Below are 57,671 nucleotides of genomic sequence, written 5' to 3' on the forward strand. Positions count from 1 at the left end.
GCCGTTTCGGTCGCGAGGGACGGCAATTTCACTTTCGCCGTAATCGCTGATGATGGTCTTGCGATTATAGCCATTTCGGCTGTTACCGGAGTTGTTTCCTTCAATGCTGTTTTTTTCATACCCCAGATGGTCTTGCATCTCTGCTTCCAGCATCTGCTCAATGGTTCCGGCAAACAGTCTTTTCAGTTTCGACTGAATATCCCCTGTGCTTTGGCAGTCTTGCATCAGTAAGTTGACCAGTTCCATTTCCTTGTCTGTAAGAATGTTTTTTGACTGTTTCATTCCATAACCTCCACTTTTGTCTTATGTGGAGATTATTGCCATTTACACGGGTGTTTAGTCAGTCTCGGTTTTAGATGGAGAGGTTATCTACCGCGTTCCTAAATTTGTAGGTTTGTGCTATTCATTTATACCCCCGAAAGACTACTCTTTATATAGTCATTTTATATTTAATACTCTTTCACCAGAAGATGATATTGCCGCCATAAACGTCGAATTTAAAGATGAGGGCAAACGGGCGCAGTTCACTTTTCAGGTGGATATCCAAAAGGAGCTTACGGCTCAAACACTGGAACTCAAAAGAATTCCAAGCAATATTATTGAGAACATACAGGAAATCTGCTTTGTCTTTACCCTCTCCTCCTTCCGGGACATCAAGAGCCGGAAAGGTATACTAAAACTATCCGGTGTTCGCTTCGTTTAGAAAAACGAAAACGAGCTTGCCTTCCCCGGTCAGCAAGCCCGTTAATGATTAATGTCGTCATAAATAATCAGGAACATAACTCATGAAGCAATTTGGTCCCTTTTAAAACATAGTACTCTTCAGGTGTCAGATCTACAGGAGTCGGGTGGTTATGAATGATTTGCGTTGCCCTGAACTGTGCGGAGGCGTCAATGCAAGCACGGTAGAAAGCACATAGAGACTGATCACGCCTGCCCATACTGCCTCTTTGAATATAGTTGCTGCCATAGCATGTTGGACAGATGGGCAGGTATGGACATCCCAGGCACTCATCACACACAAAAGCAGCAGTTTGCTTGAAGTCAATGGATTCATAGAGCTGCTCCCGGCTTGTTTCGTTTGCCAGGGGTGTGAAGCACTGGCACGGGTATAGAGTACCATCCACAAAGTAAGCCTTCATAGATTCGCCACAGCCGCACCACTTTTCCTCATGGGGAAGCTCCCGGCATAGAGCATGGATGGGGTAATCAAGGAGGGAAGCAACCGGAAACTCTGGATTTGCCTTGTAAAAAACGATCAGCTTTTTCAATTCCCGCTCCAAGATGGGGAGGTCGATCTCTTTTATCCAGTTGATACCTTGGGCAAAAGTCGAAGTGACTTTAAAACCCTTTCGATGTAGAAAAATAATGCCGTCTGCGAGATGGGGAAGCGTCTGCCGGCTGATAGTCATCTTGACAGGCTGGTCCGGCCAAGCCTTGGCGAAGAAATCCACGTTGATTTGGTCATAGGAGTTATTCCGGTTTTGGTTGTGCATGCCGGGGGTTCCATCAAGACTTAGGCTGCACCAGAAGGTTCTTCTGTTGGACCACAACCAGTTTGCAGCGTCACCATGTATATGGAGTCCATTGGTAGTGGTAAAACATAGATATCTCTTTGGCCAGGTCTTGCTGTGCAGATAGTCATGAGCTCTTTTGATAAGTGGAAAATTTAAAAAAGGTTCTCCACCGAAAAAATCAAAGATGATTTCTTCGTATCCATCATCAGCGGCCATTTCTTCGTCAATGATAGATTTTGCTATAGCAAAAGTCATCTCCTCGGATGTTTTGTATTTTTCATAACAGTATATGCAGTTTAGAGAACAGCGATTGGTGACAATCATCATGACATTCTTGCGAACGCCTTGTCTGATTTCGCCCATAAACAAGCACCTCCTCTTGGTGGATGTCCTCCCTCAACATCTCTTGCTGTTGAGGGAGGACCTTCTAATTTGATAGTTACATGAGTAAAACACAGCTGGACTTCAGGCTTTCATATGCACATGTGCCAGTGCACTCTCCCGCACATGATCCCCCACAGGGGCAATTTTTAGGTCCGGCTAGAATGTATTCGGATAAGTCTTCATTCACGACGAGAAGTTCGGAGAGTTTATCTAAAAGCTCATTTTCAAGCTTAAACATGTTAACACCTCCTTTCTGACCTTCTATGGAAGCGGGCCCTTTCCATAGCATTATTATTTCATACCGTGGTGCTAGTAAATAGGCCACTGGACCACGGAAGAATACTCAAAAAGAGTATTTTTAGTACTAAAAGTACTATGGCTGGTTATGTAGTAAACGGTGGCATTGTCTCTTAAAGACTTTAAAGGACTTTAAGGGCAGTACCCCGCTTTTGTTTATGTACAGTCAACGTTTTGGGATTATCCAAATGGGGATACTTTTTTAAGGTTTGACAGGAGAATGGTTTTTAAATATAATGAACGTAGCCATTTTATATACAGTGTTTATGAAAATGACGATGTCCATAATTCTCAGCAATTTCTTTTTGATGGAGGTGAAAAAAGAATAGTGAAGTTAAGGGAAAAACAAAAAGCCGAAGTTAAATCCGCCCTTATACGGGCCGGTGAAGAGCTTTTCGGAAACAAGGGGTTTACGGAAACAACAGTCGAAGAGATCACTGCCGCAGCCGGTGTGGCCAGAGGAACCTTCTATAATTATTTTCAGACGAAAGAAGATTTGGCGCTGGAGATATTTTACGAAACAGAAGGATTGACAACAGAGCAAGTTGACGATTTTTTTGCCACGACTTTAGGGACAGAGAATCAAATTCAGACTATCATAACGATTGCCGTCGAGTGGACGCTGAGAAAACCTGAGCTTTTTCTGGTTATTTTAATTGAAAAAATGAAGCGCGGGTCAACGCCTGAACATGCCAACGGGACTCTCTTCAGAAGGCTGATCACGGAGGCTTTTGAACGTGGCCAGATGGCTGGCGCGGTAACCAGGGAGCGACCGGCACAAGAGCTTGCCCATGATATCGATGGATTATATGTGGTTCACATGGTGAGATGGTACCATTATGGCAAGCAGGGCGATCTCTTATCCATTCTTCTAGCCGCTGTTAACACCTACTTATCGGGTGCGATAGTAAAACAGAAGATATCCTATTGAAATGTGGGGAGGTAGAAGATATGCCCCTTTGGGAAGCTAAGGGATTCTGGATGCGGGATAATATTCATTGGCCGAGACCGGTACACCCGCTTTTTGTTTCTTATGGGCTTACTCCAGTGGAGATTGGCTCAGTTCACGCTTTTGAGGAATTTTCCATCCCATCCCTTAAATATGAATATCTTGTTCTCCATGGCTATGTCTTTCAGCGTATTGTATCCATCGGAGGAGATCCTCCGCCTGTTATGGAGCGATTTCCTTTTCTCTTTCATTTGTGGCGGATTAATCCGCTGCTTCGCAGCCGGGTCTTGGGTTTTGAAAAGTTTCTCAAGGAAAAAGGGTTTGAGAATCACGTTCGTGCCTGGCAGGACATATGGGAACCAGAAGCTCAGGAGCGTCTCAAGCCGATTCGGAACTTTGAGCGTGCCAAGGCCGGCCTGGAAGAGCTGGCCAACCAGCTTGAGGGATGCTATGACTATTTATGCTGGGCGTGGAATCCACATAATAAAGTCGTTATGGTCGGTATGTATATCCGTGAACGCTGGATGGAAGTGTGTAAAAGATTATTCAATCTGACGGAATTTGAAGCCTACGAATTAGTTCAGATGAACGATCCTGCAGTCTTTAATACAATGAATCGCCTCTTGACCTTGGCACGCCGTGCTGCTGCAGACCCCGCGATTAAGGATAACTTGTCTCTGCCAAATGAAAAAGCGCTTGAGCAGCTGGCCAATACGTGGTTTGGGGAAGAACTCGAGGGATTCATAGAAGCGGAAGGGGATCGGCCTGCCGACGGCTTTGAATTTGGACCCACTTGGCGGGAAATGCCGGAGGTGGTGGTGGGGATTATCAAGTCCTTAATGGGCTCAGATTACCTAACCACTGAAGACTCTGATTTCCAGGCATACCGGCTGGGGCGGGTCAATGAACTCCGCAGCACTTTAGCCGGACGAGAGAGGGAGGAGTTCGACACCTGGCTTGAATTAGCGGAGCAAGTTCAACCGCTGAGTGAAATCCATGATTATTTATTGATGACTGTTCCCCTTTGTCATACCCGTTATGCTGCTCTTGAGGCTGGCAAAAGATTGGTTCAGAAAGGTATTCTGGATGGCTCTGAGGACACTTTATTTCTATACCGTGGGGAATTACTCTCGGCGCTAAGAGAAAATAGCCTCCATCCTGATTTAAAGGGATTGGTGGCCAAGCGGAAAGCTGAGCATAGCCAAAATTATTCCTTAATGCCACCCCAAACCATTGGCAAAGCGCCCATGGTCCCCCCTTTGCATGTATTTCCACCTATTACGGCGGAGGGGATGAAGATTTTTCTGAAACAATATTCCCTCATTGAGGTACAAAAAGAAGTGCCGCTGGAACTGTCCGCCGAGGGGGAGTTATTTGGCACCCCAGGTTCTCCGGGTGTTGCCGAAGGACCGGTGCGGATTATCCATACGGCTGAAGAGTTCCACTTGGTTCAAGAAGGTGAGGTTTTAGTCTGCCCGCTTACCACGCCGACGTGGACGGTATTATTTCCCTATGTGGCAGGGTTAATTACTGACTCTGGAGGCGCATTGTCCCATGCGGCCATCGTTTCCCGGGAATACAGACTCCCTTCCGTGGTGGGAACGATTAACGGAACGAAACTGTTGCATAATGGACAACGGGTTCGTGTGGACGGAGCGGCAGGAGTGATTCAGGTCCTGGATTAAAATAGATAAAGTGATACCACTAAACGGAACTAAACGGAGAATAATGGGATGAGATATGTGCGGCTGCTTCAAGAATTAAAAAAAGAAGACCTATCCTTAGCCGGCGGCAAAGGAGCTAACCTGGGTGAACTAGTGTGGGCTGGGATGAAAGTACCCCAGGGTTTTGTCTTGACTGTTGAGGGATACCGTCGTTGTGTCAAAAATATCTGCTTACGGCAAATTAACATCACTGACTTACGCACGTTACAAGAGGCAACATCTAAAATTCGGGTAGTAATAGAGAACACTGACTTACCCAATGAGGTCGCGCAAGAAGTTCTGGAAGCTTATCGTGGGATGGGGAGTCCCGAGGTCGCTGTCCGTTCCTCTGCTACAGCTGAAGATCTTCCTGGTGCAAGCTTTGCAGGGCAACAAGAAACTTATCTTAACATCCAGGGGGAAAGTGAAGTTCTTAAGGCGATAAAGAAGTGCTGGGCTTCACTTTGGACTCCCCGGGCGGTGCAGTATCGTTCACTAAAAGGATTTGGAGAGAGTGAAGTTGCTCTGGCGGTGATCATTCAGGAAATGGCGCCACATGAAGTTTCGGGAGTGGTCTTTACAGTTAATCCTCTTTCGAATAATCCCGGTGAGCTGCTTATTAATGCCGCCTACGGCGTTGGTGAGGCGTTGGTTCAGGGAGAAATCGTTCCTGATCAATGGCTGGCCAGACGTCCTGACGGTGCGGTTCTTCAATTTACTCCTGCTCCCAAAAGGGGACAATCTTCTTTGCCCTTCATGCGTAGGCAATATCCTGCCCGAGGGTGCTTAACTTCCCAACAGGTTCGGGAGTTGGTTCGTCTATGCCTTCGCATAGAGGAGCATTTCAATGGAGTGCCTCAAGACATCGAGTGGAGCTATGGCTTAGGAGAATTTCACCTGCTGCAAAGCCGGCCGGTTACTACACTTAAGGTCAATTGATTTGCCGGGATGATTTCAGGCACAAAACTTCATCTTTTTATAAGGTATTGGCACTTGATGTTTAATTAAGTGCCAATACCTTATTTCATATCTTGAGATGCAATATAAATTTATTGCAAAACGATAAATGCTGTGTTAGATTAAAGCTGAAACTAAACTGGTGAGGTGCTTATAGTATGAAAGGAACAACACTTTTTTTAAAGATAGCTGTGCTCCTTATTGGAATTCCGGTTCTGGCTCTGTGTATATTCTGGTTGCCTTCACTTGCAGATTATTTGCCTAATCTTGTTTTAATCGGTGTGTATGCGGCAGCGGTAGTGTTCCTCTTTGCTCTGTATCAGGCTTTAAAACTTTTAAGCTATATTGATAAGAACAAAGCGTTCTCGGAATTATCCGTATCCGCTTTAAAAAAAATAAAGAACTGTGCCATCACCATCAGTATTATCTATGCTGCAATCCTACCTCTCCTAATACCCCTGGCTGAAGCAGACGACGCCCCGGGCCTGGCAGCATTCCCCTGCATCATTATTTTCGGCGCTTCTGTGATTGCAGTCTTTGCTGCCGTTCTGCAAAGGCTTTTAAAAGAAGCTATAGACATAAAATCTGAAAATGATTTAACTGTCTGAGGTGAATAATATGGCGATTGTAATCAATATTGATGTCATGTTGGCGAAAAGAAAAATGAGTGTAACAGAGCTTACAGAGAAGGTTGGTATAACCATGGCGAATCTTTCTATATTGAAAAATGGCAAAGCAAAGGCGATAAGGTTTTCAACGTTGGAAGCAATATGTAAAGCCTTAGAATGTCAACCGGGTGATATTCTGGAATATAGAAAGGATAGTTAATTCTGCTGAAGGTGGCTCAAGATTTCATATTAAAAACTTATGAGGTAGATGCAATGTATGATGTTCTTATAATAGGGGCCGGTCCGGCAGGATCTACCCTTGCGCGATTAATAGGTGACAAATATAAGGTTTTATTAATAGATAAACGGGACCTGGCCAATGAGAATCCCCACAATCTTGCCAGAAAATGCTGCGGAGGATTATTAGCCCCTGATGCACAGAAAATGATTGCAAAGCTGGGCTTAGGAATACCTAAAGATATTCTGGTTAATCCGCAGCTTTTTGCTGTAAGAACCATTGATTTAACAAATAACCTGGAGAGACTCTATCAGAGATTCTATCTGAATATGGATAGGGAGAAATTTGATAGATGGTTGGTTTCTATAATTCCGAAAAAAGTTGATAAAAAGTTTAATGCGGTTTTTAAGGACTTTGTTGAAATACCGGGCGGATATGAAATTAGGTATATTCATAATGGACAAGAAATATCGGCAAAGACAAGAGTTATTATTGGTGCTGATGGGGCCTTTTCAAAGTTAAGAAGGTTTCTTAATCAAGATATTAATAGTCCTGAAAAGTACATTGCAATTCAGGAATGGTATGAATGTCCCCATCATGTCCCCTATTTTACAGCAATCTTTGATGAAGAAATAAGTGATTTTTACTCTTGGATCATACCAAAGGAGAATTATCTGTTATTAGGTTCGGCCCTTAAACCTAAGGAGAAGGCCAGGGAAAAGTATGAACTGTTAAAAATAAAACTAACCCAGCGGGGCTTTAATTTTGATAACAAAATAAGGACAGAGGGCGCATATCTCTATAGACCGAAAAAGGTATCACAGTTTTATGCAGGCAGGGATAGCATAGCCCTGGTGGGTGAAGCGGCAGGTGGGATTAGCCCCAGCTCTGCAGAAGGAATCAGCTACGCATTAAAGAGCTCTGCATATTTAGCCCAAAGTCTTGAAGAGGGAATCGATGGATTTCTGGATAGATATAAACTTAAGGTAAAGGGTATCAAATTAAATCTGATGCTTAAAAATCTAAAATCCCCGGCTATGTATAATCCATTGCTCAGACAGTTGGCTATGAAATCAGGTCTGCAAAGTATTGATAGAACAGAGTAAGTAGAATCAGTAAATTGATGGTTACAGGATTGGTTCTATGTATCAGAAGAACAGGGTATCCCGTCGTTTCAGACGGAATATCCTGTTCTTGCCTGTAGGATATCAAAAGTATCATTTTAGATATGGGCACGGCGTTATTAAGAAAATTCATTAAAATAGACAGTTTGGTCAAGAACAAGTAAACTTAAGCTGTTGAGAAGAGAAGGGAATTCCAACTTATTCACAAGAAATTGAGGTGTATTATGGATAGAAGAGAAGTACGAAAAGGGAGATTCTTACAAAAGAAAAGCAAATTAGAGCTGCTGATTTACATAGTGACGATTATCTTTTCTGTATTATTTCTTTTTATAGGGAATAGTGTTGCGACTAAAGGATTAACCGTTTTCAACGGTGACGATTTCGGTGAGACGGTTGTCAAGGCAAAGATTGAAGCGATTACGGACAGAATCTCAGACGATTACAGCCTTGCTGGTGATACCACCATGGTTAAAAATGTTCAGGTGACCTTTGAAGCAACCCTGCTCGATGGCGAAGAAAAAGGGGAAAGGGTAACGGGAGCTCAGATCATCGACGGCATGCTTAATATAGGCACACCGGAAGTTGAGCAGGGCGACAAGGTTTTGCTTGTCACTTATGAAGGTCAGCCGGAAATGGAATGGCAGTTTATGGAGTTTGTCAGAACGGATAAACTTCTCATTTTTGGCCTCCTTTTTATCCTCGCTTTGTTAGTGTTCGGCGGTATCAAAGGGCTGAACACCATACTTTCCCTTGTTTTTACCTGTGCCGCCATTTTTATGGTGTTCATTCCAGCCATTCTTTCCGGGAAGAATATTTATGTATCAGCCATAGTGATCTGCTTGTATACGATTGTTGCCACCTATCTGATTATCAATGGATTTAACAAAAAAACCCTCACAGCCATTCTGGGCTGCTTTGGCGGAATCCTTGTATCCGGAATATTAACCATTATTATCAATAGGGTTCTTGAGTTGACAGGATATGTAGATGAAGAATCCATTTATTTGACCTATATATCGACCGGGACGCCCATAGATTTAAGAGCCATTATTTTTGCGGCAATCCTTATCGGTGCTTTAGGTGCAATAATGGACGTTTCAATGTCAATATCATCATCTCTTTGGGAAGTGAAAGAAAAGTCAGGAGCTTCTTCTTTCAATACTTTATTTAGATCGGGAATGAATATCGGACGAGACGTCATGGGAACGATGGCCAATACGCTTATTCTTGCTTACATAGGAAGTTCTCTTTCCATAGTATTGCTGCTAAGCGCGTACAGTACATCTTTAATATATCTCCTGAACCGGGAAATGATTGTTGTAGAAATTCTGCAGGCGCTGGTAGGCAGCTTTGGGATATTGTTTGCGATGCCCCTCACTTCTTTTATCTGTGCAATAATATATAAAGAAAACAGTGAACAGATTTATGATGGACCAAGTGTTAAAATCGAACAGGATTTATGAGCCAATCAGAAATAAAAAAATAACCTCTAAACACAACAATCTGACCTAACCAGGGTTCGGATTGTTGTGTTTTTAAGTTACCGTACCATAACTTAAGTCGTAAATTGATCTTATTTCGGGAATAAACGCAAAATTTGGGAGTGATTCCAGTTGTTAAGAATATGTTAATAAATTGTGATGAATTTGTTAATTGGTTTACAAGCTTATATTTCTTATAATTTTAATGAATAGGTCCAGGCAAATAGGACACCACGGAGACTTTGAGAAAGGAGGTAAGCTATGAATAGCGGAATGGAACAAGAAAAAACCGGTGTCCCAAGCGGAAAAACCAAAAGAATACCCAAACTATCTCTAATCGTAGGTCTTTTTGTAGGATTGTTCTTAATAGCTATTATTGGAGTTCAAGGAGTGCACGCCGTCACAAGTGATTCGAGTTATTGTGTCTCTTGTCATGTTATGGAACCTGTTTATGGGACTTGGAGCCATTCATCCCACCGGGAAATAGCGGGTTGTAACGATTGTCATACGGATCAAACCAATTATGTAACCAAGAGCTATACCAAGATTACGGCGGGGGTTCAACACCTTTACCACAATACCTTCAGTGATCTGCCCGACAGTATTCGCATTAAAGATGGGAGTACGGAGCTGGTGCAGAACAACTGTTTAAGATGCCATCAGGACGTGGTAAGGAATGTCAATATGGATTCCAGCCGACGATGCTTCGATTGTCACCGCTATACTCCTCATAGTAACTATCGATAGAGAGAAAGGAAGGTAAAATTGTGAGAAAAGGTAAACTACTCATAGGATTGCTGGCTGTTATGATCATCAGCATAGTTGCCGTTGGCTGCTCATCGAAAACCTCGCAGCCTGTTGCTTTTCGGGCTGAAATCGCTCCTGGAACCTTATCTGTCGACGAGTACGCCAAGTATTATCCTAAACAATACGATACATTCATGAAAACTGCAGAAATGTCCAATGAAGGCAGCAAATACGGCGGTTCCGAAGAATTTGATAAGCTGACCCAGTGGCCCTTTTTGAAAGAGATTTTCGCCGGGTATGGATTTGCTATTGAATACAATGAAGATCGTGGTCATAACTACACTATTGAAGATGTCACCAAAATCAAACGAATCAATGAAAAAAGTATTGCATCTTGCTGGACCTGTAAATCGGCTAATGTAGCCGGTGTTGTCGAAGAGATGGGCGATGCCTATTATGGCGCTAATTTCCATGATCTGAAGGGTAAAATGACAGAAGGCATTACTTGCGCCAATTGTCATGATCCTCAGACCATGAATTTGGTCATCACCCAGCCACCCTTACGGGATACTCTCACCCGCTTGGGCAAAGATCCGGACAAGTTGACCACCCAAGAACTCCGCACCATGGTGTGTGCACAATGCCATGTTGAATACTATTTCGCTGGCGATAAGAAAATTGTCACCTTCCCTTGGGATAAGGGTCTTACCCCCACTGACGTCCTGGAATATTATGAAGAAAAAGATTTCTCCGACTGGACACATGCAAAAGCCGGTGTGCGCGAAATCAAGGCTCAGCATCCTGAATATGAAACCTTTATGGGCAGTACCCACGCTGAAGCCGGTTTATCCTGTGCAGACTGCCATATGCCTTACACTATGAACGGCGGCGAAAAGATCTCCTCTCACTGGTGGACCAGCCCTCTTAAGCATATGAATGAGAGCTGCATGACTTGCCATAGAGAAGGGGAGGAAGCGCTCAAAGAAAGAGTATTCTATACTCAGGACAAAGTTGCCGATATGATGGCAAAAGTAGGGAATGTCACTGTAGAAGCACTTGAAGCCATTGCTGAAGCCGACGCTAAAGGTGGAAACCAAGATGCTCTTAAAGAAGCCCGTGCATTGCAGCGTAAAGGTCAGTTCCTGGTGGATTGGGTTGGAGCAGAAAACTCCATGGGCTTCCATAATCCTCAGTTAATCATGGAAACCCTGAATACCTCCATGGACTATGCTTATCAGGCTATCAATAAGGCTACCGAGTCTATAACCGGCGTCGCAGCTCCTAAATGGGATGTAGAGGCTCCCAAAACCAACACAGAAACCATGAAAGTGTTACATGACAAGGAAAACGCCCCTAAGTCATAAGCATAATCACTTGATACCCCTTTTAAAAGGACCTTCGCTATCCGAAATATGATAGCGAAGGTTTTTTTGTTTGCTTTTTGCGGTTGAATAGTTACGCAATTGTTATTATAATAAAGCGTGATTATTAATGCTTGAGGAAAACTTAAATAAGAATATTGAGATTTTCAGCTAAAAGGTTTACAATCTAGATAGATAAAGATATTGATACTCTAAAATCATCGTCAATCAAATGTTAAGGCCGTCAAAGGTGGTGATAATTTTGCTGGATGAAGAAAAGGGCCTTTACAGCATTGGTACCGTAGCCGAATTAATCGAGGAGCATCCTGAAACCCTAAGAGTATGGGAGAGAAATGGTTTAATTCACCCTAATCGGGATAAGTACCAAAGAAAATATTCCAATAACGACCTCTTGCGTTTAAAATTTATTAAGTATCTTATGAATGAAAAGGGATTGAACATCGCTGGGGTTAAGCAGATCACTTCTATGTATTCCTGTTGGTACAACCGCAATTGTAAAGGTGGCGGGATGAGAAGCAGCACCATACCTATTAATGAATCCAAACCTTGCTGGAAAATTGAAGGGACTTATTGTGTTATAGCTAGTGATAAAAGTGAGCTTTGCAGTACTTGTGAAATGTTAAAGACTTGCGCTAGCTCTTCAGATTGCAAATAGGCTGAAGAGCAGGTCTTTTTTTGCTTAAAACCTCAATATAATGATTGAATTTATATAAATGATAGTATTTATAGAGCTAAGTTGTAATACTTGCCCTAATTCTGCCTTATTTTAAAAAGGGCATTTTCTATTTTCCCTCTTTTTGAGAACCAGATCGTGGTTCTCTTTTTATCTTCGTATTTATTTGAGATGATCCTGAGTTACTTTTTATAGATATCTTTCATGGACCGGGCAACGGTAATTCGGCTGACTCCTGCAATTAAAGCCAGATCTTCTTGAGTTATGGAATTCATGTCCACATCAAGCTTTTGCAGTTTTTTATAGACATAGGCAACTTTCTCAGGTCCATTTTTAGAATGCATATGCACCCAATTCGATAGATTGGCGGCGTGGTCCAGAGTGAGGTTCTTCATGAGAGCCTGAGCAAAATCTCTATTGTCGTGAAAGAAACCTTCAATAAAATAGATGGGAAAATTACAGCGGGTTACATCTGTAAGAGCAAGTAGATGGGTAACCGGAAAGGGAAGACGTTCGAATAAAAGATGTGTCCCGAGAATATCCCCGCTTTTAAGCAGCTGAATCCCCTCTTGTGAGCCATCTTCCAAGACAGTAAAAGAAAACTCGATCCCCTTAACGATAATCTCAAAATTGGCATTGACAGAGTTGATCATTTGGGTTTGCTTGGCTTTTTGATAAGTGAGCGTAGCCTTGGCACAGAGTGCCTCACGCAGTTTTGGTCTCAGGGAGCGGCAAAAAGGATTGCCGGCACACTCTTTCATGAACTATACACCTACCCCGGGGCATATAAATTGCTTTGTCATGTGAAACATATAACTAAAGTCATTGCTTATTATATCAAACTACTCTTTTTGGGACAGTATCAAATGATACAACATTTTTGCAGCATTGGATATAAAACCTGTATCAATTGATATCGATTCATAACAAGAGTGACTGATACAATCAAATCATAAGTGATAAAAAGTTCAAGTGTAACCCAGGTGCAGAAAAACAGGAGGTAAAGACATGGAAGCAAAGGAAAGTTCCCTATTGAATGCAAAGCTATCGCGACGAACCTTTGTGAAGGCATCTGCTGCCACAGCGGTGGTGGTAGGCGCTGCAACAACCAATCCTTGGGGGCCTGCCATGGCCGCTTTAGCCGAAGGTGAGAAGAGCGATACTATAGCCAGCTCTGACGAAACGGTTTTTAGTGGAGCTTGTCGCGGTAACTGTGCGGGGGGATGTTTTTTAAACATTCATGTACGTGGTGGAAAAGTGGTGCGTACTTCTATGAGGGAGATGCCCAACCCAGACTATAATCGGATCTGTGTTAAAGGGTTAACCCATATGCAAAGAATCTACCATAAAGACCGTTTAAAATACCCGATGAAGCGGATAGGCGAGCGCGGCGCCGGTCAATGGGAGCGTATCAGTTGGGATGAAGCCGTAACAACGATAGCGGATAAGTGGCAAGAATATCAAAAAGAGTATGGCAAGGAAGCTTTTGCGATTTACTGGGGTTCAGGCAATTACGGAGTTTTGAGCGGTCAAGGGATGGGGTGTACTACCAATCGATTGCTTAATGTGACGGGGGCATCCAATATCTCGATGACGGTCGATGCAGCCCATGGTCATAGCGCGGGCAACGCCCTTGGGTGGGGGCCGAACTTCACCCTTAATGAACTGGCCGACCTTAAGAATGCTAAAACTATCCTCTGCTGGGGTGCTAATCCGGTCATTTCCCAGCAGCAAAGCACTCATTTTTTGATGGAAGCTAAGGAAAACGGAACAACGTTTATTGTTATTGATCCGATCTACAATATTACTGCCTCCAAGGCGGATAAGTTCGTCCCGGTGCGCCCTGGCACAGACGGAGCATTGGCTTTGGGAATGATGAATATCGTGGTAAGAGAAAACTGGATTGATGTTCCCTTTTTGAAGGCCTCTACTGTAGCTCCATTCCTGGTTAAAGAAGCTGATGGTCACTATTTGCGTCTTAGCGATTTAGGCCCCCTCGCTGAAGGTCAAACGGATGATATTGTCGTGCGCAGTGCCGGGGGAAAGATGGGACTTCCCCAAGAGATCAGCGATCCGGTGATTGAAGGCTCCTTTGAGATCAATGGTCATAAAGTCAATACCGCCTATACCTTGCTTCTTCAGCGTATCGCGGAATATCCCCCTGAGAAAGCCGCGGAAATCTGCAATATTTCCGTCAGCCAAATTGAAGAAATCACTAAAATTTACGCCACTAACAAGCCTGCCACAATTTATCAATACTTCGGCATTGATCACTATGTTAACGGACATTATAGCATCTTTGACATTTATGCTCTGGCCATGATTACAGGAAATCTAGGTAAATCCGGAGCTGCCTGCGGTATGGGTGAAACTCTGGGGATTAATTTTACGAACCTGGCAGGCACCCTTTTTCCCGCTGGCGCCACAGGTCCATCCCTGACGATGTCAGCCACGCAAATGGATTCTGTCATGAATGAGCATAAGTATGGCAATAAGGATGTTAATCTGAAAGGCATCTATATTACCAATGCCAATGTGGTTGCCAATAGCGCAGAGAGAAAATATACCTTGGATTGGCTCAATAAAATGGAGTTCATCGCCGTAGCGGATATGAATATGAATGAAACTGCCCAGTATGCTGATATCCTGCTGCCGGTATCCCATTGGTTTGAGCAAGAGGAGGCTTTCTGCAACTACAGCACTCATCCCTATGTGATTTTTCAGGAAAAGGCCATTGAGCCTCTCTATGAATGCAAAGCGGATTTCGAAATCAATAAACTCATCGCTCAAAAGCTGGGCTATGGGGAGTATTTTAATATGACTGAGATGGAATACCTGGATTTATGGCTGGATAACGACGAAGCCAGAAGATTGGGGATCACTCTGGAGGTTCTTAAAGAAAAGAAAATTCTTAAGTGCCTGCCCGGTGACCTTTATATTAATGGTGAAAATGGTGTGTTTGGTACGCCTACGGGCCGTGCCCAGTTCTATGTGGAAAATCCCGCCCCCAATATGAATTATGATCAACAGTGGGATATAGAAAAAGAACGCCTGCCCTATTGGGAGCCACCTAATGAAGTGTGGCATGAGAACCCCTTGACTAAAAAATATCCCTTTGCGATTATTTCCGATCATGTCCGTTTCCGCACCCATACCCAATGGTGGGATGTGCCGGCATTGCTGGAGCTTGATCCTGAACCTATCCTGAAGATCAGTTCGGAAGATGCCGCTCAATATGGCATTAAGACCAATGATCTAGTTAAAATCTATAACGACCGGGGCCATGTCGTCATGAAAGCGGCAATCAATGATGGATTGCCCCAAGGGGTCCTTACAGCACCAAAGGGTTGGGAAAAACACCAATTCAGAGAAGGCCATTTTGCTGATCTAAGTTCGCGGGTGGTGAATAAAGTCTGTGCCAATAGTGCCTTTTTTGATGTCTTAGTTGCCATTGAAAAGCTATAAAGGAGGAGAAAATGATGCGTTATGCCATGGCAATCGATTTAAAACGCTGCGTAGGCTGTCACACCTGCTCTGTAGCATGTAAAATGGCCAACAATCTGCCCAATGAGATTTGGTGGAACCGCATCCTTACGGTAGGCGGGGAAGCTATGGATACAGCTGCCGGGACCTTCCCGAACAATACCTTGGAGTATCTGCCGGTCAATTGTCAGCACTGCGCTAATCCGGCCTGCGTGAAAGCCTGCCCCGTTGGAGCCACCTATAAACGGGAAGAAGATGGAGTCGTCATCCAGGATTATGATCAATGCATCGGCTGTCGTTACTGCATGGTGGCTTGCCCCTATAGCGGAGTTCGTCAATTCAACTGGAAGCAACCTGAATACCATGTGGATTTTGCCGTAGGGGACGCCAACATCACGCCTCACCAATACAATACCGTATCCAAATGTACCTTCTGTGTTCACCGATTAGCGGAAGAGAAGAAACCGGCCTGTATGGAATTATGCATTGGACGGGCCCGTTACTTCGGAGATATTGATGACCCGGAAAGCGAAGTCAGCAAGGCGATCCGGGGCCGTACCTACTTTCACTTGCTCGAAGAAAAAGGCACCAAGCCGAATGTCTATTATTTAACTTAAGGGGGTGTAACTATGGCAGTTGTAACCAATACGAAAAAATCAGGTGTTCTTAATCTGTGGAACCTTATCTTTGCCTCTTTCGCTGTCCTTGGCGTCGTGTGCTGGGGGCTGCAACTGAGCAAAGGTTTGCAAGTGACAAATCTAGGCACTCATAATATGTGGGGGCTTTATATCGTGGGCTTTATGATTTTTACGGGAGTGGCAGCAGGGTGCCTTTTATTTGCTGCTGTACCCTATCTCTTTGGGCTGAACGCTTTTAAGCCCTATACCCCTATTGCCTCCTACCTGGGAGCTGTAGCCAGTATTGTAGCGGCTTCCTTGTTCATCATCGTCGATATCGGCAATCCGGAGAGAGCCTGGCTCTTTATCACCAGTGGGAACTTTTTCTCCCCGATGTTTTGGGACTTTATCATGCTGGCGTCCTACATGGTAATTTCCGTCATCTTTACTCGTCAGCTTCTCCTCGTCAAAGCAGGGAAGAAAGCAGAAGAGGCCCTTAAACCTATAGCATGGCTCGCTTTCCTTGCTGGAATTCTCGTCACGGTAACATCCTTTGTTTTCTGCTTTCAAGTTGCAAGACCTCTATGGAACACCCCTGTTCAGCCCTTATCCTTTTTAATAGCGGCTTTGGTGGCTTCTCTGGCGGTCATGATCATTTTAGCCTGTCTTTTAAATCGAAGTGAGTATATTCATATGCCCACCACCTTGCTGGCAAAAATGGGGAAAGTCATTGCGGCACTGTTATGTGTAGAACTCATTATCGTAACAACAGAGGTGCTTATAGGGCTTTATCCGGGAAGTGGTGAAGAACATGCAGCCTTTTCCTGGCTGGTTGCCGGAAAAGGGGCTGTGGGATTCTGGGCAGAGCTGGGTGCTTTGCTTGCAGCGATTGGAATACTGGCAATGCCGGGAAAAAAATCTAAACGAGGCAGCTTAATAGCCGGTGCCATGATCGCCTTGATTGCTGTATATCTGGTTAAATCCAATCTCCTTCAAGTCCAATTATTTAATCCGCTGCTCAACTTGCCCGGACCTCCGGTCTATGGGGGAACCACTGGGCCTTATGTTCCATCTCTTATTGAGATCGGGCTTTCTTCAGGAATCGTGGCCTTGGGTGCTTTGCTTTTGAACCTTGGCTTGAGCAGGCTGAACCTGAGAACTTCCCGACAATGAAATCTGCCTGTGCCTGCCATCCCTTGGCACTGACTTATGTAGAAATGAGAGGTAATAATTCTCTGCGAATTATTACCTCTCATTTTTTATAGATTTCTTTCATAGCTCTGGCAACGGTGATACGGCTGACCCCTGCGATAAGGGCGAGATCCTCTTGAGTAATCATCGTCATGTCGGTGTCCAGATCCTGAAGCAATTCATAAACCTTCTGGACTTTTTCTGTTCCATTTCTGGAGCGCATACTTACCCAACGAGTCAAGTTATTCATCATGTCGAGAAGGTTTTCCATCAAAGCCTGGGCAAACACTCTGTTTTCCTTATAGAGCGTTTCCGCAACTTTTAAGGGAATACTGCATTTATGAACTTCGGTAAGTGTCATCATATTATATTCCGGGATTCTCAGGCTTTCAAAAAGTTGGCGGGTTCCCAGGACATCTCCTTTTTTGATTAGATGAATGAACTCTTGAGTTCCATCTTCGTGCAAATTAAAGGTGAAAAGAACCCCCTTAATGATGAGTTCAAGGTGGGGGTTGCCCTGATCCGTGGATTGTATTTGTTTAGGCATTTGGACAATAAGGGTGGAATGCTCGCAGAGGTAAGCCCGGGTTTCCGGATCAAGAGCATCACAGAAGGGGTTACCAGCGCACTGTTTTTTCATAATAACACCTACCCGCCATGATGATAAACATGAACAGTAATCCATTGTAACTATTTGGGTTTAATGAATTTGTGAATTATTTTGTTTGGGAGGTTATGCCTTAGGCTTAGTATCTGCACTGCCTATTAATAATACCATACTTCCGGTCACTATGTATTGAATCAAATGATACAAAAGAATGTATCATTTGCTACAGAAGCTTGTATCAAGTGAAGCGCTAGAAAATATCAGATGCTATCGAAGCAGTTTTGCTCCCTTGCTACAATACAAGTAGCACCAAATGTACGATTTATCACTAAATATGAGCAGCTGTGGTGTAACTTAAGTGGGAGGGAATGAAATGAATCAAGAAAAGAACAGCCTCAATCCTAACCTGTCCCGCCGCACTTTCTTAAAGGCATCAGGAGCAACTGCGGTCACGGCGGGAGTCGTTGCTGCCAACCCCTGGGGAACGGCTATGACGGCTTTGGCTGATGAGGAACAAACTTCAGCAGCGGGAGAGGAAGAACAAATCTTCAGCGGCGCCTGTCGCGGCAATTGTGCAGGCGGATGTTTTCTGAATATCCATGTGCGGAATGGCAAAGTGGTAAGAACCTCAGCCCGTGAGATGCCGAATCCGGAATATAACCGCATCTGTGTTAAAGGATTAACCCATGTCCAGAGGATTTATAGCAAGGAGCGCCTGAAATACCCCATGAAACGTGCCGGGGAACGGGGCGAAGGAAAATGGGAACGAATCACTTGGGATGAAGCCATCAGCATCATCGCCCAGAAGTGGAAAGGCTACCAGGATGAGTTTGGCAAATATGCTTTTGGAGTTATGTGGAGTTCGGGAAGCTATGCTGCGCTGAGTGGCGTCGGGATTGGCAGCGCTATCAATCGCCTGCAAAATGCCAACGGGGCCTTGAATATTACAGCAGCTGTAGATATGGCACGGGGACAAGGAACGAAACCGGCTCTCGGTCAAGGTACATTTGTTACAGCTAATGAACCCGCGGACTTAAAAAATGCCAAGACGATTTTCTGTTGGGGAGCTAATCCTGTAGGAGCCCAGCAGCAAAGCACCCATTTCTTTTTAGAAGCCAGGGAAAAAGGTGCTAAAATCGTGGTCATTGATCCCAATTTCAACGCCTTAGCAGCCAAAGCAGATATCTTTGTCCCTGTGAGGCCGGGTTCTGATGCGGCTTTGGCTCTGGGGATGATGCATATTGTGGTCCGGGAAAACTGGGTGGATGAGCTTTTTCTGAAGAAATCCACAGGGGCTTCTTTCTTAGTGAAGGAATCCGATGGTAAATTCTTGCGGCAAAGTGATTTAGGAATCCATATCCCTGAAGGAGCCAAGGATGAACTAATCGTCTGGAACCAAGACTCTGACATTTATGGAACAGCCGATACCGTCAGTAACCCGGCGTTGCGGGGCTCTTATACTATCAATGGGGTTAAGGTTACGACAGCCTATGACCTGCTATTGGAGCGCATTGCTGAATACCCACCGGAAAAAGCAGCGGAAATCTGTAATATTCCTGTAGCGCAAATCGAAGAAATCACGGAACTTTACGCGACCAATAAGCCTTCTGCAATCTATGAGTTTTTCGGCATCGATCATTATGTCAATGGCCATTATGGCTATTTTGCTATGGCGATCTTAGCCATTCTCACCGGAAATCTCGGTAAACCGGGAGCTTTTTGCGGCATGGGTGAGAACCTGGCCACTGATTGGATCAATATGGCGGGAACGATGTTTCCCAATGGGGCGAAACCCTCTCTTTCCGTACCTGTTAATATGCTCACTGAAATTCTGGAAACTAAAATGTATGGTAAAACCCCCATCGATTTGAAAGGTATCTACTTTACCCATGTCAATCAGATCGGCAACGGCGCCGAGCGCAAAGCGACCCTGGAAGTTATGAAAAAACTGGATTTTATCGCAGTCGCCGATCTGAATATGAATGAAACGGCTCAATATGCAGATATTCTGCTGCCTGTAGCCCACTGGTTTGAAGTGGATGATGTTTTTGTCAATTACAGCACCCATCCTTATGTGATATTGCAGGAGAAGGCCATTGAGCCTCTCTATGAATGCAAATCGGACTTTGAAATCTATCAATTGCTGGCGGAAAAACTTGGCTGCAGTGATGCCTTTGCCATGGATGAAGAGGACTATATGCGGTTGTGGATGGATACGGATGGAGCCAGAAAATTAGGGATTACCTTAGAGAAGCTTAAAGAAGAGAAAATACTCAGGGCTTTACCCGGAGACCCCTATATTTATGCTGAAGGCGGAGCATTTGCCACACCTACAGGGCGGGCTCAGCTCTATAATGAGGCCCCTGCTCCCAATAATAATTATGATCAGCTGTTTGATCTAGCCAAAGAGCGCCTGCCTCACTTTGAACCGCCCCTGGAAGCCTGGCATGAAAATCCCCTCCATGAGAAATATCCTTTCTCGGTGATCCAAGACAAGGGAAGGTGGCGGACCCACTCTCAATGGTGGGATGTCCCTATGCTCAAAGAACTCAGCCCGGAACCCTTTGTGAAAATCAACCCTGCCGATGCTGCCGCCCGCAATGTTAAGACTGGTGATATCGTCAAGCTCTACAACGATCGGGGCTATGTCAAGATTAAAGCCATTGTGGATCGCGGAATTCAACCTGGTGTTTTAAGCCTGCCTAAAGGTCGGGAAAAACAGGAATTCATCGAAGGGCACTATCAGGATCTGACCTCCCGGGTGATGAATATCGTCTGTGCCAACAGTGCCTTTTTTGATGTACTGGTCCAAGTAGAAAAAGCTTAGGAGGGAAAAACGATGCGTTATGCCATGGCAATCGATTTAAAACGCTGTATAGGCTGTCATACCTGTGCTGTAGCATGTAAAATGGCCAACAATCTGCCCAACGAAATTTGGTGGAACCGTATCCTTACTGTAGGCGGAGAAGCTATGGATACAGCTGCCGGAACGTTCCCGAACAATACCTTGGAGTATCTGCCGGTCAATTGTCAGCACTGCGCTAATCCGGCCTGTGTGAAAGCCTGCCCTGTAGGGGCCACCTATAAACGGGAAGAAGATGGCATCGTCATTCAGGATTATGATCAATGCATCGGCTGCCGTTACTGCATGGTGGCTTGCCCTTACAGCGGAGTTCGCCAATTCAATTGGAAAAAGCCCGAGTACCATGTGGATTTTGCCGTAGGGGATGCCAACACTACCCCTCATCAATACAATACCGTATCCAAATGCACTTTCTGCGTTCATCGGTTGGCTGAAGGGAAAAAACCGGCCTGTATGGAGTTGTGTATTGGACGGGCACGTTACTTCGGGGACATTGACGACCCGGAAAGCGATGTCAGCAAGGCCATCAAAGGCCGCAGCTATCTCCATTTGCTCGAAGAAAAAGGCACCAAGCCGAATGTCTATTATTTAACTTAAAGGAGGTGTAAGCATGACAGTGCAAACAAAGACCACCGTACAAACGACTAAAACTACCCCGTCCAATCTGTGGAATATGATCTTCGCAGCTGTTGCCGTGCTCGGTGCATTCTGCTGGGGACTTCAGCTGACCCAAGGGCTGCAGGTTACGAATCTCGGCCTGAACAATATGTGGGGCCTCTATATCGTCGGATTTATGATCTTCACTGGGGTTGCCGCCGGAAGCCTGCTCTTTGCGGCAGTTCCTTATCTCTTTAAGCTGGAGGAGTTCAAGCCTTATACCCGGATTGCCGCTTATTTGGGCGCAGTGTCCAGCATCGTGGCCGCCTCCCTTTTCATCATCGTGGACATCGGCAACCCGGAGCGGGCCTGGCTCTTCATTACCAGCGGCAATTTGACTTCACCGATGTTCTGGGACTTCCTTATGCTGGCCTCTTATATGGTGATTTCCATCATCTTTACCCGTCAGCTGATGTTGGTCCACGAAGGCAAAAAAGATGAAAGGTCCCTGAAACCCATTGCTGTGAACGCCTTCATCGCCGGGCTCTTGGTCACAGTCACCTCCTTCGTCTTCTGTTTCCAAATCGCCCGTCCCCTGTGGAATACTCCGGTGCAGCCCCTATCCTTTTTAATGGCAGCCTTAGTGGCCGCCTTGTCCGTGCAGATGATCCTGGTCGTGCTTTTGAATAAGAGGGGTTATATGGAGATGCCCATGAAGCTTATGGGGAAGATGGCGAAAGGGGCAGCTGTTCTGCTGTGCATCGAGCTGATCATCATCGTGGGTGAAATCCTCATAGGCCTTTATCCCGGAGGGGGAGAAGAGCATGCCGCCTTCCTCTGGCTGGTCAGTGGAGAAGGAGCGGTAGGATTCTGGGCGGAAATGGTTACTTTAGTGGCCGCCATCGTGGTTCTGGCCAAGCAAAATACCTCATCCAAGGCAGGGGGAATCCTGATCGGTGCTATACTGGCCTTAGTGGCAATTTATCTTATCAAATCCAACCTGTTGCAGGCCCAATTATTTAATCCCCTTATTACCTATGCAGGGCCGCCGGTTTATGGGGGGACAACAGGTCCTTATGTGCCCTCCTTGATTGAGATTGGTTTGTCTTTGGGTATCATCTCTTTGGGAGCATTGCTTCTGAATCTGGGATTAAGTAAATTGAATCTCGGAATGGACAAATAAAAGTAAGGAAAACATGTAAAACGCTGAAAGCCCGCATAAACGCTATGTTTTTTGTGAGCCTTCAGCGTTTTTATTGTATAAATGCTTATTTATAGCTAATAGATTATTTTAATTTGCTCAAATAAATACTAGTAAATTACTTGATTCCTGGTGGATATAAGTGAGATGTGTCATATTTAGGAGTAAAAAACTGGGTGAATATATGGTAATATGACAGAGAGGAGTAAGGTGAAATTGTAATCAAGCAGGAAATGAGGGGGAAGTAATTATGCTGGAAAAAGTAATGAAGGCGGCACATGCCATTGAAGAGGCGCTGATAACCATAAGACGGGATATTCATAAGCAACCTGAATTGGCATTGCAGGAGTATAAAACGGCAAAATATATAGCGGACAGGCTTAGAGCATTAGGGTGTGAAGTCACCGAAAATATCGGGAGCACCGGGGTCGTGGGACTTCTCCGAGGAAGAGAATCAGGAAAGACCCTGGCTATCCGTGCCGATATGGATGCACTGCCTATCGAGGAAGAGACGGAGCATGGATTTTGCTCGGCCACACCAGGAGTCATGCATGCTTGTGGCCATGATGCCCATACAGCCGTTGTGCTGGGTGCGGCAGAGATCCTGTCCGGCCTGAAGGACTCCTTTGCCGGCAATATCAAACTGATTTTCCAGCCTAGTGAAGAATCTCCTAGCGGGGGAGCGGACCAGATGATCGAAGAAGGGGTATTGGAAAATCCCCATGTGGACGCCGCACTGGGTCTCCATGTCACACCGGAGTTATCTGCAGGCCAAATGGGCTATAAAGACGGCCCCTTCTTTGCCTCAGTGGCTTATTTTACGATAGAAATTATGGGGAAAGGCGGCCATGGAGCATTGCCGCAGCATTCGGTTAATCCGATTTTGGTAGCTGCAGAGTGTATTCAAGCCCTGCAAACTATCCCATCGGCTCAAATTGACCCCATGGAACCTTTTGTTTTGTCCATAGGCTCGATTCATGGAGGGCAGAAATCCAATATCATTCCCGAAAAAGTCACTATTGAGGGGACAGTGCGCTGCTTTGGGGATGAGTTGATGAGCCGCACCGGTCAGATTATGGAAAATCTTCTTCGTTCTATCACCTCAGCTTATAGAGCTGCTTATAGACTAGATTTCCGCTCAGAAGTGAAAACCCTGATCAATGATCAAGGGATGATCGGGTTGCTCAAGGAGGCCGGAGAAGAAATCCTGGGAAAAGGTAATACTCTGGCTGTCCAACCTGTTCTATTAGGGGATGATTTTGCATCCTTTAGCCAGCTTGTGCCATCTGCTTATATCTATTTAGGTGCTGGGTTTCCGGGGCAACCGAATCCTCCCCTTCACCACCCCAAATTTGACCTGGATGAGGGAGCATTGCCCATTGGTGCAGCGCTGCTCAGCTATACTGCCCTCAAGTTTTTGAGCTGAATTCGTTGCTGAAACGGATCTTGACACTTTTTCCGCAAAAAGTATATAATTCATATATAAATAATAAGTTTTAAACTGGGTTGGGCGTATAAGAACTATGCATTGTTGAAATCCTTAATTGAATTGCTAAAGGAGTGGGGCAATGAGTTACAATTTTGATGAATATATTGATCGTTACGGGACGGAAAGCACGAAATGGGATGCTTTTGAGAATCGCTTTCCCGGTTTGGATGCCAAGGGCTGTATTCCGATGTGGGTTGCCGATACGGATTTTCGAGCGCCTCAGGAGGTCATCGATGCTATCGTAGCTAAAGCTGAATTTGGTATCTTTGGTTATCCTAAAGGCAAGGGGGAGTCCTTTGATCAGGCAGTCACGGGCTGGATTTGCCAACGGCATGGCTGGCAGCTTGATCCGGAATGGATAGTGCCCACGACCGGGGTAGTCCCTGCCATTACCCATGCTATTCAAGCTTTTACCCAGGAAGGGGATGGAGTGCTCATCCAGCCCCCCGTATATTACCCTTTTAAAAATACAATCCAAAAGAATAAACGGAGGGTTATTGAAAATCCCCTGTTCCTAAATGAAGAAACAGAACACTATGAAATTGATTTTGCGGACTTTGAGCATAAGCTCAAAGATCCCAAAACAAAACTGTTCATCTTGTGCAATCCGCATAACCCCGTAGGACGGGTGTGGTCTGAAGAAGATTTGATTAAAGTCGGCGAATTATGCCTTAAGCATCACGTGCTTGTCTTTGCCGATGAAATTCACTCCGACCTGATTTTGAAGGGAAGCCGTCATATCCCCCTGGGCATGCTGGATGAACGATTCAATCAACATGTCATAACGGCCTTTTCTGCCAGCAAGACCTTTAACTTAGCAGGGTTACAGACTTCAGTGGTCATTCTCCCCGAACGAGGGATTCGGCAAAGGTATCTTGAACAATTGGAAATCAACCAAGCCCGGGATATCAATATATTTGGTACTATCGCCTTAGAGGCGGCTTATACTCACGGTACGGACTACTTGAAGGCATTTCTTGAGCATGTGGAGAGTAATCTTGATTATGCTCTGGAGTATACTGAGAAGCATCTTCAGGGGGTTCGCATTATTAAACCTCAAGGAACGTATCTGGTATGGTTTGATTTCCGGGGAACAGGTCTTACGGCGGATCAAATCGATGCCTTGATCATTGAAAAGGCCAAAGTCGCTGTGGATTTGGGACGCTGGTTTGGGGAAGAGGGAGCAGGTTTTTTGCGTTTTAATTTTGCTTGCCATCGCTCGACACTGGTGAAAGCCCTGGAGCAGATCAAGGAAGCTTTAGAGGCTTTGTAAAATCGATAGGTCAGCTATTGCTGAAATGATGTAATTTCTAAAGATCTCTTCTTCGCTCAAAGAGCGCAGGGGAGATCTTTTTGGTTAAGTTAGTTAATCAGAAAGCATTCCTGTAGTAAGAAAAAATGAGATTTGGAAAAAAGGGACCTCACCCTAAGCTTTGAAAGGAGACACTGTTGGCAACAGAATCCAAGCAGAAATAACGGAGGGAGCTTTCGATTGGCGAGAGTAGATCTGGATAAAGCCTGGGAGATGAGATTAAAGATTTTTTTGCTGCTGTAAGGTTGTCACACCTGTCATGTCAAGTTCATATACTGTATTAAAAACCCGGGAAGGGATTGGGCATGAGTGAAGAGATAAGAGAACGCAGCCCCCAGGTCATCGCGGCGGAGATCAACAGCTATAAAGTGTCCAGTGGGAGAATCCAATTAACCTGCGCCGTGGAGATCGGCGGGCGGCTGATAGAGGCGAAAGCCCTTCTTCCTCACGGGGAGTGGGGAAAATGGCTGGAAGAGTATGTGCATTATTCCCAAGCTACGGCGGAAAATTATATGCGGGTTGCCCGGGAGTACGGGCAGGCAGGGGGAGACTCCCCAGAGGGGGAAAAAGCAAAATCTGAGACGTTTCCGATTTTATCTTACTCCCAGGCACTGACCCTTTTGGATGTACCGGAGGAAGAGCGGGCCGAGTTCATCGCCGAGCTGGATATCGAAAATATGTCCGTACGTCAGCTGCAGAGGGCCATCAAGGAGCGGGAGCAGGCCAGGCAGGAAAAAGAGGAGGCGGAGCAGGAGAGCAGGGAGCTGCGGAAAGCTCTGGAGGGGGAAAAGGAGAAAAACAGCCAATTGGAAAAAGAGCGCGATGGGCTGAAGCTCAGGACAGGGGAGCTGGAAAAGGAAAAGCAGGGATTGAAACAGGAAGTAGCTGACGGAAAGGCTGAGAACAGCAGGCTTAAAGATAAGCAGCTCTTCCAAAACAATGAAAAGCTGCGGAACCAGCTTACTGCCGCCCAAATTAAGAACGCTACCCATAAAGCCGCCTTTAAAATGGAAGCCCTGGAAAGAGCCTTCAAAGAAGTGGTGTATGAGCTGGGCCTGCTGGTCAAGATAGATAAGGATGTGCATGGGGAGTATCAGAAGAATCTCAGAAAGTTCCTCCTGAAATGTCTGGATGAGAGGGTGGGGAATTGATTGCAGCAGCGCACGCCGGCAAAAAAGTCCAGACAATTAGCAGCTCATTAAAACGTGAAACGACCTCTTTACCAAATAGTAAGGAGGTCGTTTTTTCCGCACCGTAGGACCGACAATGGCGACATTTTGGCCGGTTTTGCGTAGAAATCACTACAAATTAAAGCATTCAATACCAACACCAATGTTCTGAAGGGGGCTGTATAATTAGAGTAAGAGGATATTATGAGGAGAGTACGGGATAACAAGGATAACACATGCTCCTTCAGATTTGAATACAGGTAGGTGTTATTAGGTGAAGATCTTATCCAGGCAGGATTTATTTAAAAAATTATCTGCAATTATTGCCAGCAGAGCCATCGAAACCATTCCGAAATTGGTTTTATTAGAAGTGCTCTCCTTCTTTGAAGCAGATGAAGGTGCTATCTACACCAAAAGCAAGGAAGAGGGCTTTACCCTCCTGACTCATGATCATTGCCGTGTTCAGGATACTTGCTGCTTACGGAAGGAATCTTATTATGAGAAGTCTGTTGTTGAGAGCCTATCTCGAACAAAACAAACGGCTTTGTTTGAACGTGTGAAAGAAGCTCAGGAAAAGGGTGATTTGCCAACGATGGCTAATGCCTGTAAAGCTTTGGCTTATACGCCTTTGCTCATCGATGAAGAAGTTATAGGGATAATCATCTTAAGCTGGTGCGGAGAAAAACGGTTTAAGGAGTATGATGAAGAGCTGCTCGAAACCATTGGCAACATTGTGGGCATCGGTCTTTATAACGGGAAATTGATAGACAGTCTAAAAAAGAGAGAAGAGCAGTTGCAATTTGTCCTTCAGGCGTTAATTCATGCTAAAGAAGAAGAAGGGAAACGGATTTCCCGTGAACTTCATGATGAAGTAGGGCAGGATCTCACGTCGATTTCGCTGCGATTGAAGATGCTTCAGGACGAAACAGATCTTGAGACGATCTACGATCGTCTCAATGGGCTCCGCATTCTGGTAACGGAAACCCTATCAGAAGTTCAGAGGATATCGATGGATCTGCGCCCGACCGCCTTAGATGATCTGGGGTTAATTCCTTCTCTGCGTTGGTATATTGAACAGTTTCGAGTGGACAACCCTATTGAAATCCAATTCCATTCCCCGCGCAAGCTGGAGGCCTTGACTCCGGAGGTGGAGATGGTCATCTATCGCGTGATTTTAGAAGGATTGATGAATATTTCCCGTCACTCAAAAGCCCGCACAGCTGAGGTGGTTCTGGCGGTGGAGAGAGAATGTTTAACGGTTGATATCCGGGATGACGGTATTGGAATGGATAGTAGTCCCTCCAAGGCTTGGGGATTAGGAATATTGGGCATGCAAGAACGTATTAAAGCCCAGGACGGTCAATTGCACATTCAAAGTGAACCTGATAAGGGAACCCATCTTCGTGTTTTCTTACCTTATCCTCGTGGGGATAAGTCAAGTTCCGCAATGAAGGGAAGGATAAATGATGGCGGGTAAAATTAAAGTTCTTTTAGTTGACGACCATACTATTCTGCGCAATACGCTGCGGATTCTTTTAGAGAAAGAACAAGAAATTCAAATTGTCGGTGAAGCAGGCGACGGGAAGACGGGGGTTGCCATGAGTATAGAACTGAAACCGGATGTGGTCATTATGGACATTACCCTGCCCGATCATAACGGTGTGGAAGCTTGCCGCCTGATTTGCACGCAGCTTCCCCAGATCAAAGTGATTGCCTTAACCATGCATGTTGAACGAGAATATTTGACGGAGTTCCTGGCTGCCGGAGGAGCAGGCTACCTGCACAAATCAGTGGCGGACCACGAATTGCTGCAAGCTATTCATACCGTAATGAAAGGAGAAATTTTTCTCTGCCCTGCAGGAGTTCAGGTAATTGCTCAGCAGCATCGTGTCAAGCCGGCACATGGTGATATAGAACCGGATATACTCTCTGAACGCGAGTTACAAGTACTGAAGTATGTAGCCAAAGGTCACACCAGTGCCGAAATAGGAGAGAAGCTCTATCTGTCGCCCCGGACTATAGATACTTATCGGGCACGCATTATCAAAAAGTTAAATATCCCTAATCGCTCTCAATTGGTTGACTATGTCATGAGATATCGTTTGTTGGATAAATAGAACTTGAACTTGTGAGGACAAATCACTACAAAAGAATCATAGAAATGCGATGATTTCAGAGCTTCTTTCTTGACATACAAAAAGCTGGATTATTTATATAATGAAATTGTGCACAAAAGGAGAGTGCGTTGGTTTGGGTAAAATTTCGGAGAAAGCAGATTTTAAAGGTACTGCAGATTCTTTAAATATCATGTTGGCGATCTCCCATTCATGGCTGAAAGACCTTTTTCTTGAGCTGCTTGTAGGCGCGGAAATTAAAGTTGTGGTAGTGGAGAGCATTGATAGGCTATTACAGGAATTAGATGAAAGTACAGATGTTCTGATTGTTGATGCTGCTGACTACCAGGGACATTATCATCAGCTGTTTGAACAATTGCGTCAAAAATCACCATCATTAGGAATTCTGGCACTGCTCTCCGCAGCAACAGTTGGTTACCGTGACAGTATCTTGTTTGCTGGTGCCAATGGTGTGGTAGTAAAAGAAGAGGCTCACCGAGAACTTATCCCGGTTTTGTTGCGAATATTGAATGGGTACCAAATCAATAGACATTCTTCCTGTTTACTTAGTGACTTAGGAGACAAGCTTAACACCTTTATACAAGGGGAGGTCAAGGAAGTGGAGAAAAGAACGGAAGATAATAACATAGTGTTTTCTGGAAGATTTAATCGCCGCACATTCTTGAAAGGGTCTGCAATAGCTGCAGGTGCGGCAGGCATAGCCGTTGCAAATCCCGGTGGTGCGATGAAGGCGCTGGCGGAAAGTACTGAAGAAGAAGCGGCTGCAGCCACAAGTGAAGAAAGAATATTCACTGGAGCCTGTAGAGCTAATTGTCAAAATCTTTGCCGGTTAAATATTCATGTCCGTGATGGAAAAGTAGTCAGGACATCTATGGCACCTATGCCCAATCCTGAGTACAACCGAATATGTATTAAGGGACTCACTCATGTTCAAAGAATATACGATCCGGATCGTTTGAAGTATCCTATGAAAAGGGTTGGCGAACGAGGATCTGGGGATTGGGAGCGAATCTCATGGGATGAAGCGGTTACGATTATTACAGATAAATGGAAAGAACTTCAGAGCACCTATGGTCCCCGTTCTGTTGCTTCGTCTACCCAATCTGCTAACTATGCGATGGTCAATGGAGCATCTGGAATTACTAATCGCTTGTTTAATCTGATGGAATCTACACATTTCACCCCTCCTATCGACATAAATATGGTTTATGGTTTTTTTAGAACCATTGGCTGGTTCAGTATGTTTTGGAATGCAAATGAACATACAACTATGAAATACGCCAAGAATGTCTTCGTTTGGGGAGCGAATCCTACTGAGTCTCAAACGCAAGTATGGCATTTTGTTCAAGAAGCGAAGAATAATGGGGCGAAGTTAACTGTAATCGATCCAATGTTTACTATTTCTGCTTCCAAAGCAGATCAATTTATTCCTGTTCGCCCTGGATCCGATACAGCTCTGGTTTTGGCAATGGCTAAAATAATTATTGATGAAAATTGGATAGATAAGAATTTTGTCAAACAGCATACTGTAGCTCCTTTCTTGGTAAAAGACAATGACGGAAAGTTTTTACGCATGAAAGATATTATTGGGTCCACTAATGGGGAAGGATCGGGAGCCCAGTATAAATATGGCAATGAAGATGCACGAGAATATTCTGCCGAGAATGATGCGATGAATGAGTTTGTCGTATGGGACAGCAATGCGGGAACCTATGGCAGACTTAGTGAAGTAAGTGATCCAGAAATATTAGGTTCATTTACGATTAATGGTATTGCTGTAAAAACTGCTTTAACACTTTTAAAAAATCAGGTAGAGAGCTATACGCCTGAATATGCTGAAGAAATTACCACAGTTAAAGCTGATGTTATTCGCGAATTAGCCCGTACCTATGCTTTAGGCGGTCCATGTACCATATATACTTTATTCGGCCCTGACCGTTATTATAATGGTCATTATTTTGCACATGCTCTGGCCGCTATTGCGGCGCTAACTGGTAATATAGGGAAACTGGGTGCTTCGATAGGCTTAGATACTTTATGGGATTATATACCTGGAGCGCCGGCTAATGTTGTAGACGGTAAAAAGGTAAATGCTGTTTTTGCTGAACAAGTTCCAAGAATATTTGAAACCGGTATGCATAAGGGAGAAAAGTATCCCATTAAGGCCTTGTATACTTTCTGCCACAATATATTGGGGAATTGGCCTGAACAAAATGTATGGATAAACAAAATATTCAAGGATTTGGAATTGATCGTTGTAGCTGATAACAGAATGACTGATACGGCTAAATATGCGGACATTGTTTTGCCCGTAGCCCATTGGTTTGAGGTGGAGGACGTAGGTTCATTCGGTAACCATCCGCACATGATCTTCCAAGAAAAAGCTATTGACCCTTTATACGAGTGTAAATCTGATTCGGAGATTACTCGTTTACTTGCGGAGAAGATGGGATTAGGGGAGTATTTCCGATTTACAGATATGGATTATTTAAGTGAGATATTCTCTAAAAACAAAGATGCAATTGAGAATAATATTACTGTAGAAAGATTAAAACGTGAAAAAGTAGTAAGACATGTTAAACAAAATCCAATTATCTATGGGGAAGGCGGCAAATTCAATACACCAACAGGTAGAATAGAATTTTACGTTGAGAGTCCAATACCTTTCTGTGATCTGGAACCGGAGTTTGACCCTGAAACAGAACATTTGCCACAATTTATCGCACCGATAGAAGCTTGGCCTGATAATCCTCTTTACAAAAAATATCCTTTGGTTATGATACAGGAGCATAAGCGTTGGCGTGCTCATACTCAATGGAGCCACGTACCGGTCTTGAGAGAACTTGATCCGGAACCTACGGTTATAATGTGTCCTGAAGATGCCAAATTGCGAGGAATAAAAAAAGGCGATAAAGTCAAAGTGTTTAATGATCGTGGTTCTGTAGTTTTAAGAGCAGTCTTCAGTAATGGGTTGCCAAAAGGCGTTATCAATGTTCCTCGTGGATGGCAGAGGGATCAGCATATTGCCGGGGGGTATCAGGAATTGACCCATAATAAATATCATCCTGCATCAATGAATATTGCTTTCTTTGATATCTTGGTGCAGATGGAAAAAATGTAAAGGAGGGATGAATTATGCATTATGGTATGGCGATAGATTTAAAGCAATGTATTGGATGTCATACTTGTTCGGTAGCGTGCAAAATGGCCAATAACTTACCAAATGATCTTTGGTGGAATAGGGTGCTCACTATTGGTGGCGATGAGATGGATACTCCTGAAGGGATTTACCCTAATAACAAAATGCAGTTTCTACCGCTAAATTGCCAACATTGTGAAAATCCGGCCTGTGTTAAGGCATGCCCTGTAGGGGCCACCTATAAACGGGAAGAAGATGGCATCGTCATTCAGGATTATGATAAATGCATCGGCTGCCGTTACTGCATGGTGGCTTGCCCTTATGGTGGTATACGCCAATTTAACTGGAAAAAGCCCGAGTACCATGTGGATTTTGCAGTTGGAGAGGCTACGGCTACGCCTCATCAATACAATACGGTGGAAAAGTGTACATTTTGTGCTAATCGTCTAGCCGAAGGGAAAAAACCGGCTTGTATGGAACTTTGTCCTGGCCGTGCCCGTTATTTCGGGGACATCGATGACCCGGAAAGCGATGTGAGCAAAGCCATCAAAGGCCGCAGCTATTTTCATTTGCTCGAAGAAAAAGGCACCAAGCCTAATGTCTACTACTTAACTTAAAGGAGGTGTAAGCATGACAGTGCAAACAAAGACCGCCGTACAAACGACTAAAACTACCTCGTCCAATCTGTGGAATATGATCTTCGCAGCTGTTGCCGTGCTCGGAGCAGTCTGCTGGGGACTTCAACTAACTCAAGGGCTGCAGGTCACCAATCTCGGCCTGAACAACATGTGGGGCCTCTATATCGTCGGCTTTATGATCTTCACCGGAGTCGCCGCCGGAAGCCTGCTCTTTGCGGCAGTCCCTTATCTCTTTAAGCTGGCTGAGTTTAAGCCCTATACCCGGATTGCCGCCTACCTGGGCGCAGTGTCCAGCATCGTGGCCGCCTCCCTCTTCATCATCGTGGACATCGGCAACCCGGAGCGGGCCTGGCTCTTCATTACCAGCGGCAACTTGACCTCACCGATGTTTTGGGACTTCCTCATGCTGGCCTCTTATATGGTGATTTCCATCATCTTTACCCGTCAGCTGATGTTGGTCCATGAAGGCAAAAAGGATGAAGAGTCTCTGAAACCCATTGCCCTCATCGCCTTCATTGCCGGGCTCTTGGTCACAGTCACCTCCTTTGTCTTCTGTTTCCAGATCGCCCGTCCCTTGTGGAATACTCCGGTGCAGCCCCTATCCTTTTTAATCGCAGCCTTAGTGGCCGCCTTGTCCGTGCAAATGATTCTGGCAACCATCTTGAATAAGGGTGGTTATATCGAGATGCCCATGAAGCTTATGGTGAAGATGGCGAAAGGGGCAGCTGTTCTGCTGTGCATCGAGCTGATCATCATCGTGGGTGAAATCCTCATAGGCCTTTATCCCGGAGGGGGAGAAGAGCATGCCGCCTTCCTCTGGCTGGTCAGTGGAGAAGGAGCGGTAGGATTCTGGGCGGAAATGGTGACCTTGGTGGCCGCCATCGTGGTTTTGGCCAAGCAGGATACCCCATCCAAAGCAGGGGGAGTCGTGAACGGTGCTATACTGGCCTTGGTGGCGATCTATCTTATCAAATCCAACCTGTTGCAGGCCCAATTATTTAATCCCCTCATTACCTATGCAGGACCGCCGGTTTATGGAGGGACAACAGGTCCCTATGTGCCCTCGTTGATTGAGATTGGCTTGTCTTTGGGTATCATCTCTTTGGGAGCATTGCTTCTGAGTCTAGGGTTAAGCAAGTTGAATCTTGGAATGGGCAAATAAGCATTAAGAGGGCAGGCCCCATGTCTAGGTTATCAGACAGGAGTCTACCCTCTGCTTTTTCTGTAGTGTTTTTTCGGACAAAACTCTATTGGTATTCCTGACATCTTTAGGGGATGGGTTATTATAAAATAAAAGGGATAGAGTGCGGCTTATAAGACTAAACAGCATTGTGAAAGGCATATCAAATGATATGGAAGAAACGATGGGTACTTTGCTAAAATAGGACTATGTCAAGGTACAAAAAGGAGAATAAAAATGAGTAATAACCGTCAAGAACAAGATGCAATGAATGCTTTTACGATCTCGGATTTCTTCCAGCTGCTCTCGATCTCTCTGCGGCTCCCTAACCATGAATTGGCCCAGGCATTTTTAGACGGCAGCTATGGACGAGATGCCCTCTACATTCTTGAGGAGCTTTCCTGCACTCAAGAGGAGATTGCTTCAGTCCGAGAAGCCTTAAAGAACCTTGCCTCGACTGAGGAGGACGTAACCGTTTTCCTCATTCAGATGAGACGGGAATATACCCGGCTTTTTGATGATCCGAAGAAACCGGCGGTTAGTATATACGAGACTCTCTTTTTGCATAATCCTGAAGACAAAGGGGGAGTCATGCTCTTTATGAGCCCGGCCGCCCTTGACGCCGAACGTTGTTATAAAAGTGCCGGAGTCAGCCTTGTTAAGCAATCCGCAGAACCTGCCGATCATATGGCCACGGAGTTGGAGTTTATGATGTATCTCTACGCTAAGAAAGGGAAGGCCCTACAAGAGGAAAGCACTGAGGAATTAGCGGTGCTGGAAAAGCAGATTAAAGAGTTCATAGACCTTCATCTCCATAAATGGTGCCGGGCATTTTTTGATAAACTGGCATGTGAAGCCGGACTTACATTCTATCAAGGGTTATGCCGGTTGGGACAAGCGGGACTGAGCAAAATATTTGCTTAAGTCATGGCGATATATCCTCAGTTAAGTGCATAAATAAAAATTCCTTAGAATGAACAAAGGAGTGGGAAGCATGCTTTTTAATCACGGTGCAACTATGCAGCTTGACACAAATCGATGTCTGAATCAGCAGCACAATGGTGTGGAATGCAGCCATTGTGTTTCTCATTGTCCGGGACAAGCTTTAATCCTCGCTGATCAGCAAATTTATCTGATCCAAGAGCGATGCCTTGGCTGTGGACTCTGCCTTGCCGATTGTCCTACTCAGGTTTTCCGCTCTTCCCAATGGGATGAAACCACAATTCGTTCGGATGTGGAAGAGCAGGGAGCAAAAATAACTCAGATCTTCTGTGGCTCGCATTCGGCTCCCTATCTTAGTAAGGAGGATAAGGAGAAGGGAGCGGTACAGATTCCCACCTGCTTAAGCGCCTTGTCCAAAGGAGCTTGGTATGAATTAGGTTTGCTCACCGGAGTGGAGCTGCGTCTGGATGGGTGTCATGATTGTCCGCTGAAATCGTGTATCGAGCGAGTCAAGTTTGCCCTGGAAACAGCTATGGAATGGCTGGAAGCTTCCGGCCATACTCCGGATTTCACTCTGATTTATACTGCGGATAAAGCTAAAAAGCGCAAAAAGCTCCAGGCCGTATCCTCAGGATTAAAGGTAACTTCCCGCCGGGATCTGTTTTTAACCTTAATGGGCCGAAAGCATCAGGAGCTAAAGGGAGCGCCTGGTCGTGAAGAAAACAAAAAAAGGGCAAGAATCAATGCCTTGCCTGATTGGCAGAAGCGTCTCGAAGATAGTTATTTCCGTAACTATCAGGAAGGAGGAAGTCCTGCTTATTGGCCTTTTATCCAAATGAGTACGGAATGTGTGAACTGTGGCATGTGTGCCAGGTATTGTCCTACTCAAGCGTTGAAGATTCGGGTCGAAGGGAAGGAGTGTATTCATTCCTTCACTGGTGGGCACTGCATAGACTGCCGCATCTGTATGCTGTCCTGTCCAACCCGATCGATTTTTCGGGATCGTTTACCCAATGCCGCACCTTACGAGGAACAATCCATCTTCAAGGCCTCAGTGGGAAAATGCAAGCTTTGTGAAGCAGAAACCATCACCAGTCAGGATGATTTATGTTACTGGTGTAAGGAAGAACCTTCTCCGGAAGACATTCTTTCGGATGTTCGCCAAAAACTTTTTGGAAAGTTCGTGCTATGATGGTCACTACTCAAGCTAAAAAGGCGAGGGGGTGGGTAATTCTCCCTTTCCTCGCCTGCGTTCTTTTACTTTTGACTTCTGCCTATCAGCAGATAAGCGACAAACAGGATATATTGGCTCTCCTGCAGCAGGGAGAACCGGCTGCAACCCACTATGAAGAGCTTGAAGGTATTTATAAGACCTATGGATTATACGATCAGGCTGGACATTTACTGAGCTATGGGGTTATTGCCAATGCCTCAGGCTATGGCGGTCCCATCACCCTGTTGATCAATGTGAATCAGGAGGGCACTCTGAAAAACGCAGTCTTGGTCGAAGACTCGGAAACCCCCCTCTATCTGCGCAAGGTCCTGGAAGCCGGGTATCCGGAGAACCTGATTGGCAAAACCGTAACTCAGCCCTTGGCGGCCCATGGGGATATTGATAGTGTCAGCGGTGCAACGCGTACCACGGATGGGATCATGTTAGCTGTGGAAAAGGGTATGTTTCAGGTAGGAAAGAATCAGTTGGGGCTGACAGTACCCTATCTGAAAACCTTCCATTTTCAATGGCAGGACGGACTTGTCCTGCTGATGTTTCTTGTGGCAATCCTGGCCTCTGCCCGCAACATGAAGAAGCTGCGCCCCTGGATCTTGGTGGCGACGGTCTTTGTCTTCGGATTTATGGAAAATTCCTCCTTGACCATCGGCAATTATCTGAGCATCATTGCCCTGAAAATGCCAGCTTTTTCGGAACGGCCTATTTGGTATGTGATCGTTATGGGGGTCTTTTTGGTCACCTTGCTATGGGGGAGAAATTTTTACTGCTCTTGGCTTTGCCCTTTCGGAGCGGTACAGGAAGGTATGTACAAGGCTCTGAATCTGGCCGACTACAACCCTAACTCTCAGCTGATCTCCGGTGCTCGTAAAAGCCGCTGGTTGTTCCTGTGGCTGGCTGCTATACTGGCTTTGCTTTTCAATAATTCCGGCATAGCCAGCTTTGAGCCTTTTTCAGTATTCTTTAATGGGGACGGCAACACTTCACAGTGGATAATGATGCTCTTGATTCTGTTGTTCGCCATTTTTATACTGCGTTTTTGGTGCCGTTGTTTTTGTCCTATGGGAGCATTCTTGGATTTTATCGCCTCCTGCAGACGAAAAGGGCAGAAGCTCTTCCGAAACAAGCTGGAGCCGGAGGAGGGAAGGACAGAAAAAGAAGAACGTCAAGAGGAGGAAGAACCGGGTTGGGCAGAACTGGGCCCGGTAGAAGGAGAAGCGCTTGAAGAGGGTGGGATGAAAAGAGAGGTTGCGGCAAGCCGGGCTTGTTCAGGGTGCCAAAAAGGTGAAAGTAAAAGGGAACAACACCCCTTAAGCTCAGGGGATAAACTGGTGGCAGCAGCCTTAGCAGCTATTTGGATACTGATTATCGGTGCTTTGCTTCAAAACACAGGGATAATTTAAAGGACCGCTTCCTACTTTCTGTTCACTCCTCGTGCTATAATCAATGTATAAGCCATAAGCCATGAGCCATGCCTCAAAGGAGGAGTGTGTGTGACAGAGACGATTCGAACCCGTATAGAGAGGGAAGAATGGGAGCGGCTTTCGCCCTATGCCGCCAAAAGCAGTGCAGCCAGAAGAATACGGGAAGAGGAAGAATGCCCTATCCGGACCAAATTCCAAAGGGATCGGGATCGGATTTTGCATAGCAAGCCCTTTCGGCGGCTTAAGCATAAGACTCAGGTTTATATAGCCCCCAGCGGGGATCATTACCGGACGCGGATGACCCATAGTCTGGAGGTTTCTCAGATTTCCCGCACTATTGGCCGGGGGTTAGGCCTGAACGAAGATTTGATCGAAGCCATTTCCCTCGGGCATGATGTGGGGCATACCCCCTTTGGTCATGTGGGAGAAGAAGCCATTGCCAAGCTGATCGGCCGCTTTGAGCATAACGAGCAATCCATCCGTATCCTCACGGTTCTCACCGGGGAGGGCAGAGGGTTGAATTTAACCCAGGAAGTTCTGGATGGGGTGCTCCATCATACAGGGAAAGAGATCCCTTATACCCTCGAAGGACAGATCGTCAAGACAGGGGATCGTATTGCCTACCTTTGCCATGATTATGATGATGCCTTGCGGGCAGAGCTCATTCACCAAGGAGAGCTCCCCGGGAAGGTGGTGTCTACCCTGGGGGATAGTCCCAGCCGCATGATCACTACGATGGTAGTGGATATGATCGAAAGCTCCCAGAACCAAGCCTCGATCCGGCAATCCTCTCAGGTTGCGGAGGCTATGCAGGAGTTCCGGGTGTTTATGTTTGAGCGGGTCTATAACAGCGTGATCCTCCGTGAGGAGCGGCGTAAAGGCGAATATGTTGTCCAGGCTTTATTCCATTATTATATGAAAAACCTGCAGTTTCTCCCTCAGGAATATCTGGTTTGGGCCGAGGGTGATGCGGTCAAAGCTGTAGTGGACTACATCTCCGGGCTTACCGATAACTACGCTATTGATCTCTTTCAAAAATTCCTTGTTCCCAGATATTAAGAGGTGCATATCGAAATAATCTAGGGTCGGTCTGTCGCCAAGACAGACCTTTTTTTGATGTCAAAAGGAGCGCCGCCCACTACCTGAAAAGTAGTTTGGCGGCACTCTCTTAAATACGCTTAACATATTTTTAGTGGATAGATTAAGAACGTTACTTCAGAATTAAGCTTTCATTGGCCGTTACAGGTGTTGATGTATCCAAACCGCCGAGAATCGCCGCCTTCAGTTCCCCTTCTAAAAGGAATTCCACCGAGTTCACATCGGCAAGGGTGGTTAAGGAATTGACAATGCTATAGAGGACCATCTCTTCTCCTGTGGCACCGCCCTCGAAATTCTCTCTGAAGGAATGGGACAGATTAAGGGTGGCGACACCGTCTTTAATCTTAACATCCAAAAGCTTGGTATCCTTTGGGAGGGGAGCCACTAAACCTGAAGGAGGATTTGCGAACTCCTTGAACATTCCGGCGATTACTTCTTCGCTTGCTGCTTTGGTCACGTTTATTGTCCGCTCAGTGGGAGCAAGTCCTGTTGCATCCGACGTAGGGAAATACATCGTAACTTTCACGGTCTCCGCGGGAGCCGGTTCAACCGGGTCGGAATTCTGGGGATCCGTTACATTGGGGGGAGGGGATGGAGGAGTATTCTTCGTGGTGTCATCGGATCCACAGCCTACTAAGCCAAAAGTTAAAAGGAATATGGAAAATGCGATCATTAAACAGCGGAATTTAGTGTTACACATAGGACCGTCCACCTTTCTGAGTCATTTTTTAAAGTTTGGCATCATGGTGCAGCTCGACTCATCTATGTATAAGTTTAAGCATTGATTCCATTTTAGCACGAAAAGCAGAGGAGGAAAAGCAATCTGCCACAGATAGCGATGAGAAGAAAGAAAAAGTCGAAATAAAGGAGGAAATAGTTAAGGAAGGTAGAATAATATTTATAGACTCTAAATATATCTAGACTATATATTGTACACCAAAAAAGTCTGATTTTAAAGAGAGATTTTATAGAAAACTTGGCTGGTGGCAAGCCTCTGGCGCATACAGCTGCCTAGTTGCACTTATGCAGGAGGAAAGTAGGCAACGAAGTTATGCTTTACGAAAGTGAAAAAGAGGATTCTTGAGTTTTTTGGCGAAACAATAAATGTATTATTATCTTGACAATCTGTCAAAAATATGGCATAGGGGTGGCGAATTACAAGCAGTGGACTACAGAATTCCTGAGGAGATCGTTGAAGAAGTCAGATTGCGTTCCGATATCGTGGATACAATTTCCGAATACGTACGGCTTCAACGGAAAGGGAAGAATTACCTGGGCCTCTGTCCGTTTCATGCGGAGAAAACCCCGAGTTTTACGGTGACCCCGGACAAGCAGATTTTTTATTGCTTCGGTTGCCATACGGGCGGTAATGTATTTTCTTTTTTAATGAAAAAAGAAAACTGGAATTTTGTCGAAACGGTGGAGCATTTAGCTCAAAAACACGGTATTGTTCTCCCGGAGAAAGAGCTTTCACCCCGTGAGAAAGAACAACAAACCCGTCGACGTCGTTGGGAAGAGATTCACGATTGGGCAACGGGTTATTTTCATGAGGTCCTGCTGCATAGACCTGAAGGAGAGCCTGGAAGGCAGTACTTTCAGCAGCGAGGGATGGATGAGGAGACCATCAAGCAATTTCGTTTAGGTTATGCCCCCGATCGATGGGACGGACTGCTTGAGGCCCTTAGCGCCCGGGGAGTAAGCCCCCAGGAGTTGGCTCAAGCCGGACTTGCTTTAGAGCGGGACCAGTCGGAGGGAAGGTCCCGTGGCTTTTACGACCGTTTTCGAAAAAGGGTAATATTTGCCATACTTGACTCCCGTCATAAGACCATTGGCTTTGGCGGGCGGGTCTTAGATCATTCTACACCAAAATATCTGAATTCACCAGAGACTGCTTTTTTTAATAAGGGACATCATTTATACGGAATGCACCGAGCTCACCAGGGGATCCGGGAACACGGATTTGCACTTCTGGCGGAAGGCTACATGGATGTTATCGCCTTACAAAGAGCAGGCTTTAAAAATGCAGTAGCCTCTTTAGGAACAGCCTTAACCCGGGATCAGGCAAAACTGATCCATCGCTACACTGGGCGCGTGGTGGTTGTTTATGATTCGGATCAGGCTGGCACTCAAGCAACCCTTCGAGCGGGTGAGCTATTGCAGGACATGGGTTTTCGGGTAGATATATTAAGGTTGTCCGGGGCTAAGGACCCGGATGAATATCTTAAAACCTTCGGAGTGGAAGAATTTAATAAAGCGTTAGCTCAAGCGGAACCCTATATTCAATTTAAATATCAGGTTCATGTCCAAACGAAACCAACCCTATCAGCTCCGGAGAAAGCAGAATTGGTCCGCGAATTAGCACCGGATATCGTCAAAGTGCAAAGTCCTGTCGAGCGGGAAGGGTATGAGCGGTTTTTGAGTTTGGAGCTGGGTCTGACCTTAGATAGGGTTCAAGAGGAAATTGCAGGATTTGACCGAAAACCTTCGAAAAAGGCCTCTGGGGAGGAATTATTTCGTAACAAACAGGATATTTCTGTAAAAAACAGGGATAATATCAATAGGTGTGCAAATCCGACTCCAAGCGGAGCGTCAGTTCCTGATGGAGTGATTCGAGCTGAGCGAGTTTTGTTGCGTCTTTTGCTTGAACAATTAATTCCTGTCTCAGAATTCAAGGATCAATGGGTCGAGGGATTGTGGAAGGTAGCGTATCATCAGCAGATATTTGATTATATTGAAAAAGCGCGCTGTATCGGCAATGGAGCTTTGTCGAGTATGGAATCGGGCCCTTTGCAAAGCAAAGTAGCCCAGATCATGCTGGAAGACATGGAACTAGCCAACCCGCAACGACTTTTTCATGATTGCATGAAACAGATTCATTCGATGAGCGAAGAGGAAACTGTGGAAGAGCTTCAGGCTCGAATGGTTGAATTAGAAAAATCCGGCGATTTGACAGGTGCTTTAGCCCTGTTAAAAGAGATAGGAGAGCGGTTGAGAAGTGGCGAAAAGTAAGGTCATGAGCACACAAAAAACAGAAACCAAGAAGGGAGGGGAATCTATGAATGATGACCAATTGAAGGTCGATGCGGTAAAAGAACTGATCCAAAAAGGCAAGAAAAAGGGTTCTTTAACCTATCGGGAGATCATGGATACCCTCCAAGGAATTGAGCTCACAGCCGAACAGATTGATGAAGTGTATGAACAGATTGGCCGGATGGGGATTGATATCATCCCTGAAGCGGGTGAAGTGGAAGCCTTGGAAAAGGTTACGGACGAAATCCCCGATGATGTGGATGACCCTGATGTTGAGGAAGAGGTGGATGTGGATCTTTCCATTCCTGAAGGGGTGGGAATCGATGATCCTGTCCGCATGTACCTTAAAGAGATTGGCCGCGTCCCTCTTCTTACTGCTGAAGAAGAGATTGAACTGGCCAAACGCATGGAACAAGGGGACGAGAGCGCTAAACGCCGTTTGGCTGAAGCCAATTTGCGCCTCGTTGTCAGCATTGCCAAACGTTATGTAGGCCGGGGGATGCTTTTCCTGGATTTGATTCAGGAAGGCAACCTGGGGCTGATTAAGGCTGTAGAGAAATTTGATTACGTCAAAGGCTTTAAGTTTTCAACTTATGCCACATGGTGGATTCGCCAAGCCATTACCCGGGCTATTGCCGATCAGGCAAGAACCATTCGGATACCTGTGCATATGGTAGAAACCATCAATAAGCTGATTCGGGTATCACGCCAACTTCTGCAGGAATTAGGACGTGAACCAACCCCTGAAGAGATCGCGGTACAAATGGATATTTCTGTAGAGCGGGTCCGGGAGATTATGAAGATTGCCCAGGAGCCGGTATCTTTGGAGACACCGATTGGGGAAGAAGAAGACTCCCATTTAGGAGATTTCATTCCTGATGAAGATGCTCCGGCCCCTTCGGAGGCAGCTTCCTTTATCCTGCTGAAAGAGCAATTGGAAGAGGTCTTAGAGACCCTGACTCCCCGGGAAGAAAAGGTTCTGCGTTTGCGTTTTGGTCTTGATGATGGCCGTACCCGGACTTTAGAGGAAGTAGGCCAGGAATTCGGCGTAACCCGGGAACGGATTCGCCAGATCGAAGCCAAAGCCCTGCGGAAGCTTCGCCATCCCAGCCGCAGCAAGAAGCTCAAGGATTACCTGGAATAAAAACTCAAATATAAAGCTTGACTAGCTAATACGAATCTCGTATAATAAACTCTGCGAAGGGCATTCCTCGATAGCTCAATGGTGGAGCAACCGGCTGTTAACCGGTAGGTTGCAGGTTCGAGTCCTGCTCGGGGAGCCATTTTTTTATTGGGCCTATAGCTCAGCGGTAGAGCGGCCGGCTCATAACCGGTTGGTCCTAGGTTCGAATCCTAGTGGGCCCACCATATACGAAACTTGAGGCACGATCCATGAGGTTCGTATAGAAATCCTGGCCCGTTGGTCAAGCGGCCTAAGACACCGCCCTTTCACGGCGGTAACACGGGTTCGAATCCCGTACGGGTCACCACTTAAGAACGAACGTAGCGAGATGTATGAAGCATCTCGCTATTTTTCTATGAGTGATAACCTCTTGTTGATGAGTGAAAGCGTCTGATTGAAAGGAGTTAATCTATGGCTGTTTCCGTGAATTTAGGACCACGCCTGCAACGTGTGGCTGCATTTGTTCCCGAAGGCTCCCGGCTGGGAGATATCGGAACAGATCATGCCTATTTGCCCATATTCCTCTGGGAGAACCACAAGATTATCAAGGCTGTGGCAGTGGATGTGCACGAGGGGCCTTATCGATCTGCTTGCTCTGCCATCGCAAGCCGGGGATTGCAGCCGGTTATTGATGTTCGGTATGGGGATGGTTTAAAGCCCATTCAGGCGGGGGAAGTGGATACTCTCACCTTAGCCGGGATGGGTGGAAATACGATGCTGGAGATTTTCGCCGCCCGGCCGGCTGTGATGTCTCAGGTTAATGAGCTCATTCTCCAACCCCAGGGGGCTGAGGGGAAAGTACGCCTGACCTTGCTGCAAGGAGGCTGGCGGATGAAGCGAGAAGAGTATGTGGCTGAGGAAGGCCGAATCTATGGCGTGATGCATTTTTCACGCCGGGAAGGATATACCCTGGAGGAGCTGCAGTGCAAAATGCAGAAGTGGCTCGATCAGGTTGGTGCGGTGTCGGGTGATTCACAACTGGGTGAAAGCATCCTCAGCCAATGGATCTGGGAATGGGGTCCCCTTGCTTTGGAAGATCCCGGTGAAGAACTTAAAATGCTGATCCTTGAGCAGATACAAACCTTACGGAGAACCATCCAGGAAATGCAAAAGTCCAGCCGGGAGAAAGTGCAAAAGCGCATTCAGGAGTATACTACGTCCATCAAAGTAGTGGAGGAGTTGGTAAAATGCCTGTTTCCGTCGGTTTAATCGCTCAGATCATTGAAAGGGTTGCCCCCAAAGCCTGGGCTGAGGAATGGGACAATGTGGGGCTCCTGGTAGGGGATTTTGCCGCTCCTGTAGAGCGGATTCTGGTGGCTTTGGATGCCACTCCGGAGGTTCTGCAGGAAGCCCGGGAAAAGGATGTGCAGCTTATCGTAGCTCATCATCCCATCCTGTTCAAAGCGCTGAAAAATCTCCGCTCCGACAACCAAAGCGCAAGACTGCCGATCCAAATGATTCAATCAGGAATTGCCTACTATGCCGCCCATACCAATTTGGATCAATCCCCCCTGTCTTCCAGCTGGAGTCTGGGAAGGGCCTTAGAGTTGGAAAAGATGGAACACCTTAAGGTAACTCATGCAGAAAAACTCGTCAAATTGGTAACCTTTGTTCCTGAAGACCATGCCGAGGCAGTTCGTCAGGCTCTCGTAAACGTTGGAGTCGGGGAAGGCATCACCGGCGGACCTCATGCTTCTGAGTATGCAGAGTGTTTTTTCGCGGTGGCCGGAGCCGGAATGTTCCGCCCTCTGGATAATGCTCATCCCGCTATCGGTGAGGTTGGCGAATTGACGCGGGTAGAGGAGATAAGACTGGAAAGCATTCTGCCAGAGAACCGCATCGACCGTGTAGTGAAAGCTTTGCAGAGAGCACACCCTTATGAGGAGCCGGCCTATGATTTAATCCCTCTCTACAATAGGGGAGCAAGCCGGGGCTATGGTGTCATCGGTTATTTGAAAGAGCCTGAGAATCTGGGCAGCTTTGCGCGTAAACTATCCGCCGGTTTAAGAAAACTTGCTCCGGCCTCCTTGGCAGAAGAGCCTAAGCTGCGCGCTTCTGAAAACCCGGAACAGGTTCTTCGCAAGATAGCCATTGTGAATGGAAGTGGCGGAAGCTTTATCTCCCAAGCCCTCTTTAAAGGAGCCGACCTCTTAATCACCGGCGATGTGGATCATCATGAAGTTCTGGATGCCCTTGAAGCAGGGCTGCCCATCATGGATATGGGGCACTTTTGGGGCGAAGCTCCCATGGTCAAGACCCTGGCAGAGCATTTAAAAGCAGAGAAAGTCCTGGCAGGGGTTGAGGTGATCATCAGTCAAGAGATGAAAAACCCATGGAGGGCACTGAATAGTTAGAGGGTGTAGCGGCATTTCTATTTTGATAGGAGTGCCTTTTTTGTAAGCATGCTTTTAAGGCAACAAGTGCGAAGACAGTGCTTTCGGGGTTTTCTTTACTATGTAGGACACTGTAAAGATTTTCCGGCAATAATAAAATACTGAATATTATGAATATAAATTATTGACACACAAAGTCTTTTGATGTAGAATAATGTCGTGAGAAAGCCGAAATAGTTCTAAATATTATAAAAGAAAAACTGAAAAAAGATTACGGCTTTTTAACAGAGTGATTCGAATCACGGACTTAGATACAAAAATATGTTAGATTTTAATTACTGAAAGTTTCCTCTAATACCAATACATTTTTCGAGTCAATACATTGCTTTCGAGAATTATACGAAATGGAAATATAAAGGAGGACTGCATCATGAGTCGTACAGAATTTTTACGCCAAGAGCGGGACCGCATTTTAAAGCAACTATCGCAAGGTTCGGAGAATAAAGCTAAACTGCTGACATCCCTTATGGATATTGATGCTGAAATGGAGCAATTGCGTCAATCAGGGAAAAGCTTTGCTAAAAGTTAATTGGCTGGTTATTGATCCATTTAAATCTATTTGACCAAAAGGCCGGAATCAAGTAAGATAGTTAAGCAAAGTTAATCGGATGGTCGCGGAAGTAAGAACCGAAAGGTTGCTTCTGAGGAAAGTCCGGGCTCCATAGGGCAAGGTGCTGGGTAACGCCCAGTGGGAGAAATCCTAAGGACAGTGCAACAGAGATATACCGCCAAACAGAGGCCGGTCTGATGACTGACTGATCGTTTGGTAAGGGTGGAAAGGCGAGGTAAGAGCTCACCGGCAGCCTGGTGACAGGCTGGCCCTGCAAACCCCACTTGGAGCAAGACCGAATAGGGAGACTATAAAACGGCCCGTTTTTGTCTCCGGGTAAGGTCGCTTGAGGTCGTTGGTAACAACGGTCCCAGATAGATGATCATCACCTTCTGAAAGGAAGGAACAGAACCCGGCTTATAGATTGGCTTTGCCTGAAAATAGCCTTCTGTGTGAGACTTCACGCTGGAGGGCTATTTTTGTATATCTTGTAGATGAAATGAAGATGCTTAATCTCCGTAAGATGCTTGATTTCCAGGATCTAAATAGTGTAAGGTCAGAAATCTAAGATCTGAATAGTTATACACCGGCGGGAGAAGCTAATTGAAATATCTTTCTGAAAGGTGCAATGACTATGAAGGCAATCGTTTATGAAGGAATTCGCGATGTGAAGGTCAAGAATATCGGGGACCCGTCAATACAAAAATCTGACGACATTATCGTCAAGGTCACATCCACAGCCATATGCGGCTCGGATCTCCATCTCATTCACGGCATGGTTCCCGGTATGCCCGAGGGATTTGTCCTTGGTCATGAGACCATGGGCATCGTAGAAGAGGTAGGCGGGGATGTGTACACTGTTAAAAAAGGAGATCGGGTTATTGTGCCTTTTCCTATTGCCTGCGGACATTGCTGGTATTGTGAGCATGACCTGTGGAGTCAGTGTGATAACGCGAATCCTGAAGCCGAAACGGGAGCGTATTTTGGCTACAGCAACACCTTCGGCGGTTATGACGGGGGACAGGCTGAGTACCTGAGAGTTCCTTATGCCAATGTGGGGCCCAAGGTGGTTCCGGAGGAATTAACCGACGAACAGGTTCTCTTCTTAACAGATATCCTGCCTACCTCATACTGGGGAGTGGAAATCGGTGGGGTAAAAAAGGACGATACAGTGGTGGTCCTGGGCTGTGGGCCGGTAGGCCTGCTGACCATCAAATGGGCCATTTTCCAGGGGGCCAAACGAGTCATTGCCGTGGATCATATTAGCTACCGGCTGGATCATGCCTATAGATACTATGGGGTGGAGGTCATTAACTTTGAAGATCACGACAACACCGGCGAGTATATTAAGGAGATAACTCACGGAGGTGCGGACGTGGTGATCGACTGTGTAGGTATGGATGGCAAAGCATCCACCCTTGAGAAGATCGAGACCTTGCTTAAGCTCCAAGGGGGCTCCAAATCAGCCATTGAGATTGCCACTCAGGCAGTGCGAAAAGGTGGAACCGTAGCTTTGGTAGGTGTCTATGGGTCAAAGTATAATCTGTTTCCTTTGGGGGATTTTTTCTCCCGAAACATTACCTTGAAGATGGGGCAATGCCCGGCCCATTCCTATGTGGAGCCGATCATGGAATTGATCAAAACAGGCCGGTTTGATGCTACGGATATCATTACTCACCGCCTTTCCTTAGATAAAGGGGAGCATGCCTATGAGGTTTTTGACGAGAAAAAGGATAACTGCATTAAAGTTGTCTTGAAGCCATAGAATTCTTTTGCTTCACCACCTAAAAGTCCATGGGCCGCCATCATAGTATAGGAATAAGATAAGTATTATGGTAAAATGCTGACAGAGGAATCGTTAAAGGTGGTGGCAAAGTGGAGAATGAGCGGCTTATTCTAGAATTGCTGCAAAGCATTAACCAGCAAGTTCAAGGAATTGAGCAACACATTCAAGGCATTGACCAGCGTGTTCAAGGAATTGAGCGACACGTTCAACAAATTGACCAGCGTTTAAGAAAAGCAGAAGTATCCATCGATGAAATCCGTAAAGATGTAAGGATTCTTGCTGAAGGCCAGGTGGCTCATCGGGAACAGGATGAAAGAGAGCATAAGCAAATTATTCAGCTTATTAGTGATAAAACGATTGTTCTGGAAAAAGCAATAACTCGTAATTCTATGGACATTAGTGAAGTCAAGGAAGAACGGGATGAGGTGTTTGAGGTTCTTTTAAAGCGACGGACTCAATCCGTAAGTTGATAAGTGGATGTATTAAAATTGATATAGTGTTAAAATTGGTATAAAAAGGGACGGACCAAAGCGTGTTTTTGCTTTGAACCGTCCCTTTATTTTTACTCGACCTCGATCTTCTCCACATCCACAGCATGGTCAGCAACCACGATTAAGCCCGCATTGCCTTTCAGGCTGGGGTCATTGACCACGGTATAAGGTTTGCTGTGTTTACGGGCGATTTTTATATATTTATCACGATATCGATAAGCTAAATCCCCGTTGAGAAGAAGGCGGGAGGCTCGGGGATCTTTAAGCGCTTCTTCGATTTCAGGATAGACATGGCTATCATCTACCTGGTCTTTGGTTAGCAGCCTGATGATGCGTTCGCGGAATTGACCAAGATGCTGCACTTTCTCACTGTGTTTGAGCTCGGGCGTTCCGTGCAGGCCGACCATAAGGCGTTGTTCCAGTTCGTTTTGGTTCTCACTCATTGCGATTCCCCCTTGTCAAGGAAACTTCCGTAGTAATAGGCTTTCTATTGAGGAGCCTAATTATCCTTCTATGAAGGAAATCTAAATAATGGGTTGAGAAATCTTACGATGAACTTTGGCCAGACGACTATTACGAAGATAGAGGAGAAAATCTACCGAGACCATGAGCAGGTTCAATATATAAAGGTAGATTACCGGATCGTACTGGTAAAAGAGCTTGTGCAGAATGCCGGCAATATAGCCGAAGATCAGAATAATAAGAAAGAAAGGGCTTTTTCCTTCTATAGACCGGGATACATAAGATTTGTGAATGGAGAAAGGCCAGGCAGCTCCAAAACTAAGGAGCATAAGAGCTTCAAAGATACTCACATAGATGCCTCCTAGGTATATAATGTGCAGTTCAGTCTTGTTTTTTACAGAACGTATGCTTGAATTATACACCTGGCTTGGGAAACTGTCTCAGGTATTTTGATATTCGTAAAATTCCGAAATTTCCCAAAAGTTTGCTTTACTATTGTCAAAGTGAGAAGAATAGGTTTACACTTAAAAAGATAGTGCACACATATTGCATAAAATGAGACAAGAGCATGCAATACTTAAGAGGTGTAAGGAGGAATTTCTATGAAGATCAGCACTACGGCAAAGGCGGGGGCATTAGAATCCAATGATGTACTGGTGACTGTGATGCCCAATGATCAAGGCGGGGTTCAAATTCAATTGGAAACCAAACGAGTCATCCTCAAGCAATTCGGTAAGCAAATCGAGGAAGTTGTGCGGGACAAGGTGGCTGAAATGGGTGTAGATAATGTCATCGTTAAAGTCCAGGACAAAGGTGCCTTGGACTATACCATACGAGCACGTGTTCAGACGGCTTTGGAGAGGGCCCTCGCTTCAGAAATGTGTTGAAGTTTGATAATCGAATTTCGAAACGGTGTTTTATTTTTTGTGTTTTTCTTATGAAAGGAGACGTTTTTAATGATAAAGAGAAGAAGAAGTCTTTTAATACTATCCGGAAACAGTCCAAAAAGCATGCAAGATGCACCTGTGTTTGATCCTGATGTGGTTCTTTTTGATTTGGAGGAAAGAGTCGTTCCCCAAGAAAAAGACAGTGCTCGTCATCTGGTCAAAGAAGCACTCAGTTTCTTGGATTACTCTAAGACAGAAGTCATGGTTCGAATCAATCCGCTGGACACCGAAGACGGGCAAAAGGATATGGATAGTATCTCACGGGTAAAGCCGGGGGCCCTCGTTATCCCTAAAGCCAATCATGAAGTCATCAAACAGGTGGATAGTATACTTACAACCATAGAAAATGAAGAGGGGTTTCCTCAAGGCGGTATTGAGTTGATTCCTGTTCTGGAAACGGCTCTGGGTATAGAGACCATCAACACTTTGATCGAGACTTCTCCACGGGTTACCGGCGTATGGCTGAATGCCGAAGGTCTCATGGACGAGTTCGGCTCGAAGCGTACCAAAGAAGGGGATGAACTTCGCTATGTTCGTGGCCGGGTAGGCATCGCCTGCCGGGCAGCTGGTATCCATGCCATCGACACCTGCTTTGCTGACAGCAATGATAACGAGGGTTTGGAAAAGGATGCCTTAACCGCGAAAAGAATGGGCTTTACAGGAAAACTAGCCTTGGATGGACGTCAGATTGATACCCTGAATGCCATCTTTTAAATAATCGTGTAATCGTGAATTCAGAGGGAAGAATCAGCGAAAGATCTTAATCTTATTAAGAACGATATTAGAGAAGAAGGGATGAAAAAAGCCATGAAGAATATCCTTGGAAGAGAGATACTGGATTACATAGAAGGCTACGGAGAAGTCAGGCCATTCATGGGGGCCTTTGCCAACTATGGTGAACGGGCTAAAGCTTCAGTGACACTGCGCTCGGTTAAACCCGGGGAGAAGAAACTGATGGCCAATATTGAAGAGGCTTTAGATAAAGTGGGAATCAAAGATGGAATGACATTATCCTTTCATCATCATTTAAGAAATGGGGATTATGTCCTTAATCAGGTGATGGCTTCTGTCGCCAAGCGTGGGGTCAAAGATATTCATGTGGCGGCAACAGGAATTTTCCCCATTCATGAGCCCCTTGTGGAGTATATTAAAAAGGGTATCGTCACCAAAATTTCCGTCAACTATATTTCCCCTGGACCTGTGGCTAAAGCCATTTCCCAGGGTCTCCTGCAAAAGCCTGCTGTGTTGATGAGCCACGGAGGGCGCCCCCGGGCGATTGAAAGTGGGGACCTCCATATTGATGTGGCCTTTATTGCCGCTCCTACAGCCGACGCTTATGGTAATCTCAACGGAGTGGGCGGCCCTACTGCCTGTGGCACTTTATCCTATGCAGTGGCCGATGCCTTCTTCGCAGATAAAGTTGTGGCAGTAACCGATCATTTAGCCCCTTATCCCGCCTGTCCCATTGAGATTACCCAAGACTTTGTCGATTATGTGGTTCAGGTGGATTCCATCGGTGATGCCAATGGAATTGTCTCGGGAACTCTTACTGTGACCAAAGACCCTGTGGGTCTGCGGATTGCCAAAATGGCCGCCCAACTCATCAATGAAGCAGGGTATATCCAAAATGAAATGTCCTTCCAAACCGGAGCCGGCGGAACATCCTTAGCTGTAGCTGCTGAAGTACGGCAATTCATGAAGGAAAAGAAGGTGGTCGGGTCTTTTGCTGCCGGTGGGATTACAGGCTATATTGTAGATATGCTCAATGAAGGGTTGTTTCGAAACCTTTTTGATGTGCAATGCTTTGATTTGCAAGCCGTGGCATCCTACCGGGAAAACCCACGGCATCAGGCCATGTCCGGTTCTCTCTATGGAAACCCTCATGATAAAGGAGCTATCGTCAATAACCTGGATGTCATGATCTTAGGAGCTACGGAGATCGACACGGACTTTAATGTCAACGTGGTCACTGGTTCCGATGGGATCATCATGGGAGCTTCTGGGGGCCATAACGACACCGCAGCCGGCGCTAAGATCGCCATTATCGTGACCAACCTGACCAAAGGGCGGCTGCCGGTGGTTAAGGATAGAGTCACCACAGTGACCACTCCCGGAGAAACCATCGACGTTTTAGTGACTGAACGCGGTATTGCCATCAATCCCCGCCGCACCGATCTCCTGGAAAAGCTTAAAGACAGCGAACTGCCCATCATGGCCATTGAGGAACTCAAAAAACTATCCGAAAATCTGACTGGGGTTCCCGAAACCATAGAGTTCACCGATCGGGTGGTGGCTGTGGTGGAGTACCGGGATGGAACCGTCATTGATGTGGTAAGGCAACCCAAGGATTAAAGGAGAAAAAATCAACAACTCTGGATGGAAATGCAAGTTGCAACATGCCGGTGAATAGGATATCATTATCTTAATGAAAACTGAATACGTACTCCAAACTCCCGAGATTTACCTAAAAGAGAGAAAAAACGGTATAAGGGGCGTGTGCATTATGAAATTTCAAGACCTGGGACGAAGCGCGCGTATTGAACTGGCGAAGATGGCGAAGCAGTTGGGGATGAAGTATATCGGCTATAACCCCACAGCTCAGCAAGTCTCGCTGGAGTACAAAGGTAAAGGAGTTACTTATCATGTGGATGAGCTGGTAGCAGCCTACCAACAATCCAATCAGCCGACTTAAGAGGTTATATTGAGCTAAAATTAAATAATGACACAAAAAAGGGACTGCAAAAGTCCCTTTTTCGTGCAAATCAAAAGGCGCATACGCTATCCAGCTCTTTTTCGCAATTTAGCCATGAGCAAGCATGGGCTGTTGCATTAAGTAAGCTGATTTGCGCTTGCGCCTCAAATGCATATTGATGGGCGTGCGTTGAACGCTGCAGGTGGTGGAGAAGGTGACAGGAAGTGGACGATAGGAGTCTCCCTCCTCCAGGGCACGTGCTTCCTCAAAGGCACGATACTCCTGCCAATGGGCATAGAAATCCTCCTTGCTGACAGGGCATACCTCCCCTCCTGTCAGCTGAAAAAGATAACGATTGTTATCAGGGTCTTGGACATAACAGATGATAAGATTACCGTGGAAATACAATAGAAATCCCACCTTCCTCTTAGTTTTAGTTAGCCTCTGACCAATATCCTTTACTTGGTTTTAATATTAGTTTAACAAACTATTGATAAAATGAAAAGTGAAATATCCGACAAAATGAGCTCTTACACCACCTCTGCCTCGGGTAAAGCTGGGCTTTTTAGCATAAAAACCTCAAATAAACCAATTAAAAATCGATTATTGACGAACGATTCTTTTAAAAATCCCCTGTGTTATTCCGAAAAGAAATCTTCCTTTTCCGATGACACAGGGGTACATGACAAAAATATGGACAAAGCTTTAGGCCTTGATTTGCTTTTCATAGAAGAATGAGGAGATCAGCTTAAAGCCCAGATGGTTCATGCCAAAGAGATGTTCCGTGCTTCCGGTAAAGAGAATCCCTCCTGGATTTAAGGAGTTGGCGAATTTACGATAGAGCATGTCTTTGGCCTCCTCGGTGAAGTAAATGACCACATTGCGGCAGGCCAGCAGATCGAAACCTGAATCGAAGCGGTCGGTGAGAAGGTTTTGCCGTTGGAAGGTGACAGCGCGTTTGACCTGATCCTTGATTTGATAGCCGCCATCCACGGGAGTAAAGTATTTCTTGATAATCTCCGGGGCTGTGCTGGCGAAATCAGCTTCTTTATAAATCCCCTTTTTTGCCTGTTCCAGAACATTGACATCAATATCCGTAGCCAGGATACTGAAACGGGCCTGGGGGAAATATTCCATCAAAGTGATGGCCATGGTATAGGGCTCCTGTCCGCTTGAACACCCCGCACTCCAGATCTTTAAGGGAGTTTTCTTTTCAAGCAGCTTGGGAAGAATCACTTCTCTTAAAGTTTTCCATTGGTTGGTATCCCGGAAGAACTGAGTGACATTAATGGTTAAATGCTTGAAAAAGGCATCGAACAATATCTTATCCTGCTCCAATGCCTTGATGAAGTCTGGGAAGGTTTTATGATTATGTGAAGCCATAAAGCTTCGGATACGCCGCTCCATTTGATTTTGCTTATAAAAATTAAGATCGAGCCCGCTTTTCGGATGGAAAGCTTTGATAAACCACTCATAAGTATTGGTATCTAAATTCGCCAAGAAAGCACCTCTTTTCATCTTTTTCGCTTTTTTATTGCTAACTTTAAGCATAAAGAAGGAATTTGGCCTGGTCAAGATGAAATCATCCAAATAAGTCAATGATCAGTCCGCGAATCTCATCGATTTGGCTGAGGATCTCTAAAGGCTTGGCCTGGGTATCCAGTACTTTTTGCCCAAGCTCCTCAAGAGCTTTATCAATATCGTTGATTCGTGAGAGCACCTTAGGCCGTCCTTGAAAATCCCAGAAGGATTCTTCAGAGACCCGACGGCTTTGCCCGAAGGTGGAGCGTAAAAAGGACTTGACCATATCTTTGAAATCGGACAAATCCCGCAGTGAGAAACTTTCAGCCAGCTGTTGGCCCTTTTTTTCCAAACGGGTCAAAAATTCCTGAAGTTCCTGCCCCTGCAGTTTCCGGGTCTGACTCATAATCTGATTGAAATCAAGCTCCCCCTTTTGGGATGAGGAATTGGTGCGGGTCAGGGACTCGGGCTGTTGAGCTCCGTTAATTCGTAGTGGCATTGGTATTCCCCCTGTAAAAGACTTGAAAGGACGCTGTACATGCAAACACGACGGATTTTTTTGAAAATGCTATTTGGTCTGGGAGCCTTCACTTTACCGTGGATCGGCTTTGACAACAAGTTAAAAGCGGCGATTGAGCCTTTAATGAAGCAACCCAAGGTCAAGCTCTACGTGGTCCCGCCGGAAGCCCAAACGATTTATGAGTATTTCCAATCGGCAAGCCTCAACAGAACAGCTATGGATGATATTCTGGCTCTGAGCTCTCCGGAAATGGAAGGGAGACGAACCGGTCAGGCGGGAGAGGGAAGAGCTTCCCAGTATCTGTCCCGGGAGCTGAGCATGCTGGGACTCAAGCCCATGGGGGATAATGATAAGAGTTATGCCCATGCCTTTACAATTCATGAAGTCAAAGAAACTTTTGTAGGTAACCGCTTAACCTTTACTGTAGGTAACCCTGACCATCTTCGGGCCCCCAGCCTGAATATTCTCGGCGGCCTTAAGGGTGACACGGAGGAGATTATCCTGGTTTCAGCCCATTATGATCATCTGGGGATCTTTGAAGGGCAGCTGTACCCGGGGGCAAATGACAACGCTTCCGGAGTAGGCTGTGTCCTTGATGTGATTAGGCGGCTGGTTCGGGAGAATACGGTTCCCAAGAAGACTCTGGTCTTTGCCTTTTGGAGTGGGGAAGAGATGGGCTTTTTGGGCTCGAAAGCCTTTGTCAGGAATCCCAGTTTCCCCCTAGACAGAATAAAGGCCGTTATCAACGTAGATACCATCGGTAACGGCATGATTGGCAATTTTGGCCTTTGGGCGGACGATAAGGCCGGGATAGCAGTTGAGGCTGTGCAAAAGGCTGCCGCTGAAGTGAGCGCCAGCGCTATGGTGGTTTCCGGCAATGGTCATAACAGCGACCAGCTTACCTTTGCTAAAGCGGGCATCCCGGCGGTAACCCTCCTGGCTCGGGAATGGCTGGAAAATAACCACACCACTCAGGATACGATGGGGATCGTGAAGAGAGAGCAGGTTGAGCTGGCCACGGAAATCATTTACCGGGCGGTCAAGAACCTCGCTTTTTAGGTGTATTTTAATAAGGAAAAGGAATTTTAGATGTAGTAAACCATTCGCTAAGTTAACGGAGTGCGGAAGTTCCTGAAGTCGGATCGGCTTCCAGGGACTGTCCGGGCTCCGTTAAGTCATATTTGGAGCGGAGGATAACCAGGTCAACCCGGCGGTTTCTTGCTCGTCCGGCCTCAGTGTCGTTGGAAGTAAGGGGACGGTATTCTCCATAACCGGTAGCGGAGAGCTGTTCAGCGGGGATGATCTCCTGCATGATGTGTACCACATTGGTGGCCCGCAGGACGGAAAGCTCCCAGTTGCTGGGGAACCGGTTGGTGTTAATGGGGAGATTATCCGTATGCCCTTCCACTTTAATGTAGTTCGGCGCTGAAGCAAGAACATTGTTGATTTTATCGAGGATTTCCCGGGCCTTGGGGGTGATGACTGCAGCTCCGCTCTCGAAGAGGAGGGTATCCTGAATGCTGATGACCAGTCCCCGTTCTTCAATAGAGGAGACCAGCTTGGTTTCGATGCCATTATCTGCAGCAAATTTATCCAGCTTTTGCTTGATGGTTTCAATCGTCATATTCTCCATATCGGCACCGGTGCCGTCACCATTTCCTTCGCCATCCTCAGGCTCTTTTCCTTCTTGCGGTTTATTAGTGGGATAAGTTTCAATTAAGCTCGGTCCCGAAGGTGAGGCGCCGATTTCCACCCGGGTGCCTCCCCCTAAAGCGACGCTGAGGGACTCCGCTATGGATTGAAATTTCTCCGCATCCACCTTGCTCATGGAGTACATCACGACAAAGAAAATCATGAGCAGGGTGATCAGGTCCGAATAGGTCAGAAGCCAACGCTCGGAATTGTCTTTTTCTGGTTCTTCAATTCGTTTTCTAGCCATGTGTTCACCTTAATTCTATACTATGTTTATTTGGTGGAAAGAGTATCGTTCACTTTATTCGTTCCGTGAGTTTGCCGGTTCCATGATATTGCCAAGATGAGTTTTTAATTTTTCTTTGAGGATGGAGGGGTTTTCCCCGGCTTGAATGGATAGAATCCCATCCATAATCATTTCCATGGAGGCGACTTCAATTTTATCTTTTTGCTTAAGTTTCGTGGCGATGGGCAGATAGAGAAGATTAGCAAAAGCCACACCATACAAGGTAGCCAAAAAGGCTCCGGCGATGGATTTAGAAAGGGAGTCCGGGTCCGTGAGATTGCCCAAGACGTGGACCAGTCCCATGACCGTACCGATAATCCCTAAGGTGGGGCTATAACCCCCTGCGGCTTCGAAGACGGAAATGCCGACTTTGTGGCGTTTCTCCATCACGGCAATATTGGATTCAAGGATCTCCCGGGTGATATCCGGATCCGTACCGTCAATGACCAGCTGCATTCCCTGACGTGTAAAACGATCTTCCACTTCTTCCAGCTCTTGTTCAAGACTGAGCAGACCTTCCCGGCGAGCTTTCTCCGCAAAGCGAATGAGGGTCTCGTATGCTTCCAGTGTACCATAACTTTTATCAGTAAAAGCAATCTTCAGCCAGGTGGATAATTTTTTCATCTCCTTTAAAGGAAAGCTGGCAAAGACTGCTCCGAAGGTGCCGCCAAAAACAATAATGGCGGGGGGAAGCAGAAACAAAGAGCTCACATGCCCCCCTTCGAGGATAAACCCGACAATCAATGCTCCAAAACCGATAAGAATTCCTAATAATGTTGAAATATCCATTATGCTTGGCCGGTAAACCGGCTACCCCCTTTATTAAGATTTTTTGTTAGAAATGTCGCTTATTGAGGAAAAAAGACATCATAAAGAATATCGGCAGAAAAGGCATAAAACTTTATAGGTCTAAAGGCCCATAATGAAACTTGTGCGGGAAGGGAGCAGCCCCGACTTAGTGATTGAATGGGTGTTGGCGAAATGGTATTATTAGTAATAATAGTATAAGGGGGATTATTGATGAGCCAAGAGGTTAAAGAAAGTTCACCAAAGGATAACTATGGGCTGAGGAGTTACTCCTATGCTGATTACCTTACTTGGCCGGAGGACACCCCTGTAGAATTGATTGAGGGAATACCTTATACCATGACCACGCCAATGAGAATTCATCAGGAAGTTGTGGGGGAAGTCCTCCGTCAAATTGCCAATTACTTGGTAGACAAGCCCTGCAAGGTCTATGTAGCCCCCTTTGATGTAAGGCTGGCAGATGTCAAAGCCAAAGCCGATGCTATAACGAATGTGGTGCAACCGGATATAGCCATCATATGTGACAAGGAAAAGCTGGACGATAAGGGATGTCTGGGCAGCCCCGACTTGATCGCGGAAGTAGTCTCTCCCTCCAGCGCCGCCAAGGATTATATAGAAAAGCTCAATCTCTATGAAAAATACTCCGTCCGGGAATACTGGATCATTCATCCTATGGATAAGATAGCTATGGTTTATCAGCTGGAGCAAACAGGAAAGTTTTCCAGATCTACGATTTATTCTTTTGAGGAAACCATTCCTGTGGGGATTTTCGAAGATCTGACGATTTCTTTGGCCAAGATAAGCCAGGAGCTGTCAGCAGAGCAATATATCCCTTAATGAAAGACGCTCTAGTCTCACTTTTATAGTGAGATTAGGGCGTTTCTTGGGGTGAAACTAAATCCGAAACTGGTTTCGAATCTGGTACATCCTTAACTTGC

The 57,671-nt window shown here is 45.8% G+C and carries 53 protein-coding genes, 3 tRNA genes and 1 other RNA gene; 45 read left to right on the forward strand and 12 right to left on the reverse strand.

Going from position 1 to position 57,671, the window contains the following annotated elements:
• Together BUA14_RS17125 and BUA14_RS17135 are read right to left on the reverse strand one after the other, a co-directional pair.
• Positions 1-246 (reverse strand): transposase (locus BUA14_RS17125; RefSeq protein WP_242954684.1); only part of this gene is annotated, 246 nt, incomplete at its 3' end.
• 524 nt (positions 247-770) lie between these two features.
• A complete protein-coding gene (locus BUA14_RS17135; protein WP_072773746.1) occupies positions 771-1,880 on the reverse strand; it encodes a radical SAM protein in 1,110 nt (369 codons plus the stop codon).
• A gap of 646 nt (positions 1,881-2,526) precedes the next feature.
• Here BUA14_RS17135 and BUA14_RS17145 point away from each other — a divergent pair.
• The 10 genes from BUA14_RS17145 (at position 2,527) to BUA14_RS17190 (ending at position 12,042) form a co-directional block, all read left to right on the forward strand.
• Positions 2,527-3,129, forward strand: a complete 603-nt coding sequence (locus tag BUA14_RS17145; protein WP_072773901.1) for a TetR/AcrR family transcriptional regulator — start codon at positions 2,527-2,529, stop codon at positions 3,127-3,129.
• A 20-nt stretch (positions 3,130-3,149) separates the two neighbouring features.
• Positions 3,150-4,832, forward strand: coding sequence for a PEP-utilizing enzyme (locus BUA14_RS17150; RefSeq protein WP_242954681.1), 1,683 nt, complete (start codon positions 3,150-3,152; stop codon positions 4,830-4,832).
• 48 nt (positions 4,833-4,880) lie between these two features.
• Entirely contained in the window at positions 4,881-5,789 is a 909-nt protein-coding gene (locus tag BUA14_RS17155; RefSeq protein ID WP_072773749.1) for a PEP/pyruvate-binding domain-containing protein, read from the forward strand.
• 176 nt (positions 5,790-5,965) lie between these two features.
• Positions 5,966-6,415 carry a DUF2975 domain-containing protein gene (locus BUA14_RS17160; RefSeq protein ID WP_072773750.1) on the forward strand — a complete coding sequence of 150 codons (450 nt, stop codon included), beginning with the start codon at positions 5,966-5,968 and terminating at the stop codon, positions 6,413-6,415.
• 10 nt (positions 6,416-6,425) lie between these two features.
• Complete coding sequence (locus BUA14_RS17165; RefSeq protein ID WP_005816366.1) at positions 6,426-6,635, forward strand: helix-turn-helix domain-containing protein; 210 nt, start codon at positions 6,426-6,428, stop codon at positions 6,633-6,635.
• A gap of 53 nt (positions 6,636-6,688) precedes the next feature.
• On the forward strand, positions 6,689-7,759 hold the full coding sequence (locus tag BUA14_RS17170; RefSeq protein ID WP_072773751.1) for an FAD-binding protein: 1,071 nt from the start codon (positions 6,689-6,691) through the stop codon (positions 7,757-7,759).
• Between the two features lie 242 nt (positions 7,760-8,001).
• Positions 8,002-9,240 (forward strand): YibE/F family protein, encoded by a 1,239-nt coding sequence (locus tag BUA14_RS17175; RefSeq protein WP_072773752.1) that lies wholly within the window; start codon positions 8,002-8,004, stop codon positions 9,238-9,240.
• Between the two features lie 279 nt (positions 9,241-9,519).
• On the forward strand, positions 9,520-10,005 hold the full coding sequence (gene nrfH / locus BUA14_RS17180) for a cytochrome c nitrite reductase small subunit (protein WP_072773753.1): 486 nt from the start codon (positions 9,520-9,522) through the stop codon (positions 10,003-10,005).
• Between the two features lie 20 nt (positions 10,006-10,025).
• Positions 10,026-11,369 (forward strand): ammonia-forming cytochrome c nitrite reductase subunit c552, encoded by a 1,344-nt coding sequence (locus tag BUA14_RS17185; protein ID WP_072773754.1) that lies wholly within the window; start codon positions 10,026-10,028, stop codon positions 11,367-11,369.
• A 229-nt stretch (positions 11,370-11,598) separates the two neighbouring features.
• Entirely contained in the window at positions 11,599-12,042 is a 444-nt protein-coding gene (locus tag BUA14_RS17190) for a MerR family transcriptional regulator (RefSeq protein ID WP_072773755.1), read from the forward strand.
• A gap of 200 nt (positions 12,043-12,242) precedes the next feature.
• Here BUA14_RS17190 and BUA14_RS17195 read toward each other — a convergent pair whose 3' ends face one another.
• Positions 12,243-12,821 carry a Crp/Fnr family transcriptional regulator gene (locus tag BUA14_RS17195; protein ID WP_072773756.1) on the reverse strand — a complete coding sequence of 193 codons (579 nt, stop codon included), beginning with the start codon at positions 12,819-12,821 and terminating at the stop codon, positions 12,243-12,245.
• Between the two features lie 247 nt (positions 12,822-13,068).
• Between BUA14_RS17195 and BUA14_RS17200 the strand changes: the two genes are divergently transcribed.
• The 3 genes from BUA14_RS17200 to nrfD (BUA14_RS17210) are packed head-to-tail and all read left to right on the forward strand — an operon-like array spanning position 13,069 to position 17,333.
• Complete coding sequence (locus BUA14_RS17200; RefSeq protein WP_072773757.1) at positions 13,069-15,525, forward strand: molybdopterin-dependent oxidoreductase; 2,457 nt, start codon at positions 13,069-13,071, stop codon at positions 15,523-15,525.
• Positions 15,526-15,539: 14 nt separating this feature from the next.
• The gene (locus BUA14_RS17205) at positions 15,540-16,160 is read left to right on the forward strand and encodes a 4Fe-4S dicluster domain-containing protein (protein WP_072773758.1); all 621 of its coding nucleotides are present in this window, start codon (positions 15,540-15,542) and stop codon (positions 16,158-16,160) included.
• Between the two features lie 12 nt (positions 16,161-16,172).
• The gene (gene nrfD, locus BUA14_RS17210) at positions 16,173-17,333 is read left to right on the forward strand and encodes an NrfD/PsrC family molybdoenzyme membrane anchor subunit (RefSeq protein ID WP_072773759.1); all 1,161 of its coding nucleotides are present in this window, start codon (positions 16,173-16,175) and stop codon (positions 17,331-17,333) included.
• A gap of 79 nt (positions 17,334-17,412) precedes the next feature.
• Here nrfD (BUA14_RS17210) and BUA14_RS17215 read toward each other — a convergent pair whose 3' ends face one another.
• A complete protein-coding gene (locus BUA14_RS17215) occupies positions 17,413-17,991 on the reverse strand; it encodes a Crp/Fnr family transcriptional regulator (RefSeq protein WP_011460820.1) in 579 nt (192 codons plus the stop codon).
• 340 nt (positions 17,992-18,331) lie between these two features.
• Between BUA14_RS17215 and BUA14_RS17220 the strand changes: the two genes are divergently transcribed.
• The 15 genes from BUA14_RS17220 (at position 18,332) to BUA14_RS17290 (ending at position 38,334) form a co-directional block, all read left to right on the forward strand.
• Positions 18,332-20,785 carry a molybdopterin-dependent oxidoreductase gene (locus BUA14_RS17220; protein ID WP_072773760.1) on the forward strand — a complete coding sequence of 818 codons (2,454 nt, stop codon included), beginning with the start codon at positions 18,332-18,334 and terminating at the stop codon, positions 20,783-20,785.
• A 12-nt stretch (positions 20,786-20,797) separates the two neighbouring features.
• Positions 20,798-21,418, forward strand: coding sequence for a 4Fe-4S dicluster domain-containing protein (locus BUA14_RS17225; RefSeq protein WP_072773761.1), 621 nt, complete (start codon positions 20,798-20,800; stop codon positions 21,416-21,418).
• Positions 21,419-21,431: 13 nt separating this feature from the next.
• The gene (gene nrfD / locus BUA14_RS17230) at positions 21,432-22,601 is read left to right on the forward strand and encodes an NrfD/PsrC family molybdoenzyme membrane anchor subunit (protein ID WP_072773762.1); all 1,170 of its coding nucleotides are present in this window, start codon (positions 21,432-21,434) and stop codon (positions 22,599-22,601) included.
• Between the two features lie 268 nt (positions 22,602-22,869).
• A complete protein-coding gene (locus tag BUA14_RS17235; protein ID WP_072773763.1) occupies positions 22,870-24,045 on the forward strand; it encodes a M20 metallopeptidase family protein in 1,176 nt (391 codons plus the stop codon).
• Between the two features lie 142 nt (positions 24,046-24,187).
• Positions 24,188-25,381, forward strand: coding sequence for a MalY/PatB family protein (locus BUA14_RS17240; protein ID WP_072773764.1), 1,194 nt, complete (start codon positions 24,188-24,190; stop codon positions 25,379-25,381).
• Between the two features lie 344 nt (positions 25,382-25,725).
• Complete coding sequence (locus BUA14_RS17245) at positions 25,726-26,571, forward strand: DUF3102 domain-containing protein (protein WP_072773765.1); 846 nt, start codon at positions 25,726-25,728, stop codon at positions 26,569-26,571.
• Between the two features lie 292 nt (positions 26,572-26,863).
• A complete protein-coding gene (locus BUA14_RS17250; protein ID WP_084078694.1) occupies positions 26,864-28,066 on the forward strand; it encodes a GAF domain-containing sensor histidine kinase in 1,203 nt (400 codons plus the stop codon).
• The gene (locus BUA14_RS17255; protein ID WP_242954682.1) at positions 28,053-28,706 is read left to right on the forward strand and encodes a response regulator; all 654 of its coding nucleotides are present in this window, start codon (positions 28,053-28,055) and stop codon (positions 28,704-28,706) included. The genes BUA14_RS17250 and BUA14_RS17255 overlap by 14 nt, the downstream gene beginning before the upstream one ends.
• Positions 28,707-28,839: 133 nt before the next feature.
• Positions 28,840-31,845, forward strand: a complete 3,006-nt coding sequence (locus BUA14_RS17260; RefSeq protein WP_178371727.1) for a molybdopterin-dependent oxidoreductase — start codon at positions 28,840-28,842, stop codon at positions 31,843-31,845.
• Positions 31,846-31,859: 14 nt separating this feature from the next.
• Complete coding sequence (locus BUA14_RS17265) at positions 31,860-32,480, forward strand: 4Fe-4S dicluster domain-containing protein (RefSeq protein ID WP_072773767.1); 621 nt, start codon at positions 31,860-31,862, stop codon at positions 32,478-32,480.
• A 13-nt stretch (positions 32,481-32,493) separates the two neighbouring features.
• A complete protein-coding gene (gene nrfD, locus BUA14_RS17270) occupies positions 32,494-33,663 on the forward strand; it encodes an NrfD/PsrC family molybdoenzyme membrane anchor subunit (protein WP_072773768.1) in 1,170 nt (389 codons plus the stop codon).
• 255 nt (positions 33,664-33,918) lie between these two features.
• The gene (locus tag BUA14_RS17275) at positions 33,919-34,605 is read left to right on the forward strand and encodes a TorD/DmsD family molecular chaperone (RefSeq protein WP_072773769.1); all 687 of its coding nucleotides are present in this window, start codon (positions 33,919-33,921) and stop codon (positions 34,603-34,605) included.
• Between the two features lie 70 nt (positions 34,606-34,675).
• Complete coding sequence (locus tag BUA14_RS17280) at positions 34,676-35,815, forward strand: NADH-quinone oxidoreductase subunit I (protein WP_072773770.1); 1,140 nt, start codon at positions 34,676-34,678, stop codon at positions 35,813-35,815.
• Complete coding sequence (locus tag BUA14_RS17285) at positions 35,812-37,254, forward strand: 4Fe-4S binding protein (RefSeq protein ID WP_072773771.1); 1,443 nt, start codon at positions 35,812-35,814, stop codon at positions 37,252-37,254. Before BUA14_RS17280 ends, BUA14_RS17285 begins: the two co-directional genes overlap by 4 nt.
• A 90-nt stretch (positions 37,255-37,344) precedes the next feature.
• On the forward strand, positions 37,345-38,334 hold the full coding sequence (locus BUA14_RS17290; protein WP_178371728.1) for a deoxyguanosinetriphosphate triphosphohydrolase: 990 nt from the start codon (positions 37,345-37,347) through the stop codon (positions 38,332-38,334).
• 151 nt (positions 38,335-38,485) lie between these two features.
• Here BUA14_RS17290 and BUA14_RS17295 read toward each other — a convergent pair whose 3' ends face one another.
• Positions 38,486-39,073, reverse strand: a complete 588-nt coding sequence (locus BUA14_RS17295; protein ID WP_072773773.1) for a GerMN domain-containing protein — start codon at positions 39,071-39,073, stop codon at positions 38,486-38,488.
• A gap of 404 nt (positions 39,074-39,477) precedes the next feature.
• On the opposite strand from BUA14_RS17295, the gene dnaG reads away from it, so the two are divergent.
• From dnaG to BUA14_RS17345, 11 genes are all read left to right on the forward strand, one after another.
• Entirely contained in the window at positions 39,478-41,382 is a 1,905-nt protein-coding gene (dnaG, locus tag BUA14_RS17300; RefSeq protein ID WP_072773774.1) for a DNA primase, read from the forward strand.
• A complete protein-coding gene (gene rpoD, locus BUA14_RS17305; protein WP_005816337.1) occupies positions 41,369-42,547 on the forward strand; it encodes an RNA polymerase sigma factor RpoD in 1,179 nt (392 codons plus the stop codon). Before dnaG ends, rpoD begins: the two co-directional genes overlap by 14 nt.
• 64 nt (positions 42,548-42,611) lie before the next feature.
• Positions 42,612-42,686: transfer RNA gene (locus tag BUA14_RS17310), tRNA-Asn, on the forward strand.
• A gap of 10 nt (positions 42,687-42,696) precedes the next feature.
• A tRNA-Ile gene (locus tag BUA14_RS17315) sits at positions 42,697-42,771 on the forward strand.
• Between the two features lie 46 nt (positions 42,772-42,817).
• Positions 42,818-42,893: transfer RNA gene (locus BUA14_RS17320), tRNA-Glu, on the forward strand.
• Between the two features lie 104 nt (positions 42,894-42,997).
• The gene (locus tag BUA14_RS17325) at positions 42,998-43,795 is read left to right on the forward strand and encodes a tRNA (adenine(22)-N(1))-methyltransferase (RefSeq protein WP_072773775.1); all 798 of its coding nucleotides are present in this window, start codon (positions 42,998-43,000) and stop codon (positions 43,793-43,795) included.
• Positions 43,774-44,940 carry a Nif3-like dinuclear metal center hexameric protein gene (locus BUA14_RS17330; RefSeq protein ID WP_072773776.1) on the forward strand — a complete coding sequence of 389 codons (1,167 nt, stop codon included), beginning with the start codon at positions 43,774-43,776 and terminating at the stop codon, positions 44,938-44,940. Before BUA14_RS17325 ends, BUA14_RS17330 begins: the two co-directional genes overlap by 22 nt.
• Before the next feature lie 409 nt (positions 44,941-45,349).
• Positions 45,350-45,508: a hypothetical protein gene (locus tag BUA14_RS28025; protein WP_005816331.1), complete on the forward strand. Its 159-nt coding sequence runs from the start codon at positions 45,350-45,352 to the stop codon at positions 45,506-45,508.
• 67 nt (positions 45,509-45,575) lie between these two features.
• Positions 45,576-45,965: RNase P RNA component class A (rnpB, locus tag BUA14_RS17335), an RNA gene on the forward strand.
• A 198-nt stretch (positions 45,966-46,163) separates the two neighbouring features.
• Complete coding sequence (locus BUA14_RS17340; protein WP_072773777.1) at positions 46,164-47,294, forward strand: zinc-dependent alcohol dehydrogenase; 1,131 nt, start codon at positions 46,164-46,166, stop codon at positions 47,292-47,294.
• A 110-nt stretch (positions 47,295-47,404) separates the two neighbouring features.
• The gene (locus BUA14_RS17345) at positions 47,405-47,785 is read left to right on the forward strand and encodes a hypothetical protein (RefSeq protein WP_072773778.1); all 381 of its coding nucleotides are present in this window, start codon (positions 47,405-47,407) and stop codon (positions 47,783-47,785) included.
• A gap of 92 nt (positions 47,786-47,877) precedes the next feature.
• On the opposite strand, the gene BUA14_RS17350 is transcribed toward BUA14_RS17345, so the two are convergent.
• Positions 47,878-48,249, reverse strand: coding sequence for a YueI family protein (locus BUA14_RS17350; protein ID WP_072773779.1), 372 nt, complete (start codon positions 48,247-48,249; stop codon positions 47,878-47,880).
• An 81-nt stretch (positions 48,250-48,330) separates the two neighbouring features.
• Positions 48,331-48,618, reverse strand: coding sequence for a hypothetical protein (locus tag BUA14_RS17355; protein WP_072773780.1), 288 nt, complete (start codon positions 48,616-48,618; stop codon positions 48,331-48,333).
• Between the two features lie 252 nt (positions 48,619-48,870).
• Here BUA14_RS17355 and citD point away from each other — a divergent pair, with 252 nt between their 5' ends.
• From citD to BUA14_RS17375, 4 genes are all read left to right on the forward strand, one after another.
• A complete protein-coding gene (gene citD, locus BUA14_RS17360) occupies positions 48,871-49,155 on the forward strand; it encodes a citrate lyase acyl carrier protein (protein ID WP_072773781.1) in 285 nt (94 codons plus the stop codon).
• Between the two features lie 69 nt (positions 49,156-49,224).
• Positions 49,225-49,929 (forward strand): HpcH/HpaI aldolase/citrate lyase family protein, encoded by a 705-nt coding sequence (locus tag BUA14_RS17365; RefSeq protein ID WP_011460807.1) that lies wholly within the window; start codon positions 49,225-49,227, stop codon positions 49,927-49,929.
• A gap of 93 nt (positions 49,930-50,022) precedes the next feature.
• Positions 50,023-51,567, forward strand: coding sequence for a citrate lyase subunit alpha (gene citF / locus BUA14_RS17370; RefSeq protein WP_035248775.1), 1,545 nt, complete (start codon positions 50,023-50,025; stop codon positions 51,565-51,567).
• 151 nt (positions 51,568-51,718) lie between these two features.
• Positions 51,719-51,907, forward strand: coding sequence for a Rossmann-fold NAD(P)-binding domain-containing protein (locus BUA14_RS17375; RefSeq protein WP_026198779.1), 189 nt, complete (start codon positions 51,719-51,721; stop codon positions 51,905-51,907).
• Positions 51,908-52,015: 108 nt separating this feature from the next.
• On the opposite strand, the gene BUA14_RS17380 is transcribed toward BUA14_RS17375, so the two are convergent.
• The 3 genes from BUA14_RS17380 to BUA14_RS17390 all read right to left on the reverse strand — a co-directional run bounded on the left by BUA14_RS17380 (position 52,016) and on the right by BUA14_RS17390 (position 53,927).
• Entirely contained in the window at positions 52,016-52,315 is a 300-nt protein-coding gene (locus BUA14_RS17380; protein WP_005816314.1) for a hypothetical protein, read from the reverse strand.
• A 297-nt stretch (positions 52,316-52,612) separates the two neighbouring features.
• Positions 52,613-53,407: a CheR family methyltransferase gene (locus BUA14_RS17385; RefSeq protein ID WP_072773904.1), complete on the reverse strand. Its 795-nt coding sequence runs from the start codon at positions 53,405-53,407 to the stop codon at positions 52,613-52,615.
• Between the two features lie 82 nt (positions 53,408-53,489).
• Entirely contained in the window at positions 53,490-53,927 is a 438-nt protein-coding gene (locus BUA14_RS17390) for a YaaR family protein (protein ID WP_005816309.1), read from the reverse strand.
• 39 nt (positions 53,928-53,966) lie between these two features.
• Here BUA14_RS17390 and BUA14_RS17395 point away from each other — a divergent pair, with 39 nt between their 5' ends.
• Entirely contained in the window at positions 53,967-55,007 is a 1,041-nt protein-coding gene (locus tag BUA14_RS17395) for a M28 family metallopeptidase (RefSeq protein WP_072773782.1), read from the forward strand.
• A 52-nt stretch (positions 55,008-55,059) separates the two neighbouring features.
• On the opposite strand, the gene BUA14_RS17400 is transcribed toward BUA14_RS17395, so the two are convergent.
• Entirely contained in the window at positions 55,060-55,887 is an 828-nt protein-coding gene (locus tag BUA14_RS17400; RefSeq protein ID WP_072773783.1) for a flagellar motor protein MotB, read from the reverse strand.
• Between the two features lie 54 nt (positions 55,888-55,941).
• Positions 55,942-56,715, reverse strand: coding sequence for a flagellar motor protein (locus tag BUA14_RS17405; protein WP_072773784.1), 774 nt, complete (start codon positions 56,713-56,715; stop codon positions 55,942-55,944).
• A 231-nt stretch (positions 56,716-56,946) separates the two neighbouring features.
• On the opposite strand from BUA14_RS17405, the gene BUA14_RS17410 reads away from it, so the two are divergent.
• A complete protein-coding gene (locus BUA14_RS17410; protein ID WP_072773785.1) occupies positions 56,947-57,570 on the forward strand; it encodes a Uma2 family endonuclease in 624 nt (207 codons plus the stop codon).
• The last annotated feature ends 101 nt before the right edge of the window (positions 57,571-57,671 follow it).

The sequence above is a fragment of the Desulfitobacterium chlororespirans DSM 11544 genome, from assembly GCF_900143285.1.
GTDB lineage: Bacteria > Bacillota > Desulfitobacteriia > Desulfitobacteriales > Desulfitobacteriaceae > Desulfitobacterium > Desulfitobacterium chlororespirans.

What these genes read in the sequence shown, in the direction of transcription:
- BUA14_RS17225 (WP_072773761.1), top strand. Translation starts at nt 20,798, where the DNA reads ATGCGTTATGCCATGGCAATCGATTTAAAACGCTGTATAGGCTGTCAT.
- BUA14_RS17365 (WP_011460807.1), top strand. Translation starts at nt 49,225, where the DNA reads ATGATAAAGAGAAGAAGAAGTCTTTTAATACTATCCGGAAACAGTCCA.
- BUA14_RS17205 (WP_072773758.1), top strand. Translation starts at nt 15,540, where the DNA reads ATGCGTTATGCCATGGCAATCGATTTAAAACGCTGCGTAGGCTGTCAC.
- BUA14_RS17280 (WP_072773770.1), top strand. Translation starts at nt 34,676, where the DNA reads ATGCTTTTTAATCACGGTGCAACTATGCAGCTTGACACAAATCGATGT.
- BUA14_RS17325 (WP_072773775.1), top strand. Translation starts at nt 42,998, where the DNA reads ATGGCTGTTTCCGTGAATTTAGGACCACGCCTGCAACGTGTGGCTGCA.
- citD (WP_072773781.1), top strand. Translation starts at nt 48,871, where the DNA reads ATGAAGATCAGCACTACGGCAAAGGCGGGGGCATTAGAATCCAATGAT.
- BUA14_RS17275 (WP_072773769.1), top strand. Translation starts at nt 33,919, where the DNA reads ATGAGTAATAACCGTCAAGAACAAGATGCAATGAATGCTTTTACGATC.
- BUA14_RS17160 (WP_072773750.1), top strand. Translation starts at nt 5,966, where the DNA reads ATGAAAGGAACAACACTTTTTTTAAAGATAGCTGTGCTCCTTATTGGA.
- BUA14_RS17350 (WP_072773779.1), bottom strand. Translation starts at nt 48,249, where the DNA reads ATGAGTGAGAACCAAAACGAACTGGAACAACGCCTTATGGTCGGCCTG.
- BUA14_RS17175 (WP_072773752.1), top strand. Translation starts at nt 8,002, where the DNA reads ATGGATAGAAGAGAAGTACGAAAAGGGAGATTCTTACAAAAGAAAAGC.
- citF (WP_035248775.1), top strand. Translation starts at nt 50,023, where the DNA reads ATGAAGAATATCCTTGGAAGAGAGATACTGGATTACATAGAAGGCTAC.
- nrfD (WP_072773762.1), top strand. Translation starts at nt 21,432, where the DNA reads ATGACAGTGCAAACAAAGACCACCGTACAAACGACTAAAACTACCCCG.
- BUA14_RS17165 (WP_005816366.1), top strand. Translation starts at nt 6,426, where the DNA reads ATGGCGATTGTAATCAATATTGATGTCATGTTGGCGAAAAGAAAAATG.
- BUA14_RS17405 (WP_072773784.1), bottom strand. Translation starts at nt 56,715, where the DNA reads ATGGATATTTCAACATTATTAGGAATTCTTATCGGTTTTGGAGCATTG.
- BUA14_RS17150 (WP_242954681.1), top strand. Translation starts at nt 3,150, where the DNA reads ATGCCCCTTTGGGAAGCTAAGGGATTCTGGATGCGGGATAATATTCAT.
- BUA14_RS17265 (WP_072773767.1), top strand. Translation starts at nt 31,860, where the DNA reads ATGCATTATGGTATGGCGATAGATTTAAAGCAATGTATTGGATGTCAT.
- BUA14_RS17190 (WP_072773755.1), top strand. Translation starts at nt 11,599, where the DNA reads ATGTTAAGGCCGTCAAAGGTGGTGATAATTTTGCTGGATGAAGAAAAG.
- nrfH (WP_072773753.1), top strand. Translation starts at nt 9,520, where the DNA reads ATGAATAGCGGAATGGAACAAGAAAAAACCGGTGTCCCAAGCGGAAAA.
- BUA14_RS17245 (WP_072773765.1), top strand. Translation starts at nt 25,726, where the DNA reads ATGAGTGAAGAGATAAGAGAACGCAGCCCCCAGGTCATCGCGGCGGAG.
- BUA14_RS28025 (WP_005816331.1), top strand. Translation starts at nt 45,350, where the DNA reads ATGAGTCGTACAGAATTTTTACGCCAAGAGCGGGACCGCATTTTAAAG.
- BUA14_RS17200 (WP_072773757.1), top strand. Translation starts at nt 13,069, where the DNA reads ATGGAAGCAAAGGAAAGTTCCCTATTGAATGCAAAGCTATCGCGACGA.
- BUA14_RS17220 (WP_072773760.1), top strand. Translation starts at nt 18,332, where the DNA reads ATGAATCAAGAAAAGAACAGCCTCAATCCTAACCTGTCCCGCCGCACT.
- BUA14_RS17170 (WP_072773751.1), top strand. Translation starts at nt 6,689, where the DNA reads ATGTATGATGTTCTTATAATAGGGGCCGGTCCGGCAGGATCTACCCTT.
- BUA14_RS17375 (WP_026198779.1), top strand. Translation starts at nt 51,719, where the DNA reads ATGAAATTTCAAGACCTGGGACGAAGCGCGCGTATTGAACTGGCGAAG.
- BUA14_RS17215 (WP_011460820.1), bottom strand. Translation starts at nt 17,991, where the DNA reads ATGAAAAAACAGTGCGCTGGTAACCCCTTCTGTGATGCTCTTGATCCG.
- dnaG (WP_072773774.1), top strand. Translation starts at nt 39,478, where the DNA reads ATGTATTATTATCTTGACAATCTGTCAAAAATATGGCATAGGGGTGGC.
- BUA14_RS17155 (WP_072773749.1), top strand. Translation starts at nt 4,881, where the DNA reads ATGAGATATGTGCGGCTGCTTCAAGAATTAAAAAAAGAAGACCTATCC.
- BUA14_RS17255 (WP_242954682.1), top strand. Translation starts at nt 28,053, where the DNA reads ATGATGGCGGGTAAAATTAAAGTTCTTTTAGTTGACGACCATACTATT.
- BUA14_RS17395 (WP_072773782.1), top strand. Translation starts at nt 53,967, where the DNA reads ATGCAAACACGACGGATTTTTTTGAAAATGCTATTTGGTCTGGGAGCC.
- nrfD (WP_072773759.1), top strand. Translation starts at nt 16,173, where the DNA reads ATGGCAGTTGTAACCAATACGAAAAAATCAGGTGTTCTTAATCTGTGG.
- BUA14_RS17330 (WP_072773776.1), top strand. Translation starts at nt 43,774, where the DNA reads ATGCCTGTTTCCGTCGGTTTAATCGCTCAGATCATTGAAAGGGTTGCC.
- BUA14_RS17240 (WP_072773764.1), top strand. Translation starts at nt 24,188, where the DNA reads ATGAGTTACAATTTTGATGAATATATTGATCGTTACGGGACGGAAAGC.
- BUA14_RS17295 (WP_072773773.1), bottom strand. Translation starts at nt 39,073, where the DNA reads ATGTGTAACACTAAATTCCGCTGTTTAATGATCGCATTTTCCATATTC.
- BUA14_RS17235 (WP_072773763.1), top strand. Translation starts at nt 22,870, where the DNA reads ATGCTGGAAAAAGTAATGAAGGCGGCACATGCCATTGAAGAGGCGCTG.
- BUA14_RS17195 (WP_072773756.1), bottom strand. Translation starts at nt 12,821, where the DNA reads ATGAAAGAGTGTGCCGGCAATCCTTTTTGCCGCTCCCTGAGACCAAAA.
- nrfD (WP_072773768.1), top strand. Translation starts at nt 32,494, where the DNA reads ATGACAGTGCAAACAAAGACCGCCGTACAAACGACTAAAACTACCTCG.
- BUA14_RS17340 (WP_072773777.1), top strand. Translation starts at nt 46,164, where the DNA reads ATGAAGGCAATCGTTTATGAAGGAATTCGCGATGTGAAGGTCAAGAAT.
- BUA14_RS17400 (WP_072773783.1), bottom strand. Translation starts at nt 55,887, where the DNA reads ATGGCTAGAAAACGAATTGAAGAACCAGAAAAAGACAATTCCGAGCGT.
- BUA14_RS17410 (WP_072773785.1), top strand. Translation starts at nt 56,947, where the DNA reads ATGAGCCAAGAGGTTAAAGAAAGTTCACCAAAGGATAACTATGGGCTG.
- BUA14_RS17135 (WP_072773746.1), bottom strand. Translation starts at nt 1,880, where the DNA reads ATGGGCGAAATCAGACAAGGCGTTCGCAAGAATGTCATGATGATTGTC.
- BUA14_RS17390 (WP_005816309.1), bottom strand. Translation starts at nt 53,927, where the DNA reads ATGCCACTACGAATTAACGGAGCTCAACAGCCCGAGTCCCTGACCCGC.
- BUA14_RS17285 (WP_072773771.1), top strand. Translation starts at nt 35,812, where the DNA reads ATGATGGTCACTACTCAAGCTAAAAAGGCGAGGGGGTGGGTAATTCTC.